The following is a 57671-nucleotide window of genomic DNA, read 5'->3' on the forward strand; positions in this document are numbered from 1 at the left end:
AAAATTACTGATAACCATATCCATAGAGTTCTCTGCTGTACCAAAATCACGTAGGGTTTTTAGAATTTTGAGATAGGCCCTTGTATCTACCCAATCATCACTGTCCACTACCTTTACGTACAACCCGTTCGCATTTCGGATACCGGCATTAACAGCTTCTCCATGTCCGCCATTCTCCTGATGAATTACTCTAATTATAGACGGATATTTGTGGGCATATTCATCCGCAATTTCTCCGGTCTGATCCATGGAGCCATCATTTACTATCAGCAACTCTACATCCTCGCCCCCCGGCAAAAGGGACTCAATGCAATATCTCATATAGTCTTGTGAGTTATAACAAGGAATTACCACTGATAATAGTTTCATACGAACACTACCTTTACTTCCCTATTTTTCTGGATTTTGCTTAAAAATCACTTTAAATATCGGATAGAATACCCAGAAGGAAATTGCAGCATTAATCATCATTGTAATAAGATCTGCTGCTGTTTCACCAAATGAGCCCATCCCCCAAGTATTCATCAACAAGTTATAAACAGGGGCTTTGTAAAACCCTTGAGCTGCAGCAGCGCCTATTGTTATTACAAAATAAGCCAATACATACCAGAAGGCAGCCGTCCAAATATTGCTGTTAGACTTAAATGTAATATTCCGCTGTAAGAAAAAGTTAATGATCTGGGCAATTCCAATCGTAATTTGAACTGCGAGGAAATAGGCAAGCCCGCCTCCACCGCCGGAAGCAAGTGAACCTGATCCATAATCAAAAAGATAATAATCACTTCCATCAAAATTATGGCCAAACTGCAAAATTCGAAAGCTTGTATCGACTAATGATGTTTGTGCGAATATACCTTTGAACACAGGCATCATAATCAGTTGTAATACGGTCATTCCGGTACTAAGCAAAAAGAAGACTAGAAACTGGGCAATACTAGGATGCTTTTCCTTGTAATTATTCCAAGCCCCCACTAAACCCGTACCTGATTTTTTATTATTAATATTTACATCGTTCATTTTATTCTACGTCTCCTTTATCGCGTTTGGTATGGTCTTTTTTACCTTAGCGACCTTCACCATTTTACTTCTTTCCTTTAGTACATGATTGAATCCTTTGAAGAAACGACCATTTACGATCATCAGGATTCCATCCAGCATTGGCATATTCATAATACCGCCTGTCATTCTCGCAACACCTCTGAAGGGCATGTGATAGATAGACATCATGATGATATTAGCTGTACTTCTTTTTCCAATCTTAATTAAGAACCAATGTGCAAAAACCATCAAATGGTATGCAAATCTTGCAGCGCCCCCCTTTGCATACTGGCACTGGGCAATCGTATCATTATAACCCAGTGGTTGTGATCTATCCCATTTAGACACAGGCGCTTTATATCCAATTAGGTTCTCAAATTCATCTAAGCTGACATTGCTTGCTACACCTGCATAATAGGTAGGAAGCTTCTTCTTATCATATGGAAGTGGTGCACCTGTTCCTTCCACCAATAAGGTGCCTTTTAATCTGATCTCAGCACTTGAAGCACCAATATTGATCGTGTACTCCGCTTCTTCAACTTCCCATTTATTTGTTTTTACATTGAAGTAGCGGAAGGTTTTATCATCAAATGACAGGGTTACTTCTTTAGTTTCACCCGCTTCTAGAAATACTTTAGTAAATCCCTTCAATTCCTTGTTAGCTCTGAAAATATCCTTTGACATACAACCTACGTACAGTTGAGCAATCTCCATACCGGATACATCTCCGGTATTAGTCAAGTTAAATGTTACCTGATCCTTGAATACCTGAATGTTCGAGTATTCAAAGTTTGTATAGCTAAGTCCGTAACCAAACGGGAAAAGCACCTTCTTATTTGCCGTATCATAATAACGGTAGCCAATATAAATGCTCTCTCTATACTCAACGCTAACCTCCTTGCCCGGAAATTGGTAATAGGAAGGGGTATCTTCATAACGAACGGGATAAGTTTCTGCCAGCTTTCCCGAAGGATTTACATCACCTGTTAAAATCCTGACTGTGGCTCTCGCACCAGCTTGCCCAGTTAAATAACCATGCACCAATCCTTTAACCTTATTAATCCAGGGCATTTCTACCACAGAACCACAAGAGAGAATCACCACAATGTTGGGGTTCACTTCATACAAAGCATTTAATAAATCAATCTGGTTCTCCGGTATCTTCATGCTTTTCCTGTCTAATCCTTCAGCTTCCGTAACTTCATCAAGTCCCATATAGAGAAGGACAACATCTGCCTTTTTAGCAATATCACAAGCCTTGCTTATTTTTTTTGAATTCTTCTTCCCGTAACGTTCAAATCCCGGCTCATATCCGATGCTGACAATATCCGAATTGTCAAAACATTCTAAAACATTATCGAGTATGGTTGGATTTACGATAGAGGATCCAGCTCCCTGGTATCTAGGGGCTTTTGCAAAATCTCCAATCACGGCAACCGTTTTCCCTTTTTTCAGGGGTAATATTTTCTCGTCATTTTTAAGAAGAACTATAGACTCTTCTGCGGCCCACTGTGCTACCTTATGATGCTTTTCCACACTATACTCTTTAGGCCTACTAGAAGCTATCTCTGTTGTGTAAATAAGCTCAAGCAGTCTATCTACACATTCATCTAATACTTCTTCTGCGATTTCTCCGCTTCGAATGGCTCGAATGATTTCCTCATTGGTCTCGCCTGCTGTTGTTGGCATCTCCAATTCGTTACCTGCTAACAAGCCTGCTACACGATCATTACTGCCGCCCCAATCAGTTACCACTACCCCATTGAAATCCCATTCATCCCGCAGGATTTCTTTCATCAAATGCGTGCTTTCATTTGTGTAACTTCCGTTCAATAAATTATAGGAGGACATAACCGTTTTCGTTTCGCCTTCCTTAACTGCAATTTCAAATGCAGTCAGATAGATTTCCCTAAGCGTTCTTTCATCGACAATAGTATCAATCGACATCCGTCGCTCTTCTTGGTTGTTCACTGCAAAATGCTTCACACATGCTGAAATCCCATGCGATTGAATACCTCGAATGTAACCGGCAGCCATCTTACCGGCAAGGTATGGATCTTCACTGAAATATTCAAAGTTTCTTCCGCAAAGAGGATTCCTTTTCATATTAATACCAGGTCCTAGAAGAACATTGACTTGCTGTGCAACGGCTTCCTCCCCAAGATACTCTCCAAGCTTTTCGCCAAGTTCCAAGTTCCAGCTATTGGCTACTGTCGCAGCAGTTGGATAACAGGTTGCCGGAATACTGGCATTAAGGCCTAGATGATCTGCTGCTGCTGCCTGTTTTCTAATGCCATGCGGTCCATCCGCCAAAAATATGCTAGGGATTCCAAGACGATCTATGTTTTGAGTGGTCCAAAAATCTTTTCCTGACATTAAAGATGCTTTCTCTTCCAAAGTCATTTTTCCAATCAAACTTTTATGTTTCATTTAGATTCCTCTTTTTGTAATTTAGTATGTCTCCACCTACAGGAACTCTCTCCAATTATAAGAAAGGGGATTGTCTACGCTTTCATTTACTTACTCCCCCTCCCTTACATTTTATATATATACGTAAATTTTAAGTTTCATCCTGCACTTTTTATATTACCCCCTATCTATTGAATTCTCCATCAACCAAAAAGTTAGAGGGATAAACTTTTAGTTTAAAGCATAAAAAACAGGTCATATGATGTATTACTCCACATCAATATGACCTGTTTTCTCATTAATATAATTTTTAATATAACTAAGAAATAACGAAACTGCTCTAGTCTGAATATCTCTTTTTCTACTGACCAAATAAATATTCTGGGGAATCTTCTCGATTAATCTTATAATTTTTAAATTTTCATTGCTATAGAACTCTTCCATAAGATCTACTGAAATGGCTAGATATCCACTCTCTTCGCAGAGTATGTGAGCAGTAGCAATATTACTAAATTCATGAACAACATGAGGTGTAAACCCATGTTCTAAACATTTATCTATTAAACTGTGCTCTTTCCCTTTTTCCACAGATTTCAAGACAAGTTGTTCATGTTCTAATTCCATTATCGAAATCTCATCTCTTCCTGCCAACCGATGATTTTTGGATACAACCGCTACTACTTCAGATAATTGAATTAATTCAATTTCACAATTATCAATTTCCTGCTGTCCCAATACGATCCCGACATCAAACTCCTCTTGAAATATCCGGCCAATTGGATACTCATCCGGGAATTCTCTTAGTCTCATTTGGAATTGTGGATACATATTGGTAAATCCAAACAATATATCTGGTGGAACAGAAGGTGTTGTGGAGAAATTAACCAAGACATTTAAAGTGCTCTTTCCTCCACTCATGATACCAATTTCTTTCTTGATATCATCCATAAGATAACAGAGATGTTTAGCCCGTGCATACAATAACTCTCCGCAATCAGTAGCCTCCATTCCATGGGGACCTCGGAAGAATAACTCTGCTTCTACATCTAATTCTAACAGTTTTATAGTTTTACTTAATCCTTGCGGAGATATAAACAAGTCCTTGGCCGCCGACGTCACGCTTTTCTTCTCATACACTTTAATAAAACATTCTAATGCGTCTTTATTCATATCTCTGCCTACTGCCTATTTCCAGTGTATTGATGCTTTTACGGTATTTTCGCATCTTTCTTCTTTCTTTTATTACATGATTCAATCCTTTAAAGAAATGCCCGTTTGCAATCATTAAAATCCCGTCCAGCATTGGCATATTCACTACACCGCCCGTCATTCTTGCTATTCCTCTGAACGGCATATGATAAATGGACATCATTATTAGATTCGCTGTGTCCCGCTTGCCTATTTTCCTCAAAAACCAATGTGCAAAAACGATTGTATGATAGGCTAATCTTGCAAATCTGCCCTTTGCATACTGACATTGCGCAATCGTATCATTGTAACTAAGCGGTTGTGTCCGGTCCCATGTGGATATAGGCACCTTATCTCCAAGCAAGTACTCAAATTCCTCTAGACCGACATTATTTACTTTTCCAGAATAATACGATGGAAGCTTAACCTTGTTATATGGGATAGGAGCTCCCGTCCCCTCTACCGCAAGGATACCGGTTAGTCTGATATCAGCGCTTGAAGCACCAATGATAATCTCATACTCCGCTTCTTCAATTTCCCATTGATTTGTTGTTACATTAAAATAGCGGAATGTCTTGTCGTCAAATGGAATAGTTATCGTCTTCGTTTGACCCGCATTTATAAAAATCTTAACAAATCCCTTCAACTCCATATTAGGTCTGAATATTGCATCAGATTTACATCGGATATAAAGCTGCGGAATTTCCATTCCGGCAACTCGCCCCGAGTTGGTTAGCTTAAATGTTACTCCCTCCTTAGCAATCTGAATATCCGAGTATTCAAAGGTTGTATAGCTGAGCCCGAATCCAAACGGAAAGAGCACATCAATATTGGCAGTATCATAATAACGATAACCAATAAAAATACTTTCCCTATACTCAACAGTAACCTCTTTACCTGAGAAATGAAGAAGAGAAGGTGTGTCCTCATATTGGAGGGGGAATGTTTCAGCTAATTTGCCTGAAGGATTCACATCACCCGACAAAACTCTAAGAATGGATCGTGCTCCTGCTTGTCCGCCTAAATAACCGTGTACTAATCCTCGTACTTTACCAATCCATGGCATTTCAACTGCAGAACCGCAAGAAAGAATCGCCACAATATTGGGATTAACATTAAATACGGCATCTAACAAATCTATCTGATTCTCAGGAATTTTCATATTCTGCCTGTCAAGTCCCTCTGCTTCAGTAACTTCATCCAGGCCAATATATAGAAGAACAACATCTGCTTTTTCCGCAAGCAGGCATGCGCTTTTTACTTTTTCAATATTTTTCTGTCCGTAGCGTTCAAAGCCAGCTTCAAAACCAATACTGATAATTCCCGATTCTTCAAAACAATTTAATGTATGATCCAGAATGGTAGGATTTACAATAGAGGATCCTGCCCCCTGGTATCGTGCATCTTTGGCAAAATCTCCAATTACCGCAACTTTTTTACCGAATTTCAGCGGTAGTATATTCCCCTCATTTTTTAATAGGACAATAGACTCTTCCGCAGCCTTCTGTGCTACTCTATGATGCCTTTCCACGTCAAAATCAACATGAATCTTCTTATAGGCTTCTTCTGTTGTAAAAATAAGCTCCAGTAATCTGTCTACACATTCATCCAGTACTTCTTCTTTAATTTTTCCGGTATGAATCGCCTGAATAATTTCCCGATCTGTTTCCCCTGCGGTTGTTGGCATTTCCAGCTCATTACCGGCTAGCAGTCCGGCTATGCGATCATTACTGCCGCCCCAATCAGTGACCACCACTCCGTTAAAATCCCATTCCTTCCGCAAAATCTCTTGCATTAAGTGCATGTTTTCATTGGTGTAAGTCCCGTTTAACTTATTATAGGAAGTCATGACGGTTTTAGTTTTGCCTTCTTGCACTGCAATTTCAAATGCAGTCAGATAGATTTCTCTGAGTGTTCTTTCATCAACAATTGTATCAATAGCCATGCGTCTTTCTTCCTGATTGTTAACAGCAAAATGCTTCACACAAGCTGAAATTCCATGTGATTGAACACCTCTAATATAACCAGCAGCCATTTTACCGGCAAGATAAGGATCTTCACTGAAATACTCGAAATTTCTACCACATAGGGGATTTCTCTTCATGTTAACACCAGGTCCCAGAAGCACGTTAACTTTCTGTGCAACAGCCTCTTGCCCAAGATATTCTCCGATTGTCTCCCCCAATTCCACATTCCAGCTATTCGCTACTGTCGCAGCTGTTGGGAAGCAAGTTGCGGGAATCCCTGCATTAAGTCCAAGCTTATCTGATGCTATTGCCTGCTTTCTAATCCCATGCGGACCATCGGCAAGAAACATACTACTGATTCCAAGACGATCAATATTTTGAGTGGTCCAGAAATCTTTCCCTGACATTAGGGAAGCCTTCTCTTCTAAAGTCATTTCCTTAATTAAATCTCTATATTTCATCTTTAATTCCTCTTTTTAGAAGCTTTTAATTCAAATGACATAAAATCAATACTCCCTCTCCCCATAAACTGGAAGTACAATGGATGAGTTCCATCCCATGCTTGCCTGGAATAAGAATGACGATTAGTGTGTCTATGGTAGAGTATATACCACTGATTTTTTATTTCAACTAATCCGCCATGCGTATTTCCAAGATAATTCACACTCCTACGCTTATAGGATTATTACTGGTGGCTTAGCACAATTCATGCATGAAAATTGTAATTTCCTGCAGATATATTACATACTCCTCCTTTCCGGAATTTAATATCCAATCTTAAGCAAAACCTCTCATTAAATATACACAGGCTGCAAATCACCAATGTGAATTACAGCCTGCGCTTTTTATTTATTCTTTTACGTACTTACAGCTACATTAAAAATGCTTTTTGAAGGAGCGGCAGGACAACTATAAAGAATACAATGGCGATAGTAACAATGGCAATACCTAATACTATCCAAAGGATACGTTTTGCCTTTTTGCTCATTCTCTTACGGTTTGCATATTGCTCATCAGTCATTCTTACTTTTTTCACTACTGAAATTATTCCGAATAGAATACCTACAGCCACTAACAAGTCAAATGCATAAAGAATAATTTTGTAAACAGGAGTACCTGCTTTATAGTCAGAACCGTGTTCAAAGCCGTTCATTGCCAGACTATTTACGGTATTATACAACACATTGTGTGCTGCCTCCCTAAGCTCGTATCTGCTCCAATCCTGTTTTGCATCCGAAAGTGTGTTTGCAGCAGTAGCAAGCACTAAATCCATACCTGCAGAGAGCATCATGTCAACAGATCCACCAGTTTGACCGCTTAAGTAGTCCGTTATAGCAACACCCTTGAAGCCCCATTCCCCTCTTAAAACATCTGTAAGAAGGTTATAATGTCCGCTTGTCATTTTCGTCCCAATACGGTTGAGTGCTGTCATAACACCGTGGGCATCCGCTCTCTCTACCGCATACTGGAATGGCTTGAGATAGATTTCCCGGATTGCTTGTTCGTTTGACCAGGTCGCTACATGACCATTAGCAGCACGATTTGTTTCTTGATCATTGAGTGCAAAATGCTTCAGGTATACATAAACTCCCTTAGACTGAACGCCACCAACTTCAGCTACCGCTATTTTCCCTGAAAGAATACCATCTTCTGAGAAGTATTCAAAGTTTCTTCCAGAGAAAGGTGTTCTATGGGTATTAATAGCTGGCGCATACCAACCGCTTGTCTTTGTACTAATACCATCTTCACCGATGAGTTTCCCCATCTGCTCAGCAAGTTCCACATTCCAGGTAGCCGCCAAAACAATTTCAGCCGGGAATGAGAAACTGCTCTCTCCAGAGATAAAGTTAGCAATCCCGGATGGTCCATCGTATTCAAATGTCTTAGGTTTGTTGATACTGAGTATTTCAGATGTACCATAACCACCCTTGCCAAACAAAGAGTGCATTTCAGAAAGTTTCATTTGATTAAGCAGATCATCCCACATCGGATCGTTATAATCCTTACCTCGTAAATCAACTAATTCCAAACCGTTGTCTGTTCCATAGGTATAAGTTGAAGATTCCGGATAACTGTTGCCCTCAGGGACTCCCGAAGCAGCTCGACCCGTCTCCTTCAGAGCAGCTAGTGTATTCTCGTCTGCAGTTATAGTCCCAACAGTACCTGCTGCGTCTGTAACATTAGATACCCCTTGCATGGTTCCGGTAGCATAGGTCAGAGCACCGTTATCCATCATTTTCCAATTACTTCTGGTGAGATAGGTATAATCGCTGATAACACTTTCATCAAATTTATTAGTAATGGTACCGCCAGAGGCGGATTTGTCCAGCTTAGTGAATTCATTCACTGTGTATGTGCCAACCATAGCAGCATCACCAGCTTGTGTCATTCCGTTATCCGTTGTGTATTGTTTGGCAGCAAGAATATTATTCACCCCAGCATGTGCATCAGGAGCTGCTGTAATATGATATTCACCGTCTTCTAGAATATATGTTTTTGCTCCCTTCGCATCATAGGATTCCATTTCTTCTTTGCCAAAGGATATTTCTATGGTTTCGGATTGCCCCGCTTCAATCAGTCCTGTTTTCGCGAATTCAACAAGATTTACAGAGGCCTTTTCGATTCCGTTTTCTTTATCATAATCAGTGTAGGGTGATTGATAATAAATTCCTACAACATCCTTACCTGCAACTTTCCCTGTATTGGTTACTGTTACTTTTACAGTGACATCTTCCCCATTCGGGGTAACACTGTAATCACTCCATTTGAAATCTGTATAGCTCAATCCGTAACCAAACGGATACTTCACAGTAGAATCATAATTATAATCTCCTACATTTTCCGTTCCCATGACAACATCTTCATATCTGGTTTCATAGTATTTATAGCCGACATAAATACCTTCTCCATAGTTCACATAGGAATAATCTGTAAGCTTGCCACTTGCATCAGCGTAACGATAATCACCGAAGTTCTGCATAGCAGGAGAAGAGAAATTATCGTATACATAGGTATCAACCAATCTGCCGGATGGATTGATTTCACCTGATAGAACTTTACCCATTGCATTAATACCGGTAGCACCTGTTCCTGCCACCCAAAGGCAAGCATCAACTCCGAATTCTTCCTGATCCGCAAAACCAAGTTCCATAGCACCGGAACTGTTAATAATAACTACTGTTTTTTCGAAGCCTGCATCTTTAATCGCTTTCAACAGGTCACGTTCGTTCGAATCAAGTTCAAGATAACTCTCGTCGGAAGAGCCTTCATGTCTGGACATCTCTGTAGGTAAGTCACCGCCTTCACCGCCTCCGCGTGAGAAGATAACCACCGCCGCATCTTTATAAGCAGAATAACTGTTTTTTACTTCTTGTGTGAATTCTGCTTGAGGAACTTCATCTACTTTCCACTCACCTTTAGCGGTACCATCACTTGCCGCAGTACCAATGCCGCGCTTATGTCCGGAGTTTGCATAGAAATTTAATAGCGTTTCATTAATTTCAAAACCTGCATCACCGATGGACTTACTCCATGAATTATCCAAAGCTTCACTAACTTCACCGGAACCCGAACCGGACGCTGCCCCGATAGAAGAAGACAGCCCGAACAAACTGATTTTAGAACCGGATTGTAAAGGCAAAACATCATCATTCTTTAATAATACGGTACCTTCCCCAACAATCTGTTCAGCAAGTGTCTGCTGTGCTTTGTGTAATTCATCAGTGGAGCTATATTCACTTTTATAGTACTCTGTGTCCACTTCGGAAGTACCCGAGGAAGTAACACCTTCCCCAACCGTCCCCATAAATTCGCCTAAAGCCTTATCCCAATAAATAGCCACACTATTAAGCGCAACGACTACGCATAAAATAACAATATACACACTAGACCATAGGATCAGATAGGGCTTTTTTTTCATCCTTTTTTTACTTGACACAGAATAATCCTCCTTTTTCTAATTCGCGTGCGTTATTCATCATCAGAGCTAGTTGCTTCAGCAAAAGTAAATGAATCGTTATCGGTATCAACTGTAATTGCTACATCTTTGGCTTCGCTCTCAGCATAGTACGGTGATGAGAAGAATTTCGAAGGTTCAATACTTACACCTTCCGCTTTTTGCACAGTCGCGCCTTCAGAAGCTTTGCCTTCAGAGTTCGTTTTGCCAGCTTCTTTTAGCTGTCCCCAGTCCTCATTGAATTCCACATCAGTCGGTACTTTCAAAGTCACCGCAGTACCGTCGTTCGTGTAGCTACCAGTAAACTTATAAGTCAAAGCAACTTTTGCCGTTTCTCCGCTAACAACTTTGGTGTATTCATAGTTTCCATCCTTGTTCAGAACCAAAGTGTTCTTCTGCGTAGCATTGATAGCAATCAAATATCCGTTACTAGATAAATTCCCTGAAAGTTGCTCAGTCGTATAGTCAATGGAATAAGTACCGGAAATATCTTTACTTCCGCCACCACAGGCTGCAAGTCCTAGAGCCATAGTTGCAACCATCACAATTGCCATAAACCGCGTTTTTAAACCCTTTATATTTTTCATAAAAATCCTCCGTGTTTTTAAATTTTAAGGAACATTTAAACAGATTGTTAACCGCTTACATCATTACCTATCTTTGATTACTGTCTGACAAACATAATTTCTAATGGAAAAAATTGCATCTTATAAATTTTCCCCTTTTTTCATACGAATCAAATTACTCCGTCCGTTATATGCTTCCCTTTATAACATGCTTTCCTCCCTTTCACCATCTCCTGTAATTAATTTCATGTAATGAATCACCTTTAATACATAATCGAATTTAACACACTAGTGCATATATACATATCAACTAAAAGTTTAAGGGTATAGACTTTTAGTTGATATAAGATAAAAACTGTTCAAATGTGGATTTCACAGATGAAAAAGAGCTTATCTATGCTCTATTTCGACATTAGTAGAACCCACCCAATCAAGTTCAGTTTACTTATTGGATTTTTTCAATTGTCTCTGATAAGATAAGCGAAAATAAAGATGCTGCAGAAGTGGCTTATAAAGAAGGGTGCTTAATGAAGAAGAATCCATCGACTCACTTATATTTCCTAGCATGTATCACAGCCATTTTATTATGGAGTGCTTCTTTTATTGCTACAAAGATTGCATATCAAACTTTTGCTCCAATTCAGCTTGGGATAGTTCGTACTGCATACACCTTTATGATATAGTTATTGGATATTCACTAGGTATTCACAATGCTTATATACCCAGTGTTTTAATTTCACTCATTCATTTCTCATTTTTTTACTATCTTTATTACAAATCCAAAAAGCTTTCAAAAAACCTATATGTAAAGAATTTTAAAACTTATTAATTTATAATGTCTATCCTAAAAAATCAATAAAGTTAGTAGTAGAATAGCGCCTCTCCGTTAATGGAGAAGCGCTATTTTTGGGTTTTGTTCCATCGGGGCTTGCTGGCAGTAAGAACCAACAGTTAAGTTTCTAGCCACCCTTTAGCTATTAGTTTTTCGTACCAGTAGAAACTGTCTTTCTTCGTCCTTTCAAGCGTGTTATAATCCACGTGGATCAGCCCAAAACGTTTGCTGTAGCCGGAAGCCCATTCAAAATTATCCATTAGAGACCAAGTAATATATCCCTTTACTTGCACACCGGATTCTATTGCCCGACTGAGTTGAATCAGATGTTTACGCAAGTATTCAATCCGCTTCCCGTCATGAACTCTGCCCAAGGTAGGCTCATCATTGTAGCATGCCCCATTCTCGGTAATATAGATAGGGATGGGTCCGTAACGCTTTGTAATATGTACTAGGACTTTATAGAAGCCGCGTGAATAGATCGGCCAGTTGAAATCGGTACGTTCATAGCCTTCATCAATGTCTTCCATATCAAATAAGCCTTCACCTTTTTTATAGCGTCCGGCCGATCCCATATAATAGTTGATACCGAGAAAATCAATCCGTTGGTTAATTGATTCCATATCACCAGGTTGAATATGCACATGTGCTCCTTTAGCTGCAAAGGCTTGTATCATAAACTCCGGATACTCACCCTTAAGTAGAGGGTCTATGAACCATTCTACCATCCAGCCCACTCTGCGGTAGCAGGCTTCTATATCCTCCTGTCTAGAGCTGAATGGTTCACGCCAGCTGACATTGGGAGCGTACCCGATTTGTCCGGACAAGCCAAGTTGGCGAAACCGCTGAACGCTCTTTCCATGAGCGATCATAATATGGTGGGCAACGTCAATGGCACTCTGCAGATTCTGTTCACCCGGTGCCTGATCTCCTTCGTAGTGAGCTTTAAAGGATACACACCAAGGTTCATTGAAGGTTACCCAGTACTTGATTTTGCCGCTGAATTCCTTGAACATGATTTCGGAGTACCGGACAAAAGCGTCGATAGTATCACGGTTCTTCCAGCCACCCAGATCCTGCAAAGCCTGCGGAAGATCCCAGTGATATAAGGTGCAAAAAGGTTCAATTCCATTCTCAAGCAGATTATCGACCAAGCGGTGATAGTAGTTAAGACCTTTAGCATTTACTTCACCCGTTCCATTCGGCAGAATTCTCGGCCAGGAAATCGAAAATCGGTAGGTCTGGATGCCAAGCTCCTTCATAAGTGCGATATCCTCTTCATATCGATGATAGCTGTCGCAAGCTATATCTCCGTTGTCCCCATCATGCGTATTTCCCGGAATATGTGCGAAAGTATCCCATATAGACAATCCCCGGCCGTCTTCATTAAAGGCTCCTTCAACCTGATAGGCTGCCGTAGCCGCTCCCCAGAGGAAAGAATCGGGGAATTTAATGATTGCCAAATTAATTACCTCCTTCACGTGTGTGTTCGGTATAGCGGAAATAATCGAAATCCGCATGCTTGCCTGTACCACTTAAATCCTGAACGCAGAGACCTATAAAATTGCCTGTAAACCTTATAAATTCTCCACCCTCATCTGAAAGATGCAGAATATTCAACTTCGGACCAATCGGCGTCCATTCTCCATCATTTATAGCGTAATAAAAGCAGGCTTCCCTGCCAAAGATGACGACTTTTAACTTGCAGTATTCGGCTTCCTCGATAGAAATTTCTGCATCCGAAATTTCTTCCCACTTACCTTTTACACAGCGGACAAGCCCAAGGCATTTGCCGAGCACCTCATCACGGCTGATCCGCAAATATACATAGTCTTGAGTGTCGTAGTATAATACCATCCCAGCCATCTGCTGAAAATGATCAGGCTGAAACTCCAGCATAGTCTCCGCTTCACAGTTTATCCCTTGCTGGCGACGGGCAACAAGACTCTGGCGATGCTTCGAATTAAACGATTCTCTTCCACTCAAGCGCAAATATCCAGGACGTTCTGTTAGTGTAAGCCATGTATCATCTGCCGGCAGCCTCAGCGTATTCCAATGGATTCCTAATTTGCTGCTGTTGAAATGATCGGTATCCGGTTCATCAGGAAAAGTATGCTCCGGCAAAGAGAACTCATGAATCATAGAAATCGGAGCGTTACCCCCGCCTTTAATCCGCAGCCAGCCCTCATCATTCCACTCCATTTTTTGAATTGCTGTTTCACGACCAAGGATGCAAAAATCATCAGCTACAGGCCTTCCCACTAAATGTACCATAGCCCATTCTCCTGCTTGAGTTTCCACTATACAGCCATGGCCTGATTTTTGAAGATATAACTCTTTCCGGTTTGAAGAAGTCAAAATGGGGTTTTGCGGGTCTACCTCATAAGGTCCTTCTATACTTTTAGAACGCGCCATCGTTGCGGCATGATCATATTTGGTACCGCCTTCAGCGGTTAACAAATAATAATAACCGTTCTGCTTGTACAAATGGGGTGCTTCAGTGGATCTAATCGGAGTTCCTAAAAAAATATTTTTCCGTTCGCCGATTAGTTTTCGCTGCTGTATGCTATATTCTTGAAGGACGATACCCCCAAATGAATTGTGCTTAGCGCGGTGATCCCATAGCATGTTGACAAGCCATTTCCGTCCATCTTCATCATGGAATAACGACGGGTCGAAACCGCTGCTGTTCAGATAGACAGGTGAGGACCAGGGACCCTCAATAGACTTTGCTGTGACGAGATAGTTATGAGTATCCTTAAACACACCTAATCGGCTCTTTACATCTGTATAAATCAAATAAAAAAGCCCATTATCATATGTCAAACAAGGGGCCCAGATTCCACAGGAGTCGGGATCTCCAACCATATTAAGCTGTGATTCCTCTGTAAGAACATGGGTAAGTAGCCGCCAGTGCTTTAAATCTCTTGAATGGTGAATCTGTACTCCTGGAAACCATTCAAATGTTGAGGTTGCGATATAATAATCTTCACCAACTCTAACAATAGATGGATCCGGATTAAAACCTGATAGTATTGGATTTTCAATCATGAGGACAACTCCTTATACATATGGTATCAGCGTTTAAAAACTTCTAACTATGAATTTTCCTGTATTCAGTTGGCTTGCACCCGGCTGCTCGTTCAAACACTTTGGAAAAATGGGTCGGATCGCTGTAGCCCACCATCTGAGCAATTTCATAAATTTTCAGATCGGTTTCGGTCAGCAACTCCTTCGTCCGCTCCATCCGGACTTGCGTCAAATATTCGAGATAATTCTGTCCCGTTTTTTCTTTGAAGAGTTGGCTTAAATAATTCAGGTTCAGATAGAACCGGTTAGATAAATCTGCAAGGCTTATATTATTGTTAAAGTTATCGGCAACGTACTGTTTAATCTCAGTAATAATATCCTTTTTTGAAAAAGAATCCTTAGCCGGTGGCTGATACTTAGCGAGCAATTCACCGTGAACGCGTTCTTCTTCAATTTCCTTGATAATTTGATTCGTACAGTCTTGAAGTTCCTCTTCCTCAATAGGCTTATTCAAATAATATCGTACGCCCAGATACATCCCTTTACGCGCATACTCAAATTCAGCATACCCGCTAAGGATAATGAACTTGCAGGCTACACTTTCCTTCTTAAGCTTCTCTATCATCTCTAGTCCGTCTACATGCAACATTCGGATATCTGTAATTACAATTTGGGGCTGTAAGCGACGCACAAGCTCATACCCTTCGTCTCCATCGTAAGCACAGCCGATAACTTCACATTGTGGTAGATAACGTCGTATTATGACCTTTAACCCATCAATAATCCCTTTTTCATCATCCACCAAAACCATAGTATAGTTCAACTCAGTTCCCCCTTGATGAATCTTGAAGTGGGATTCGCATTTCAACAACTGTTCCTGCCTCTTCATCGGAACGTACTCTTAGAACATAAGTATCTCCATACTGTAGTCTGATACGTTCTGCAATATTGTAAAGACCAATTCCACCTTCACCATTTCCATCATCGGTATTTTGATACATTCCGCCCAAATCAGATAAACACAGAAGTTCATTAATCTCAAACGCCTTTTCGGCGGTCATGGAATACCCGTCATCCGTGATTCGAATCAAGACATCTCCAGTCTCTGTGATCTCCTCTTCGATTGTAATATGCAGTTGACTATCATAATTATGAAAGCCGTGTTTAATACTATTCTCAATGATTGGCTGAAAAACAAGTGGAATGATGGGAGTCCCTAGCACTCTATCGCTTAAGCGAACATCAAGCACAAACCGGTTATCGTAACGGATATTCTGCAGAAATAAAAAATTCGCAGCGTATTCTACCTCATGTTTTACCAGATTGTATTCACGCTGTTTGCCTAGAGAATGTCTGAACATACGGGCTAAAATTTTTATCATTTCGGCGATGTCGTCTTGTTCTTTGACCACGGCTTTCATCCGGATTGATTCAAGAGTGTTGTAAAGCATATGCGGATTAATCTGTGCCTGAAGGGCGAGAAACTGTGCCTGCTTGCGCTTTAACCCTGCGAGGTAGACATCCTCGATAAGCTCCTTGATTTTTATAATCATTTTGTTATAGCTTTTGACCAGATTACTGATCTCATCATTAGCCACTGGAGCCTGAATAAGCGACGTATAATTTCCAATCTCCACCTGCTTCATACTGCGCCTCAGGTTTAATACAGGTTTGGTGATCTTATAGCTGAACAGTATTGAAAGCAGTGCAATGAAAAACAGGAACACTATGATCGACCATATTGTCACATGTTTAATATTATTAATTGTGGCCAGAAGATTTTTTAGTGGAATCTCTGTATTAATCCGCAGTCGTCCGTCATACGCATCTTTTGACAACACAATATTGTCCTGCCCGCTCCTAGAAAGATCAGCAAAGTACTTGTCGTCAATAATGTCCTTCCATGCTTTCTTCCCAGTGGCACCGTCAGAATGATATATTAACTCGCCTTCATCATTAGTGATAATCATCTTGATGTTATAACGGTTGCCAAGCATTAGGAAATCCTCATTCAGATTAATCAGATGGACAGGGTCCATATCAAGTAAAATCATCCCGGCATAGGACCCGTTATAATTACGGAGTATCCTTCCGACCGTAAATGTGGCATCTCCTTTTGAATTTCCGTAATAACTTTTATCATGTATAGGGGTAATAAACAATGCTGTTTCGGATCCCCGAATGTGTTTATACCAGACTTGCTCCACCAACCGATCTGTATTCACCTTATCGGGAGCTTTGGTATAATCATAAATTTTCCCATCTGCACTAATCAGCATCACTGTTTCAATCTCTGGATATTCCATAGACATCTGTCCAAAATATCCTGAAATCACCTTTTGGGTCTCAATCGAATCTTCCATTGTTAACTGACTGCGGTTATTCATAATACCCATAATATCCGTTTCCTGAAGTACCGAACGAGTTATCCTATTGGACTTGTCTACGAAATCATTCAGGTTCGTGGTCGCCTGTGAAATGTACATTGAAGCAAATTCCTTGGATGCTTGCTCCACACTTTTTGCGGATAAATGGTAGATAGTAAAACTGATTACGATAATCGGAATGATGGAAGCCACGAAATAGCTGAACATCAGCTTGTTCCGTAGCTTCATTTCACCAATCCGTCGGCGTATCGCGCTAATTATCATGCTGTCTCCCGCTTTCATATTAGAATGAACAGTAGGGCGACAGCGCACGAGTTACAACTTATCCTTTTACGGAACCCAGCATTGCACCCTTAGTGAAGTACTTCTGTAAATAAGGGTAAATCATTAAGATCGGGACAATTGCAAACACAATGGTAACTGCACGAAGCGTTCTGGCACTGTAGTTCAGTTGTGACATATTACCCACTATTTGCAGTTCGTTGTCACTTGTAATAAACTGTCTTATTTTTATCTGCAGTGGATACCAGTCCGGATTCTGGATGAACATTAGCGGATGCTGGAATTGATTCCAAAGCGTCACCGCATAGAATAATCCAAGTGTGGCAAGTACGGCTTTGGACAACGGAAGCACAATGTTGAATAATAACCGGAAGTATCCCGCCCCTTCAACAACAGCAGCCTCCTCAAGCTCATGAGGGAATTCCTGAAAAAAAGTCCGCATTATAATCAGGTTATACGCAGTAAGTATATGCGGAATAACAAGAACTAACGGATTATCATACAGACCAATATTTTTCATCGTCAAAAAGTATGGAATTAGCGGAGCCTTAAATACCATGGTTATAACTGCGGCGACCATGACAACCTTTCCTATCGTAAACTCTTTTTTAGTGAGTGGATAGGCCATTAGCGCGGTGATCAATAAGCTTAGAACGGTCCCAACAATTGTCGCAACTGCCGTAACCCCGAATGATCTCCACAGATCTGGCCGGTCAAGTACGTATTTCCATGAGTCCAGTGTAAACCCTTTCGGCCAAATCGTCACATGGTTCAGTTCTACCGGAACCCTTGAACTGAATGAAACGGACAAAACTGAAATTAGGGGAATCAGAGCAATTACCGATAATATAATTAGAAAAGCAACGATGCATTTTTGAATGACTTTTTCACTAAAGGACATTGACATATTACCACAACCCCCCGCCCGTAACTTTTTTTGAAATTCGGTTGAAAACATAAACAAGTACAAATCCAATAATGGCCTGGAACAGACCGACTGCTGTAGCAAAGCTGTAACGGGCTTCCTGAATACCCGACCGATATACGTAAGTATCAATAATATCTCCAACGGAATACGTCATTGGTGTAAGCAAAGTGAACACTTGATCGAAACCTAAATCAAGGAAACTTCCAAGATTAATCAAGAAAAGTACTAATGCGGTTGGTAGTAGAAGAGGTAATGTAATATGCCGGACCTGTTTCATTTTAGAAGCCCCGTCAATAGTGGCTGACTCGTAGATCTGGGGATCCATAGAACTGATAGCCGCCAAATAGATTATTGTTCCCCAGCCAGCCTCCCGCCATATAGAAGTGAATACATAGATCCAACGGAAATAACGTTCATCCTGCATAATCAGGTTCGGTCCATAACCAAACCAATCGCGTACCGTATTAAATATCCCATTTAATGAAAACATGTCGAAGGCAATACCGGCGATAATTACCCATGATAAAAAATGCGGGATATAAAGTGCAGTTTGAATCCCTTTTTTCAGCAGTACTGCCCGGACTTCATTAATCATAAGAGCCAGTATAAGCGGTACCGGGAATATGACAACGACTTTTAAAAAGCCGAGAATCAGCGTATTCGCAAAAATACGATAAAAATCAGGAGAATCAAACAAAATCTTAAAATGCTTGAAACCAACCCAAGGACTGTTAGCTATCCCTTTAAATAAGGAATAATCTTGAAAAGCGATAATAGATCCTCCAAGAGGAATATAGCGTAGTACAATGAAAAAAAACAACCCAGGCAAAGCCATGAGATACAACGGCCAGCATTTTCGCGCATGCTGATAAAATCGACCAGTAGCTTGCATATGGATTCTCCACTCCATCCTGTTTATTTATTTGTTTTAAGAAAGAAAAGGGCAATCCGATAGCAATCAAACTGCCCATTCTCCTTAAGTTTCTATTTTTTACTTCCGTTACTTTTCGAGCTTGGCATACCATTCTCTTGCTCTTTTTGTTACCTCTTCACCACCAGAACTATTCCACTTATCCACAAACTCATCAAATTTATCGATGGAATAGGTTCCGATAATAATTTTTGTCGCATATTCATACCAGAGTGTATTATTCTTGATATCCGGATAATCGGTATATACGGTAGAAGGCAAACCATCACCAGCAATAATTTTTACGTACTGCTGAAGATCCTTCATGTTCCGAATGCTTTGTTCAAATTGCCATTTATCGCTTTCTGATGCTGATTCAGTCAACAATTGCTCTTTAAATTCAATGTTTCCAAATTGATCGTATGAGTTTAGACGATTTTGCTGAGTACTCTTATCATCTGGTAATTTGGTTTTTTTACCATCTACTACACTGTAATGCATGCCTTCCGCTCCCCAGTAAATGTCCATCCATTTGGATTGGTCAGCAATACCATCAAGAAACTTTAAACTCGCCTTCAGGTGTTCATCATCTTGTTGAGCACTTACCACCCATTCAGGATTCCCCACTTGCTTAGTAGTAATAAAACCTTGACCCTCATATCCAGGAGCTTCAAGAACCGGAAGTACCGAGAAGTCTGCCTTCACACCAGTAGATTGTTCAATGAGACCAAGATGGAGATAGGATGTCTCAGCCCATTGAAAATAACTTCCTACTAGATTCCCATCCACTTTTCCATCCCAAGCAGCTTTGTCATTAAGAAATGTCTCTTGATCCATTAACTGTTCCTTATAGAGTTTGGAAATAAAAGCAAGAGCATCCTTCATATTGGGTGAAACAGCCGAGTATGTTAATTCCCCATTATAGATATCCCAATCTGGATATCCCTCGACCATAGCCACACCATACATATTGAATAGGTGATCCATCCACCGGGCATTTTGTCTGCCACCGGTAGGAACTTCATCCGCTGTACCATTACCGTTTGGATCTTTTTCTTTAAACGCTTTCAAAACATTCACATATTCATCTTGAGTCTTTGGAATTTGCAACCCTAAAGTGTCCAGCCAGTCCTTACGGATCATACCCGTTGTTCTCTCATATCCTTTAATACCTGGAATCCAGTAAATTTTCCCTTGTCCTGTCGGGTCATTTGCTTTAACTACATTCCACACATCTTCAGGAATTAGCTTCCATAGGTTCGGTGCATATTCAGGCAACAAGTCTGTCAAATCTGCAATAGCACCATTTTTGGCAAGATCGGTTTCATTTCCATTCCATGGAAGAAATACGTTTGGCATTTCACCAGCAGCAATCTTCATATTGAGAGTGTTCAAGTAGTCAGTGCCGCCATTCCATTCTACATAGGGGCTAATGACACCAACACCAAGTAAATCGGCATATTGATTGTATAACGGACTATCTTTCTCAATTCCCTTATAGCCAGTATTTGGCCACCAAACTTCAAGATCAACGACTTTACTATCTGTTGGCCCCTGTGTACTTCCTGCATTGGTCGTTTGAGCACTGTTTGTTGACTTAGCATTCCCGTTATTGTTGTTCGAAGAGCAGCCAGCAATAATACCGGGTAATAACACTGTAATCATCATAGTGCTAAGAATTTTTCTTCTAAGCATCCATATGTTCCCCCTTTGATAATTTTATTTAGCACAATTTTTAGTTTAATAGCGTTAATGATTGCGCTTGCATTTAGATTATACTATTAGCCTTAATGCTTAAACCGGGAGATTTAGGATTTTACTCAGGTGTTTTTAGGATTTAAGAAATCGCTTACTTTATTCACCAAAACCGAAACAAGCCGGTGTATTTGCGCTCCGGCTTGTTGGAATTATATAACATCATGTTGTACCGTTGACTATATTTAGGTGAGGTCCGAATGTTCAAGAACCTCTACGCCATAAGGCTTCAGCACCATTTCGCCTTCAACTACATTATCTGAAAATAAGCTATGGGCTTTCGCGGGCAAGATTACAGTCTGCTCCAAAGCAGTCGTATTTACATAAATTGCCGAACTACCCATTTGGCGGGCAACGACACCGTCCGGAGTAGTAATTCCCTTCCGGATATCCAACCTTTCATAGCAACCCTCAAGCAGCGCTTGCAGAACATCTGCTTGTGCAGGAACAGCTGTATATATGGCTGTCCCCTGTCCATAATTATTTGCGGTAACAGCCGGTAATTCCCGGTCAATATCGGTAAATACAGCCCAGGTCTCTGCCGTGTTAGGTTCCAGAATCTCATAATAATCGATTGGTGTATCCATAATTTTGTCGCCCATGCGGATCCGTGGCGATTCACGGCGGAGATTCATCCGCTCCTTCTGAAGTCCGCCTTCGTTCGCATCGGAAGTATGATAAATCGGGCGTTCAAATGCACCCGCACGGATGCCGAATACATCGCTGAGTCTGCCCGGCAAAGTTGAGCTGAACACCTGGTTATTTTCATCTACTTTAGCAGAATACGCTGTCATAATAACCGTTCCGCCTTTTTCCACAAATTGACGAACCGCTTGGGCAGAAGCTTCGTCCATAATGCAATGTCCGGGAATCAATAGAAGCTTGTAATCCTTTTCAATTTTCCGCAAATTCACAACATTGCACTCTGTGTTGTCTGCCATCAAAACCTGATACGTTGTTATAACTTGTTTCAGATAAGCAGTTTTGTAGTATGCCTTCTGATTTTCGGAGACTTTGAAAGCTTCATAAGAATAGGCAAGTGCGATCTCGGGATTTGGCATATAGGGTAATCCCAAATCAGTTAATTTATCGAGTTCAGAAGTGAACTGCCGGAATTCATCCAGCTTTCTTCCTGGGAGACCATCATGGTCCAACAATCCGTAAAAATATTGTTCTTCACCACCCAACATTGATCGCCATGTCCAGGCACATATAGTCTCTGCACGAAATAATAAAGCCAGATAGGCATACATTCTTAGCACACCTTTTGGTGGAGCATATGCCCCAAACGACCCTGTTTGAAATTCCAGACACCAAATTGGCTTGTCCATCTCGCCTATCCTATGGTTCATTGTAAAGCAGGTTCCGTGAAGAGCGTTTCTATCTTCCGGATTGACACCAGGATAAAATCCAACTCCTGGAATATCAAATGTGCTTCTATAAGCCTTTAAATAATCAAATCCATAGCCTGGATGTTCTCCCCAGTGATTGGTCGACTCTCTGGCATTCGGGGCAATCCTGCGGACTATATCCCTTAATCCCTTTAGATAAACTAGCTGTTCGTCCGAGAAAAACCGCCACATGTCCAGCATTCTCTCTGGAGCTCCATTCATCGCACCTGCCACAGGGAACTCTGCATCCTCGAAGCTGTTCAATTTGCGTGACCATCGATGCGCAGCCCAGCAAAGATTTAAGTGCTCAATCGTAACATACTTTTCTCTCAGCCATCCCACATAACGCCGACGTGCCTCTTCTGAGAAGCTCGGCGTTCCGCTACCCACCTCATTACATAGTCCCAATGCATAAAGGGCTGGAGCATCTGCGTAGCGTTTGCTTATTACTTCGGCAAAACGGTAGGCATATTTCTGGAAATCCGGATTTCCCACATCATCCATATACCGATGAACTGCAGCAAGCCGGTTACCGTTTCGATCCGAAAGGTCAATTCCTGGATATTTCTTGTGCAACCAAGTCGGTGCAGGACGAGTTGCAATATCAAGCACAACCTTGATTCCAGCTTCCACAAATAGTTCCATCACTTCATCAAACCATTCGAACGTGAAATTCCCTTCCGAAGGTTCAAAGCTGTCCCAACATAGATGCCCCAAGCGAACGAGATTGAATCCGGATTCCTTCATCAATTGAATATCAACTGGCCAGCGTTCCCGAGGCCAATCATGCGGATGGTAGTTCGTTCCTACATTAATCAATTGTTTCACCTCATTAACTTAATAGTCTAGTTTCAATATATAATCGTCCTTTCACATAATAACAGAGCGCTTACATACTTATAACTGACAGAGTTAGGGACTTTCTAGGGTATTTTTTTGATTTTAATTTTCACCTGAGTTTTAATAGATTCTGTTCAAAACACCTCACACTAATCCTCCATCAAATGTATTTAGAAGAGAATTATTGGCGTAATCTCAATGAACTTTATTATGTTCTTTCCTTAACTTGGTATATAATCCCTCTTTTTTTAAGCCATCCAATAACTATGGCATCCATGAAAACCGTATAGCTCCCCTTCAAAATCCCATATTTAGATACACCGTGTTTTCTTTTTTGATGGGTTACCGTTACTTCAATAACAGAGAACCCGTTCATCTTGGCTAGTGTCGGCAGAAAACGGTGCATCCCATTGTATAAATGAAAGCTATCTGCCACTTCTCGCGTGAACAGTTTCAGGGGACATGCAGGATCATAAATCGCTTCTCCAGTGATCCAATTACGGATTCGATTTCCGATACGAGAGGATATTTTTTTAAGTCTGGCATCTTTTAGATCTATGCGTCTTCCGTTTACAAAATCAATTTTATCGATAAATGGCATCAGCCGGAAGATATCCCGGGGATCTGTCTGTAAATCGGCATCCATAAGGGTAATTAACTCCCCTCTGGAACTTTTTATTCCGGCATAAATGGCTGCCGTTTGCCCGTGGTTTTTTTTGGAAATGAATAACTCTTATATTTGAATCCATCCGGGCGATTTCATTCAACAGTATAGAACTTCGGTCCTTGCTTCCATCATTCACCAACACGATTTCATAATTTTCAATCTTTCCTTTCAATGCGTCAGTGATACTCAAATAAAGATCGTATATATTTTCCTCTTCGTTATAGACAGGCACGACGACTGAAAGATAGATCATTGGGAACACCTCAATTTCTGAATTGGATGATGAAAAACAGCTCCGCATTATTTTTCTTCTCCATCATTCGGCAGTTGAAGCAGATAGCTGTTGGACAGCTCGAGCAAATGCAGACCCGTGGCAAACTGCGCTTCGTTCGAACCGTTCGTAGTAATCGTGTTGTCACTTAAGCTGTAGTTGTTCCCATCGGTATAATCATTGCCCGTGACATAAATACTCTGTTCATTCACGAAAGACCCTGTCGGTAAAAAGTGTCTGAGGGGGATCAAATTACTCTCTTGATTGAACAGGTCCTGACCGAAATGCAGCTGATTCTGCATAGATACGCCGAGCAGATTGGCTAACGTCGGCATAATGTCGATCTGACTACCCGTACCCTCCATAACGGATGGAAGCTTCGCGCCGGGAGAATGAACAATGAACGGAATGTTGAACATGTCTGAATAGCCGTATTCATGCCCGATTAGCGATTTTATCAGATCATTTTCCTCCCCGGTAAGGCTATACATTGGAACACCCTGATGGTCACCGTAGAATACAACCAGGCTATCATCCCAAAGTCCTCTGGTCTTCAGCTCTTCCAGAAACTCACCCATTGCATAGTCCGCATAATTCTGGGCCCTAATATATTCTCCAAGCAGTGTCCCCTCGTAATCTTTAGGCAATTCCATTTTGTATTTCTCTTCTGGGATATGGAAGGGATGATGCGCGCTCATAGAGATGATCATGGCATAGAAAGGCTGATCCCGGCTATCCATCTTTACTAGCTCCGGTATGGTCTTGGCAAACAGCATCTCGTCCGAAGAACCGAAAGCGATATGATCCTCGTCTCCGTAGAAGGACTGGTCATAATATTGATCAAAGTCGATGGCTTTGTATAAATCCTTACGATTCCAAAAGTCGACATTGTTGGTATGGAACGTAGCTGTGAAATAATCATTACCGCCAAGCAGTCGTGGCAGACTCGGCAATGCTTTGTTCATATATTCGGATGAGGTAGCTGGTTCATTCTCAGGTACATAAAATGAGGTGTTAACGACAAACTCGGCATCTGAGGTTGTCCCTTGGCCCGCATTCGTATAAAAGCTGCTGAAGTACGTGTTTTCCTTAGCCAGCTTGTTCAGATTAGGGGTAACCTCCTGTCCACCGACCCTTAGCCCTATTAGGAAATTTTGAAAGGATTCCATTTGAACGATAATCAGGTTTTTGCCTTTATCTGTACCCCAGTACTCAGGTGCGCTCAGGTTATCAATACCTTTCAACTGATCAACGGCCTGTTGTGTGATTTCTTTGGAATCAATGAGTTCTTCCTTCCCGGTAGTGTCTACAATAATCTTATATACTTCATAGTTCAGTATCCCCATACTTTTTGCCTTTTTTATCTCATTCATACTGGCATGGATAGGCCAGATATTGAAGGTACAGAGTCCGAGAGACACAACCATCATGCCAATCAGAGCCTTACGGCTCATACGGGTTAAGCCTTTTTCCTTCCATCTGGTAATATACTTAGGACAAAACATAACAAATACAAAGTATAAGATGTCCACAAAGATGAAGAGATAGTAAGGGGAGATCAATGAATATGTGCTTTCTCCTACGTTGGTAACTTTTTTTGCCTGCTGCAGGGCATGATAGGTGGCAATTACACCGTAGTATTTGTAATACATCAGAACGGCGAAGTAGATTATCGTAATCAAAAAATTAGCAATCATATAATACAGGAGCTTTCGTTTAGCCGCAAACCACTCAATTAGACAGAATACTATGATGAAGAATGGAAATTCTGTCAGCACCATATTCCAATTCGGACTATCATTAAACACTACAAACCAGGCCACCGCACTCTTCATTAACAAGATCAAACTAAATTGGAACAGTAGTTTGTGTCTTAGTCTTAATAAGTTTTCCATAATACCATTCCCTTAAAATCATTGTAATTTCACCTTTTAAGCGACACGCTTTTTAGAAGACTATACACATTATTTTATAGTCCAAAATAAATTCTGACATCGTCCAAAGGTGCAGAAAGGATCTGCACCTTTGGGCAAATGCAAAATAGGGCCCCTTTTGAAGCAATACCTAACGCTTCAAAGAGGCCCTCTTATATTTTTCACACACGCAAAAAAAAAGCAAAAGATACTTTTATCAATCGCATTTGATAGATGTTTCCTGGCAACAAAAGTTATAATCACAGTCGCTTCACAGATATACGGATCGTTGCGACCCAGAAGTTGTTCTAATAAGCTGTCCAGCCTGCATCGGCCGTAACCGTTGTCCCGTTGACAAAGCTCGAATCATCCGATGCCAGGAATAAAGCAACCTTCGCGATATCTTCTGGTTGTCCTAATCCTGGATTGATAGCCATTCCAATCGAGGCACGTTCTGCTCCGAATGGATTCGGCGCTTGTAGCGAGGCACCGATATTTGTGTTCACGGCACCTGGAGCTATTGCATTACAGCGAATACCGAGTTTTGCATATTGAAAGCCGACGTTCTTCGTAAAGCCTACGACTGCATGCTTGGAAGCGGTATAAGCTGCACCTGCACGCGAACCGAAGAGCCCTCCTGCGGAAGCAATATTTACGATGACTCCCTTCTTCTTTTCCGTGAAGATAGGAAGAACCTTGCGTGTGGTCCTCATAGGTCCGGTCGTATTCACTGCAAATACCCTATCCCATAAGTCATCCGTGATATCCCCTGCCGGAACGAAATTATCCATTATTCCAGCATTATTAACCAAAATATCCACCGTCCCGAACTTTTTGAATGCAGTATCGATCAATCGCTGGACGTCCTCTTCTACGGCGACATTTGTCACGACTGCAATTGCATTCCCGCCTCTAGCTATAATTCCTTCCACCACCTTGGCCGCAGAATCGAGGTTAAGATCTGAAACGATCACCTGGGCTCCTTCTTCGGCGAAGAGCTCAGCAATGGCCTTCCCCATGCCTGACGCTGCCCCTGTCACAACTGCTACTTGTCCTGAGAGCTTCATATTTAACCAACCTCATGATAAGCTAATCGTAGAAATTTCTACTTATTCCTGCTGATACCCATCACCGCAAACATATCAAGTGGCTTATCCTCCAGCGGAACATAATCAAAATAGTCGAAGTAAGCAGGTGACTGCGCGTCTTTTCCATTCCCGGTTGCATACATGGCTACGTAGACGCCAGTAAATCCGCCTGTAATTTCCTTTGTAAGAAAAGCAACTTCGCCTTGACCGAACGGCTTGGGCTCGCTGCCTGGATTGGAATAGGTAAAGGTATACCATAATTCATCTGCCGAAACTCCGAAGACAACTGTCTCCTCGTCATATTCAATCTCGGCAACAGTGCTTATCATTCCTCCGATCCTCTTCCTAAGTATAAGCTTCGTTAGTCCTTTATCCATTATTTTAGCGATTTCGTAATGGAACTTCTCGTTCATAAAGATCGTAAGTCCAGCTTCTTCGCCTTCTGATAAAGGCCGAAATGACAGTAGGACCGATATCTCGCAATTTTTGTGTTGCTGCCTGCGTCCGATGAATGCAGGTGATTCCTTGTCATTCAAAGTCGTAGCCTGTCCATTCAGTGTTAGCCATCCAGGACGATCTGTCAGTGACCAGGAACCAGGTACTGGATTCCGATAGAAATTCCATTCAGGTGACAACATATAGGCATTAAAATCTTCCCGGCTCTCCGGTTCTTCAGGTTCTCCAAGCGGCAGACCGCCTGCGTCGTGTTCGATCTCTGCAATCCCGTTATTTCCGATGATTGGCCATCCGGCGTCGGTCCAACATACTGGTGCCAGATTGGTCTCACGGCCCAAGTGATGCCGCTTTGCATTCCCGACAGGCCGAATACCCAGAAATACAGACCACCAACTCCCATCAGCGGCTTGCACGAGATCTGCATGGCCTGTTGCTTGAATCGGCTTTGACGTACTTCGATTCGACAATATCGGATTGTTAGGGTTACACTCGTAGGGACCATACGGATGAAGGGAACGTGCAATGGTCTCCATATGTCCGTATTCCGTACCGCCCTCTGCAACCATAAGGTAGTACCATTCATTAATTTGATATAAATGGGGTCCTTCTGGATGACTGCCCCCGGTACCTTCCCAAATCAGTTTTCTCTTTGTCAGCAGTTTACCTGTCTCCATGTCAAGCTCAGCCTGGTAAATGCCGGCATGCTCTCCGTTGAAGTTCGCCGTGCCAGTCACATACACAGTACCGTCCTCATCGAATAACAGGGACGGATCGACTCCCCCCCATCCCTCAAGATAGACGGGATCCGAGACCATGGCCCCGCCGGTTGTTCCGTCCATACGAAAAAGGTTTCCTGTAGTGAAATGTTCGTCGTAATCATGTAGTATCTGCCTCTATGATAGCGGAGCGTAGGTGCGTAGATCCCCTGTGACCATCCTGGAGGCAGTTGGCGGGCAAGAGGAAGCTGGCTTTCCCGTGTCAGGACATGTCCCAGTTGACGCCAATTCACCAAGTCCTTGCTATGGAAAATCGGTACACCAGGAAAGTATTCGAACGAGCTCGTGACCAGGTAATAATCCTCTCCGACACGGCATACGCTTGGGTCTGGATGAAAGCCTGGAATGACAGGATTATTGAATTTCATTGATTTCTCTCCTTCGCAATGCTTGTATTTCCCCCTATGAGCAGGCTAGTTTTATGAATACATTATATGTTAGAGACGCTGGAATTTATTGACCAACGTCTCTTACTCTCGCGTTTATTTTAGTCGTTTGCTTTATACCCAAAATTAGGAATTGCTTGCCATCTTCTGCGCAGTTCATGGGCGGCTGCCTTTGGCTTTCGATCCCGTGTAAAGACACCCTTTTTATTTCCCTGTACCCTTACTACACCTTGGCTGGTCTGGAAGTCGGCAAAGTTCCACACATGTTCTCCGACAAAAGCTTCATATTCATCGAAGACCTCATGGTTCGCCCGTAAATATTCGACTTGGTATTCTTCCGTAAACATGACGGGATCTACATCATGCAGGCCAGCAATCGTATCCGCCCCGTATTCCGTCATCATAATCGGTTTGCCGGGACAGCGTTCAATCCAACTATTCAGTTCTTGCCGCAACACGGCTTTGGCTGTCTCAAAATCACCACCAAACACATACCAGCCATAATAACGATTAAGGCACAGTACATCGACGAATTCAGCCACTTTATCAATATCCGGGGTAGCCATCATAATATTAACGATCGTAACGGGCCGGGTTTGTGGATCCAATTCCTTAGCCAATTCCACGAGCGGTCTAAAGTACTCCTCAGCTCCATCCTCCTCGGAAGCTGGTTCATTCGCTATGCACCACATAACCACACTAGGATGATTCTTATCACGCGCAATCATTTCTTGCACCACTTGCCGATGAATCTCTTGTGTATTAATCGTGTCCCAAGTATTCCGCTTGGCTCCTTGCTTGGGGGTTATGGCAAAGCTGAGGTGTAACCCGACAGCAGGAGTCTCATCAATAACAACGATTCCCTCTTTGTCCGCAAGTCGCATAATTTCTTCTGAATAAGGATAGTGTGCAGTGCGGAATGAGTTGGCTCCGATCCATTTCATTAATCGAAAATCCATGACGTTCGCTGCTTCGTTTAGGCCTCTGCCATTGATTGGTGTATCCTCATGTTTGCCGAAGCCCTTGAAGTAGAAGGGTTTATTATTGATAAGGAATTTACCATCTTTTACTTCAATCGTACGTACCCCGAAAGGCTGCTCATAAGTGTCGACAACTTGTCCCTCCTGCAGGATTTCTAGCTTGAGTTGATAAAGGTATGATTTTAGCGGTTCCCAAAGCTTAACGTGTTCAAGTTGAATAGTACCGCATATTCCATTGCATTCTCCAACCGTCGCTCCAGACTGATCAATGCATATGGCCTTAACCTCAGCCTCTCCTTTAATTAACGCTTTATATTTAACGATTCCTGTAGCCTCGTTCAATTCTGTCACTATACTAACATCTTGAATGTAAGCATTCTTGGGGGTTGTATAAATCTTAACCGGTCTATGAATCCCAGCATAATTGAAAAAGTCAAAATAAGGGCTATTCTTGATGACCTTTCCTCCGCCCGGAACTTCCATCTCGTTGTAATCCCCCATCGGAAGCGTTGTTTCGTCAACAATGTTGTTAACCGCAACTGTAAGTCGGTTTTTACCGGCTTGCAGATACGGATTGATTTCAACTTCAAAAGGCGTAAATCCACCAATATGCTCGATGACAAGCTTCCCGTTAAGGTATACTTTGGCCTTATGTGTAGCAGATCCAAATCGTAGCATAATTCGTTCCGAGAACAGTAGACTCGGCACCGTAACATTCCTCTCGTACCATACCCAGCCCACATGGTTGCGAATGTCACCGGTAACCCCCGTATCATTGAAAGAGGACGGAACGGACATAGAGATTGTATCCGTTAGCTGCTCGTTATACCATTCTTCTTGAAAACCTTTACTTGAATCCAGTTTAAAATTCCAAATCCCGCATAAATCAATAATGCAACGTGTGTCGGTTACGATAGGATATAGCATAGTTGTTCTTCGGCTCCTTTTATTTGAAGTTTCCAGCTTAATTATAATGATATGTGATCCTGCCCCCACTCACTAACGGTTTGGCGACATTTGCAGTATCACTTTCACGACTTGTTAGCTTCAGCAAAGGAAAAACCAGGTCACTTTTCAGACCTGGTCCCCCAAAATTTCATTGATTTGCAGCTGCCCACTCATCAAGCTGTTTTTGCTTCTCTGCGATAACTTTCTCAATTCCAGCAGCCTTCAACTTTGTATTGAATTCATCAAGTTTGTCAGTTGGATCGATAGTTCCGGTTTCGAGAACTTTCTCATATTGAGTAAGAACATTTTTGAGAGCCGTCATCTCGTTTTTAACAGGTTCAGTATTAAACAGGAAGCCTAGGGCCTTAGATTTAGTCGCATTAGCATTTGCCTGTTTCACTTGCTCCCATTTATCCACTGGTTCAGTTTTAAACGTGTAAGTAAGAAGCGGGTTTCCGACAATCCAATTCTGATTGGAATATCCAACCGTTTTAGCGTCAATACCTGCTGGGAAATCAATGGTTGTATCCGTCACCTTCACATAATGTTTTCCTTCTATGCCCCATGTGAGTAAATTGGCAATATCCGGATCAGAATACATCAGGTTCAATAGCATCATCGTTCTTTCGGGATTTTTAGAGTTAACGGAAATGCCCCACAATGCCAATAATGTATCACTTGTTGTGGAATATGCTCTATCTTTTAATGGAGCAACTACCATCTCATGATTGGTAAGTCGACTATCGCCCTCAACTGTCCCCGGCTTGTTTGTCACGAAGTATGAAAATGCCTTGTTTGCTTTCACCATATCTGAGGAATTAGCCTGGCTGGTTGCTGCATCTTTATTGATATAGCCAGCCTTAAACCAACGATGCATCGTTTTCAATGCATCCTCATACTCTTTCGACTCGAATATGTTCTCTACTTTTAAACCATTGTCAAACTCCGGCAAAACACCATAACGATCACTAAGTTTGTCATACCACAAGTACTGGCTCAGAGGTGCTGATACGCCAACTCCAAGCGGAGTCATGGCGGGCTCGTTATCTTTGATGGTCTGGAATACCTGGTCTAAATCATCTATTGACTTAATAGACGAGATGTCAATCTTATATTTTTCAACCAAATCTTTTCTCATCAAAATTCCAGGAACTCCAGTTGTAAAATCTTTGAGGACAGGGATCCCATAAAGCTTTCCGTCAATCTTAGCACTGTTCAAATATACGGAATCAAATTGAGCTTTAAGATCTTGACCATAAATGTCCACCAGATTATCCAATTCAATATATTTACCTGTTGATACTTCCGAGTTATACATGGATGATAGAGAGATGTACATATCCAGCTTCTCGCCACTGGAACTCATCAAGTTCATTTGTTGATTGTACGAACCGATGCTGATTGGAAGTATTTTTACAGTTGCATTAATTTTTTCTTTGGTTATATTGCTTATTTCATTCTGAACCAATTCAATATCTACCGGTATTGGACCAAAAACCGGAAGAGCCATCGTAATTTCAAACGGATCTTTTGTCGCACTATCCTTTCCTGAGTCAGAAGAATTAGCATTTATTCCGGTTGTTTCTTGAGGAGTTAATTCATTACCATCATTATTAGAAGATGAACATCCGGTAAAAATCCCCATTAACATTATTGTAACTAAGGCCATACTGATAAGCTTTGCTTTTGTTTTCATTACGATCCCCCTGATCGAATAAGTTAACTACAGACCCATCATAACTTTCTATATAATTATAGACTAACGCTTTGACGACTTTATGGATAACGCTTTCACGACTTCGTTGATAGGTTTCTCACCTCATACATCTTTCAGATAAATAACATATTACTCGCTGCAATATTACCATAATGAGAAGCACTGGGTTTAGGTAGACGCTCTTGCGTTGTACGATCAACTGCGATGAGTCCAAACTGTTTGGAAAAACCAAGTTGCCATTCGAAATTATCAATCAGCGACCAGTGCATATATCCTTTTAAGGGTATCCCGTCGAGGATACAAGCATGTACACCTTTTAATGCAGTATCAATAAAGGCGATGCGTCTCTCGTCATCGTCTGTTGCCACACCATTCTCCGTAACAAAGATCGGCTTATCCAAGTATTTGGAAACACAGCGAATAACGGATTCTAACCCTTGTGGGTAATACTCGTTACCCATCTGAGTCTTTTCGGCATTTTCGGGAATCGGTAAGAACCCTTCAGGTCCGTAAACCGATCGAGTATAGTTCTGTAAGCCAAAGAAATCATCATCTTTCAAATAAGATATGAATTGAAGGAATTCTTCTTTGAGCGCGTTGGATGCGTGTTCTTCCCCTCCGGGTAAGCTTTGAATATCATATAGCGACATAGTAATTCCAACTTGAGTGTTCGGAGAAACGTTCCGAATGGCTGTTCTGGCCTCTGTATGTGCCCGGAATATGATCCCCAATCCTCTCTCTGAACGAGGACCCAGGAAAGAATACACCTCCTCTTGCGGAATGCCAAAAGCAGTTCTCAACCCTCTAGCGTATGTCTCCAAACGCGCTCCAGTCCCCGGGTTAATCCCGACTTGAGCGGCACCTTGTGATTGATGCTTTTTAATGATCTTGGTAATTCCAATGGAGATATTCGCCTCATTAATGGTGCATGCATAGGGAATGAGTTTACCTAATTCTTGCATAACTTTGCCACAATAACGGGCAAAACGTGAGGGGGTGTCTTCCGACTCCCATCCTCCTGATTGAATGAGCCAGACTGGTGAAGTGAAATGATGCAGCGTCACAATCGGTGTGATTTTATATTCATTGCAGGTCTTTAGAACATCTCGATAATGCTCGATAGCCACATTATCATACACGCCTTCTTCCGGTTCAATCCTTGCCCATTCGATCGAGAAGCGATAAGCATTAAATCCTAAATTAGCCATTAAAGCGATATCCTCACGATAACGCCGGAAATGGTCCACCGCATCTCCGGAGCGTTCTACAAATACTGATTCATCCAAATTCTCCATCAGCCAGAAATCAGAATTCACATTATTACCTTCCACCTGGTGAGCTGCAGTTGAGGCTCCCCACAAAAAGCCTTTAGGAAATTGAAGTGACATTATGTTTCCTCCTGTACGATGATAATGAGTTACTATTTTAATTTTATAGTTTGCTAATCGTACTAACTAACGTTTTGACGACTATTTCAATGTTACTTTCCAGACTTGTTCCTATACTAAAAAAGTCAATTAGTTAACCGTTTGCTACTTTAAATACATATATAAATAAAGATAGCGGCAGTTTGGGACCGGGTAAATAAGTCCTGAACTGCCGCCGTCTTGTTCGAATGAAATTATTGCTTGACCAGAACGGATAGATCGCCTTCAAAAATTTTCTCATCTTTATCGTTGTAGGTTGACAACAACACTGTAACGATACCCGTTTCATTCTTTTTCTCTCTAACTGCAATCACTTCCACAATGGTATAAAGTTCATCATCTGGATACACAGGTTTTATAAATTTAATATTATTCATAGCTGTTCCGGCAATTACATCATCACCATAACTTCCCGTTTCAACCCAAAGTTTAAACGAAACAGCAAGAGTTTGTATTCCAGAAGCAATAATTCCGTTAAACCTTCCTTGCTCTGCTCTATCTTCGTCCAAATGCATATATTGTGGATCATACTCCGATGCAAAACTCGTAATACTATCTTTCGTGATTCTTAAAGAGTTGGTTTTAAATATTTGTCCGACAAAAAACTCATTAAACCTCATGGATACACCTCAAAATGGATTGATTATTTATTTATACTATAACGGCATATACATTTTATCAAGCTGAACTACATGTTTGCTTATAGCTCTTCCCTCGTCTGTTGTTTTTAAAGCCAGAAACCTCTTATTGGCCTATTCTCCATTTCTGTGCTGAGTTCTATATTCGGTTGGACCAATCCCTGCGATTTTTTTAAATATTTTGGCAAAATGAGAAAAGTTCGTATAACCAACAGATGTAGCAATTGAACTAATTGATATGTTCGTCTGTGACAGTAATGTCTTCGCATAATTGATTCGTTCCATAAGAATATAATCTGAAATCGAATAACCAATTTCCTTCTTAAACATTCTTGATAAATAATCGGGGTTTAAGAACACCTGCTCAGCCACCTGTTCACGAGGCAAATCTTGTTCCAAATTAAGTACAATATAACGTTTAACGGTTTCAAGAACTGTCTCTGTCTCTCTGACCACATCTGCTTGTTTCATAGCTTTGCCGACAACATGACGCACCCACTCCAGCATATCAGTGACCGAACGTCCTACCCTTTGGGATAATTCCTTGGATTGATCGTCTCCAAACAATTTGTAGGCCTGAACACCTCTGACATTAAGGTATGAGTACAGCAGCTGCATGAAGTTTTGATGAAATTGATGGAGTACTTCCGCATTCATCTCTTGCTTCAAAATGAGAGTACTAAGAATTTTTTCCACCTCGCTAAAAACGGCTTCTTTCGTTCCCGTCTTCATTAGCAAAGCAATGTGTCTTAGCTCCGGAAGTGTGACTATATGACCGATCTGAATGGCCTCAGTTTCTGTGAAAAGTTTATTGACCGTTGCAACATTATTACGATCCCGATTTCTCAATTCCATTACCATATCCGCTATTTCATGAGCTTCTACAGGATTACCTAAATAACAAGATAGGTCGCAGTAAAAATACTGATTACAGGAATAAATATACCGGCTGCATGCTTCTTTAAATTGAACATCACACACATCTGCGTTTCTGTTGTGTTCAAGGATAATGAGCAGCATCCCCCGATCCAGTTGAAAACAAATACCGTTAGAGTGACTCCCGATAATCATCTCTTCAGCGGTATTCCTTAAAGCATATTCCAGTATTTTTTCGTCTCTTCGTTTTAATGTCTTATTCCATCGTTGGATGGAACATAACACCGGTATGAAAACAGATTCTATCGTAATCGGAATATTATGAAGCTCTACCTGCTCACGTACCGCTTGAGGGGTACGTGGTGTCGAATGATTGATAAGATCCTGCCAAAACCGCTCGATGATATAGGCATGATGCTTCGTCCACAATTGATGAGAGACGACATGGCGATTTTTTTCGTTATACTGGTCGAGTACATTTTGCGCACTTACGATTGCCTTCTCCAAATCGGTTGTAAGTACGGGTTTAAGCAAATAATCAAGACTTCCCAGCTTCAGCGCTTCTTTTGCATATTTAAAATCAGCATGACTAGTCAGAAAGATTATCACTGTCTCCGGATGATGTTCCCTTACCCAGGCCGCTAGTTCGAGGCCGCTGCCTTGCGGCATTTCAATATCGCACAGCATGATATCGATGATCTCCTGCCCGAATACAGCCTGAGCTTGCCGCATGCTATAAGCTGTGAACAACTTAATAATCCCAAGCTTTGTAAGATCCAAATCAGCTTTAACGCCTTCAATAGCATGAATTTCGTCATCAACAATAAGCATTTGATTGTTCATCTGGCTTCCCCCTTTCCGGGCGGGTCGGTATAATCATTTCCACTACTGCACCGCCCGATCCATTATCGTTAAAGAAGTGAATGGAAAGGGGCTCACTATACAACAGTTTTAATCTCCTTTGGACATTCCAGATTCCCGTACGTTCGCCCAGTTGATTCTCGACGCTTCGGCCCGCTTGCAGTTCCTTAAGCACCTCATTATCAAACCCCTGACCTGAATCCTCGATTCGGATCTTCAGGTGAGAACCGCTTTCATCATCGGCAAATCTGATGCTTACGGCAACATGAATAGTTTTTTCCATTGTCATCGCATGCTTGATTGAATTTTCGACAAAAGACTGAATAACAAGCGGGGGAATTGGGACATCTGATAAATAGTCCGGTGTATCAAGGCGCCAAGATAATCGTCCTGGGAAGCGCAACATCTGAATGTCCATGTAATTCCGCGTATGTTCAAGCTCATCTTTGAGCTTCACGAAAGAGGTATTACTCCGGAACAAAAACCGAAAGTATTGAATCAGTGCTAATGTCATTTGCATGATTAGCTTGTAGTTTTTGACTTTGGCAAGATTGTACACAATATTTAATGAGTTTAAGAAGAAGTGAGGATTCACCTGCATTTGTAGGCGCTGCAGCTCTTCCCTTTGCTTATTTAGCTGCTCTTCGAATACATTTACACGAAGAGTATCGATTTCCGTCATCATAGCGTTAAACGATTCGCCGAGCACTTGGAACTCCTCTGACGTTTCCCGCAGTTCCACACGTTGGCTCCAGTCTCCGGTGCGGACTTTCTTCATTACTCGCATTAACCGGGTTAATGGAACCAAAATTGACTGTCTTATCGCGTATAGCCCCAATGGAACAAAAAGCAATCCAGCAGCGGTAATCATCCAAATAACCCACTGCAGATATGGAAGATTAGCTAAGATATCCTGATCTGGAATAAAAGCTATTAAACTAAACGCCCCTCTCTTCGATGGCGTACCTACCACAAGGAATTTCTCTTTTGTACCGGAAAGATAATAGTTATTCATACTTTGTTTTAATTCTATCCCTCGATCACTAACAATACCCGTTGTCGCAATTGGCTCCCCCTCCGCATTCGCAAGCAACACTTCGCCACCCGCACCAATCTGAAGAGATTTCAGCGGCCTGAGCAACTGTTCGGTCTTTACCCAAGCTCCTAGATAAACATTTCCATATTGAACAAATTCAATCAGATAATGTTCATGCCCAATTTTATGATGTTGCCATCCAGTAGTAGCCGTACCCGTTGAGTAAGTGCCCTCTTGAATCCAATTCACAATATAATCCGTGCTATTCTCAATCTCTTCATACGATTTGTTGCTTTTGGGGACTATCATAAAATCCAATCGTTTGGGTTCATAAACGAAGAAACTGTCTATCGAATCATATAGTAAAATATCGCTTGAAAGCTTGTTGAACATATACACCTTGGCGCTATAATACTCCGTGTCCGTTGAGGCCCGTCCCAGGGAAGTCAAGTCATAACCTGAGCCTCCTACCGTATTCATGTAAGCATCAGCGTCATTCAAACTGCTATCAATCTGATTCATGTACAGCCCCAGCAAATTACTGTATGAATCAGCGACTTGCCCTCGAACTACATGGATAGCATAGAAGTTATTGTATAATAGCATTCCAATCAGAGGAACGGTCATCAGCAACACGCTTTGTATTAACTTGCGACGCAAAGCGCTTCGTCCGAACAGCCATTTGCGATTAGTCATGACAGGGCTCCTTCGACAGGGTTTCAACAATACATACAAGTAAAGAAAGTCCAAATGCCACAACCCATATTATAGAGTTGCAGCCTGTTGGACACCTAATCATTTAACTCTTTCCTAGTTTATCCTTTAACAGCACCGATGACGATACCCTTTATGAAGTATTTCTGGAAGAATGGATATGCTACTAGAATCGGTAGTGCACCTATAACTGCCATCGCCATCTTTACAGAATCGGTTGGCATCTGCGACATCGCTTCGCTTGAATTGGAAGACATGTTCGTTGTAATGAACTGAATATCCTGCATAATCCGGTTTAATAAGTTTTGGATACTAAAGAGTGCCGGATTTGTAATGTAAATCATACCATTTTGCCAATCGTTCCAGTAGAAGATTGCAATGAACATTCCAATTGCAGCCAGGATGGGAGTTGAAATCGGAAGCACGATAGACCATAAGGTCCGGTACTCACTTGCCCCGTCCAATTGTGCTGATTCGATTAAGGCTGGTGGAACAGTCGACTGGAAGAATGTTCGCATCATCATCATATAATAGCCGTTCGTAAGTATTCCCGGTAAAATCAGTGCCCAAATGGTATTCTTCATTTCGAATAACTGCGTATAAATGAGGTAGCTGGGTACAAGGCCACCGTTAAACAACATCGTGAAGAAAATAAGAAATGTAATTAATCCTCGGTGTGGTGTTTCTCTTCGGGATAGCGGGTAAGCAATAAGTGTCGTAATAGTCACACCGACGACAGTTCCGACTACTGTTACGAACACCGTTACACCATATGCCCGCAATATATCGGACCCTCTATCATATAAATAAACGTAAGCGTCTGTACTAAACGTATATGGAATAAAAGAATAACCATGTGCTACGATCGCATTCTGATCCGTTAACGAGCCCGAAATTAGCAGAACAAACGGAATGATACATGCAGCAGCGAACAATACCATAATTATAATACTTAACAAGCCAAGAAATCTGCCATCCGACTTCATGATGCTTCCTCCTTAGAACAATGCATTATCTTTGCTATATCGACGTACTGTATAGTTGGCGAAAATGACAAGAACAAATCCGACAATAGACTGATAGACCCCTGCTGCCGTGGACATGCCCAGATCACCCGAACCCATGAGTCCTTTAAAGACGTACGTATCAATCGTCTCCGTTGTTTCGAACAATGCTCCGGAAGCCATTGGGACCTGGTAGAACAAACCGAAGTCGGAGTAGAATATTCGTCCGATGCTGAGTAGTGTCATCAAGATGATGACCGGCATCATGATCGGCAGGGTGATATTAGTAATCTGCTTCCAACGACTCGCGCCATCCAGTCTTGCTGCTTCATAATACTCCTCATCTATGCCGATAAGCGAAGCGAAGAAGACGATACTGGAATAACCGATGCTCTTCCAGAAATGAACCAAGGTCAAGATAACAGGCCAGTACTTCGCCTCGCTATACCACATAATTCCATCCTCCATACCAAACCATGGCAGCACTGTATGGTTCATAAATCCTGTTTCTGCGCTAAACAATGCGTATACGAGATAACTTACAATGACCATAGAGATCAAATGCGGCATGGTGATGATCGCTTGGATCGACTTGAGCATTACTTTATTCTTAAGCTCGTTTAACAAGATTGCACAGGCAATGGCCAGTGTCGTACCAAGGAAGATAAACACAAGGTTATACAGGATCGTGTTCCTTGTAATGATAAAAGCGTCCGACGTTTTGAACAAATATACGAAATTGTTTAATCCAACCCAATCACTGTTAAGGATACCCTTGGCGAAATTGATATCCTTGAAAGCGATGACAATCCCGAACATTGGGAGATAGTTGTTAACGAGCAAGTACAGTAGGCCCGGAATCATCATAATAAGTAACGGAGCATGTTTCCTGTAATTAATCTTTGTTTTCTTCACTTTTGGCCCGGCTTGTACTGCCGCGGCTGTTGCGGCTGGTTTCATATCCGATCCCCTTCCTATTTGTTTTCATGTATGCTACATCCTTATCCTATAGGATGTACTTCCGCCCAACTAACAGTTTGACGACTAATTCAATGACAGTTTTACGACTTTAACTGGACAACCGGAATATTGGAAGTGGCGGTTCCCAGTCCAGGAATACACACTGTAAGAAGGGCATTTCCTGATTCATAACCTGCGCGTACAATTGCAAGCAGCCTGCCTTTATATGATGTGAATTCACCCTTTGTATAGTTCTCGGCCGTCTGCGGCCTACCGGTACCGAATGCTACTAATGAAGCTGCACCTTCCACTTTGGCCAACACCTTGACTTCAGCATTTGGTACCGTTTGGCCTTTGGCATCGATAATTTCTACAACTGCATGAACCAGCGCTTGCCCATCTGCTGCCAGCTCCTTCTTATCCAGCGTAATCCGAATATCTGAAGGCTCCCCGCCAGTTATGAGCGAGTCAGAAGATATTTTCTTACCGGCTTTATAACTTACTGCTTTCAATAATCCCGGCTCATAAACAAGCTCAAACTGAGCAGAATAACGATTCTCCCTACCGGCTGGCTTTCTACCTTGACTCTTGCCGTTCAAGATCAACTCCACTTCGTCTGCTGCCGAATAGACCTCGACCCGTACTGGCTTCTTTTCATAACCAGACCAGCACCACGTATTTTCACACTCCGGCCATCCCCAACGCGCCAGAATCTCCGTTTTGCCATAGTTCTCCGGATTATGGGAGGCAATAAACGTCTCTTCAGATCCCCATACAATTCTGCGGTAAGCGAGTTGTGGGCGCTCAAAGCCACATAGATCGAAGTCTGCGTCAAAGGCAAGACGCCAAGGATACGGGGAGATATGGATCAGCATACTTGCTTGTCCCACCTCATCAGACTTAAGATAGAGCTGCTTGCCTAGACCCGCTTCACCGATGTAGTCATAACTCGTCCAATTAAAATCGCCAATAACATGGGAGAAGCGTTCAACGTCATGCCAATATTCGGCCATATCCAGCGGTTTGCTTTCAGAACTGTAGATGATCCGGTTAGGATATCTCATAATGGAATCTTCGTATTGGTAATTCAAGTAGTTATAACCAACGACATCGAGGGGGGCACAGAAAGCCTCAGTATAGTCGCCCCAGACACTTCGGCCGAATTCCGAATCCAGATTTTGAAGTCCACCATTACTTTCAGATGTACTCTTTAAACTTTGATAAAATTTCTCCGTGTCTTCGTCATCAAGTCCGCTGAAAAAGGAGCACAACGAATTGGTAACCGGACGTGTCGAATCTAACTCTCGCACCCATGCCGCAAGCTTGGCAGCCCATGCATAGCCGTCAGACATGCCTCCTCGCTCAGGGACCTCATTGCCGGTAGCCCACATAATGATACAGGGATGATTCCGATCACGGTAAATAAAGGCTCTCATATCCTCCTTCCAATCCAATTCGAAATATTGGCTGTAATCATGGATGTTCTTCTCCATGGTCCAGACATCGAATGCTTCATTAATAACGAGCAATCCTAACCTGTCACAAGCTTCCAGCATATCTCTCGATGGAGGATTATGTGCACAGCGAATCGCATTATAGCCATTGTCTTTGTGCAGCTTCATCTTGCGGAACTCACTGTCATAATAAGATGCGGCACCAAGAATCCCGTTGTCATGGTGAACACAGCCGCCCTTAAGTTTGACAGTTCGACCGTTCAGCATAAATCCATTTTTGACGTCTACGGAAATGGTACGAATACCGAATAGAGTACTATCCTCATCTAGTACAATGTCTTTACCAGACAAATTAGCGGTAATCCGGTATAAATTTGGTGAAATGATATCCCATAGCTCAGCATTCTCAATTGAAATATGCACCCGTCCGGTGACTGTTTCGCCTGCTGGGAGATATATCTTGATCCTGCCGTGACCCGCGTCGGTTCTTCCTGACTCTTTTTCTATTTGGACATCCACCCATACATGCTCACTTTTGCCCGTATGATTCTCTACCGACACTTCTACAACAATGAAGGCTGTGCCGTTTACAATATGTGACGTATAGGCATAAATCCCCCATGGTGCAATATGAACCTGTGGAGCACAAAGCAGGTCTACATGGCGGTAAAGACCGGAGCCGGTGTACCATCTTGCATTCGGCTGCGCCCCATTGTTAACGGTTACGGATAGGCGGTTCGGCTTTCCCGGCTTTATATAGGGAGTGAGGTCGGCATGGAAGGGTGTGTATCCGTAATGATGCCTGGTGACGAGATGCCCGTTCAATGATACAGCCGTGTTCATGTACGATCCATCGAACTCCACTAAAACCCGCTTCCCGGCATACTCTTCCGGAATATCCAACATCTTCGTGTAGGTACCAACTCCTCCGTCATAATAACCGCTTAACGATCCAGCAGGGGCATCCTTAAAGGTATCTGTCCCGATCATAAAATCATGGGGTAAATTTACGATACTGGCCTGAGAAATACTATATCCAGGTATTTGAGACGGTTTACCGTTTACAAATTCCCATGCCCGATCAATGTTCAGTCTCTTCATTTCCCTTCTCCCTTCACTTAATTCTGTTACTTATGATAAAGAGAATTTCAAATCCTCACTAACACTCTCACGACTTTCTCATTGACGTTTTAGCGACTAATTTGCTCCATAGGATATTAAAAAAGCCACGCCTGGATCGGCAATGGCTTAAGAGAATCTATATTTTCAACTCAATACTAAAAAACAATCTATAACTCATAGTCTACCAGTGAATATCTACGCCGCCTTCAACACGTATATCTTGCCCAGTGATCCATCTGCTATCTTCTGAAGCCAGAAATAAAATAACCGGGACAACATCATCTTCTGGTATTCCAACTCTTTTAAACGGACTGGATTTCGCAACTTGAGTCATAATTACATCATAAAGTTCTTTCGGAGAGTCATTTATTACCGTATCAGTTATCGCTATAGGACTTACATTGTTCACGCGAATATTATATCTCCCCCACTCGATAGCGACAGTTCGAGTTAGTGCCCCGACAGCTCCTTTAGCTGCAGTATACGATGCATATCCATCTAAACCTTGCACTGCATTGCTTATGAAATTAATGATTGAGCCGCCCTTTTCCTGCATTAAAGGAAAACACAGTTGCATCATCGACCAGGTTGCATAGAGTTGGGTTCTTAAAGAATGGTCTAAATCTTCAATTGTTTGTTCTAGAAAAGGCACCATATAATTGGAAGAAGTTGCCCCATTAATTAGTACATCCACATGGCCGAATTTCTGTTTAATTTCCTGAACAAATTCCTTCATTTGTTCTTGTTCCTTTAAGTTGGTAATTGTTGCTATTACATCTGTATCTTTTGCTTCGCACAGCTTTACTGTTTCCTTTAATTTTTCTTCTTGAATATCACAAATTGCTATCTTTGCTCCTGCTTTAGCAAAACGGATTGCATTTTGTCTCCCTAAACCTGCAGCGGCTCCAGTAATAATAACGACTTTATCTTTGAATCTCATTTGTGACACCTCTTAATATTTTATAACGGCTTTTAATCCGTTCTTACTGTTACCTGCAGCAGCAATCGCCAATTCGAATTCGTCTAATGAGTGCTCTGAAGTTACAAGATTCTCCAGATTATAAGTAGTTTTTTTCATGAAATTCAGTACGTAATCTACGTCTTCATAACCCGCACTTCCGATGATCGATTGGCAATGCATCGTAATTTTTTGAAGATCGATTACTCGCGGTGTATGGTGGATCCCGATCACAACCATCTTCGCGCCCATCTTACCGTATTGCTGGAACTGCTGCGGAATTTGTTCTACACCGACTGCATCAATAAAAATATCTACGTTTATCTTGTCGCCGAATAGTTCGGATTCCACACCGAAAACATTAGCCAATTTGGCTCCAAGGTCTTCCTTCATGGAGTTGCAAACCTCAAAATCGAATTGTTTCAATAAATCAAGTCTAAAATCGCTGATATCTACGATTAAGATCTTCTCCACTCCCCTCGACCTTAACCCAAAGGCAGCAGCAACCCCAATGATACCTGAACCGAACACAACAGCCGTCTGGCCAGGCTCAGGATTAGCTCGCTTTGCACCATAAAAACCGACTGTAAATGGTTCGATCATAGCTGCGGTTGTATTGGATATCTTGTCAGGTACTTTATATAAGCTATGATTCAGCAGAACATTTGGAATAAGAACTTTCTCGGAGAATCCTCCAATGGTAGCCGCACGCATCATGTCTCCTTTAGCGAAGGTCGGATAAGGATACACTCGATCGCCGACTTTGAAATCCTTTACATCTTGTCCCGCTGCAATCACTTCACTGATCATTTCATGTCCGAATTCGCTATTGGGATAAATAAGCACTTTATCCCCGCCATGAGTGTAGGCAGCGATATCCGAACCACAAATGCCGGAGACTAAATTCTGAATAATGACATCCTTCTCGCCTAAAATCGGGTCCGGAATCTCTTGAATAACCACATCACGAACACCTCGATAAATTGCTGCTTTCATAAATACAGCACCTCCATATTCTTTAGCGATCAGTTATAAACATAACAGCACAGAATATGGGAGGATACAAACATCATGCAAATTATATCAAATTTGTGCTTTTTTTATTCTAGCTTTCTACTTCAGCTTGATTACGAAATTGGCCAGGTGTCATCCCTGTTACCTTGCGGAAGGTATCGGCAAAATGGCTTTGCGAACTATAGCCCAGCTTCTGAGCAATGTTGGAAAGCGGGAATGAAGAGTGCTCTAGAAGCAGCTTGGCCTCGAATATCTTCTCAAGACGGATACGGGCGGTCAGCGTCTCCCCTGTCTCACTCTTATATACATGGGCTAAATGGCTTCGACTGCAATGAAGCTCTCGGGCAATTTCACCTATAGAGAGACGCCCATACAGATTCCCCCTTACGAACGAACGGCATTTGCGAACAAGTGGTGAGTAATACGAATCAACGGCCGACTGTGCAACCTTATACGAATACTCGAGAAAGATTTGCTTATGCATTTCTAACAGTACCCGAACTGATTTACTCCGCCTAGCTTTATCAATATAGCTCCTGTACAACCCCGATGCGGCCATTTCCGGCATTCCGCCTTCTACAGCAGCGCGGACGATTTGGGGCCACAGGAACTGGATGATCATATAGGCAAAAGAGTACTCATGTCTAAAGATCATTTCAGTAAATTGGAGATACTCCGGATCGTTAAGCTCAGTCTCAATCTGGCTGCTATTTCCCTTGCGAATGCAGCTGAGCAAATACGATAGAGAATCGTTTCCTTTTCTTAGGGCATAAGCGTCAGTGATTTCGTTTAACTTCTCCATGTACAGCACCTCAAATTCTTTTAGAGATAATCCGCGATCATCTCCGGTTGATCAAACTGGCTATTATACAGGTTCGCATAGAACCCGCCCTTCCTCAGCAATTCATCATGCGTGCCTTGTTCAACGATGTCACCTTGATCCATGCAAAGGATCATATCAGCATTCCGAATTGTGGACAACCGGTGTGCAATAATAAAGCTGGTCCGGCCTTCCATAAGTTTATCCATCGCCTTTTGAATCAAAACTTCCGTTCTTGTGTCCACAGAACTGGTCGCCTCATCCATAATGAGCACTCTCGGATCAGCCAGAATGACCCTTGCTATCGTAAGTAATTGCTTCTGGCCTTGTGATACGTTGCTCGTCTCCTCGTTTAATTCCATCAGATAACCTTCAGGCAGAGTCCTTACAAAATGATCGACCTGAGCTTCCTTGGCGGCCTCAATAACTGCTTCATTCGATGCGTTTAAGTTTCCATAACGGATATTATCCATAATTATACCATTGAACAGCCATGTATCCTGCAAGACCATGCCAAACTTGCCGCGGATATCCTTCCGTCTGAATTCAGCCAGATCATTCCCGTCAATAAGAATCCTCCCGTCGTCCAGCTCGTAGAATCGCATCAGTAACTTGACGATTGTTGTTTTCCCTGCTCCCGTCGGGCCAACAATCGCAATGCGCTGTCCCGGCTTAACATCCAGTGAAAAGTTTTTAATAATCGGCTTCCCCTTCTCATAGCCAAACTTTACGTGCTCGAATTGGATATTACCCTGAATCATTACTTCATCCACGGGTATAAAGGCTTCTTCCTCTTCTTCTTCTTCCTGATTCAAAAAATCAAACACGCGCTCTGAAGCGGCAACCAGCCGTTGGAGTTGGCTTGATAAATTCGCCAACTGCATGATTGGCTGGGAAAAATTCCTCACGTATTGAATAAAGGCCTGAATATCGCCAATGCTCACTTTTCCGTTAACAGCCATCGACCCACCAGCGATGCAAATCAAGACATATCCGAGATTACTTATGATCATCGTAATTGGCATCATTAAACTGGAGTAGAACTCAGCTTTTTTCGCATATCCAGCAAGCTTTATATTCTCCGCATCGAATTGCTTCAGTGCTTTCTTCTCGCCGTTAAAAGCTTTCATAATCATGTGGCCGCTGTACGTCTCCTCTACATGTCCGTTGACACGCCCGAGAAACTCTTGTTGATGCCGAAAATGCTTTTGTGACACCCGAACAAGAAGCATAACGAAAAACAGCGAGACGGGCACTGTCACAACAGTGATTAGCGTCAGTTGCCAGTTAATTGTCAGCATCATCACCACAACTCCGATGACCGTAGCCATGGAAGTGAGCAATTGGGTGATACTTTGACTGAGAGTTTGTTCCATAGTATCCACATCATTCGTCATTCTGGACAAGATATCTCCTTGACTATTACGCTGAAAATATCCAAGAGGCATACGATTGATCTTGGTCATGACTGCGTTACGGAGATTATACGAAATCTTAGTTGCAAGATCAGCCATCAAGTTTCCCCGAAAATAGCTAAATAAGGCCCCAAGTACATACAAACACGCTAACGAAAGCACGATTCTACCGATAAAGTGAAAATCGATTGTACTGGAAACCTCTTGCATATTCGATGAAATGCCCGTCACAAGTTCATCCGTCGCCTTAGCAAGTATTTTTGGTCCGACAATGTTAAATAGTGTAGCGCCTACGACAAGGAAAGCCACGGTAGTAATCCTCCAGCGAAATGGTGCCAGGTAAGTTAACAGTGTCTTCATCCCAGCCTTGAAGTTTTGGGCGGAGGGTGGGTTTAATCCGGCTTTGCTCATGCCAATGCCTCCTTCTCCAGCTGGGATTCTGCAATTTCCCGATAAGAAGCACAGGATTTAAGCAATTCTGGATGTGTTCCTTTACCAACGATCCTCCCCTTATCCAGCATGATAATTTGCTCTGCATGCTTAATCGTGCTTACACGTTGTGCAACTACCAAGACAGTCGCAGTATAAGTGAAAGGTCTAAGCGCTCTTCGGAGAGCCGCATCTGTCTTCAGATCTAGTGCTGAGAAGCTATCGTCGAAAATATAAATAGGCGCTTTCTTAATCAGTGCACGGGCTATGGCAAGCCGCTGCCTTTGACCTCCACTTACGTTAACTCCTCCCTGAGAAATTGTTGTCTTTATTCCATCCGGCATATTCTGTACAAATCCTTTCGCTTGAGCTACTTCCAATGCTTCCTCAATTTCCGACTCATCTGCAGACTCCATTCCATACCGGACATTTGAAACAATATCTCCAGAGAATAAAAATCCCTTCTGTGGAACGTAGCCTATATTAATGTGTAGCTCCTCTTGTGAATGTTCACGAATATCGATCCCATTTATTGTAATTACGCCATCAGTCACATCATAAAAACGAGGAATAAGGTTCACTAGTGTCGATTTACCTGAACCAGTTGTACCGATGAAGGCCGTCATCTGACCTGGCCATGCCGTAAAACTGATGTCTTCCAAAACCGGTTCTTCCGCATTCTTATACTGGAAGGAAACGTTCTTGAATTCTACCCTCCCTCCTTCTTCGACGTTAATTGACTTCGCATGTTTGGGATCGGAAATGCTCACTTCGGTGTCAAGTACTTCTTGAATCCGTTCCGCCGAAGCCAGTGCACGCGGGATCATCATGAACATCAATGACATGAGTAAGAAAGACATAATGATTTGTGTGGCGTACTGCATGAAGGCCATCATGTTACCAATTTGAAGTTCGGAAGTCGCTACCGCTCCTGCTCCTACCCAAATAATTAGTAGGATAATAAGGTTCATGACCAACGTCATTGCCGGAAACATGAATGCCATCGTCCGCTGAACAAACCGGTTTGTCACCTTAAGATTGCTATTGGCTTGTTCGAACCGTGTCTCTTCGTACTTTTCATTTCCAAACGCACGGATGACTAACATACCGGATAAATTTTCTCGGGTGATCAAATTCAGCTTATCGATTAATTTCTGCAGCGTCTTAAACTTCGGCATTGATAAGGAAAATAAGACAAAGACAATACCAAAGATTGAAATGACCGATACTGCGATAATCCAGCTCATTGACAAGCTACTGCGAATAGCTAGAATGATACCTCCGATGCCCATAATAGGCGCAAAGAGCAATAAACGTAGTCCCGTCAAGATCAACTGCTGAATCTGCTGCACATCGTTAGTGGTTCGAGTAATGAGCGATGCGGGTGAAAACTGTTCATACTCTACTTTTGGGAACCGGGTGACTTTCTCGAAGATGTCTCTGCGCAGCTGCATCGCGACCGACGTACCGATCCTGGATCCAAACCAGCCCACCATAATTGCTGCGAGCCCCCCGAGTAATGATACCCCTAACATTTTCATTCCAATTTCAATCATGTAAGCCCGCTGGAACTGCTTCAGATCAACACCAAGTTCGTTATAGAAAAGGCGGGTGAACGTTACTCCAATTCGAGAACTGACCAAGGAATTATCTGTTGCTGCCGAGCTGATGAAGGAGGTCAACTCACCAGAAGCTTTACGTTCTGCTAAGAACGGCAGCATGGAGTACAATTGCTCCAGTTTCAGATTTCCGTCATTAGACTCAGACTTCTCTAATGAAAGCACAAGTGCATGAACTGCGCGGGTGTAGGCCCGGTCTACGTCCTCTGAGTGCGGGTCATCCCGAATCAAGATATCCTGCTTATCTTCAGTAGGGTAACGTGCTGAGATTTCCTTGTTCGTTCCAGCCAAAACTAAAGAATATCCATCCGCAAGGATTGCTCCGTCCTGCTCGTCTAGAAAGATATTCAACAGTTCAATTCCCTCGGCACTGATCGCCTCAGGTGCTCCAGACTCAATCCCTCCCGATTGAATGCCGATATCGACCATTTCACTCATTAATCTCGGCTGACCTAAATCACAGAATACCTGAATCAGCAGAAAGGCCAGACTAACTGCCAATATAAAGGCAAAAGGTCTTAGATAACGTAAGATAAGCTTCATACCACTCCACCTTCCTTCTCGGACAGATACAAGTTGTTCTTGCCCTTACTGTCAGGCTCCTAACAATATAGGCATGGCAATCACTAGTTCAGATTCCTCTTTAACTTTTCAGCAAGTTCAATAAATACAACTATCTCTTCTTCACTCAATCCACTGCGCAAATGGTTCTCGAATTCCTCAAATCTCTTAACGACCCGTTCGTGCATTCTATCGGCTTTCAAAGTCAGGGTCAGCTTCTTAAGCCTGGCATCATGTATCACCGGTTCACGAATAATAAGTCCGTTTCGTTCCATTAACTGCAGCATTCCAGTCACCGTTGCACGCCGGACATTAAAATCCTTCTCAATATCCCGCTGAAACACAGCACGATTCCGATTGGCTTTTAAGTAACCAATGATCCAACCTTGCATGCCGGTCAAGCTCTCCTCCCCATCATCTAATGAGCCATCGTCTAATTTCCGTTTGATTAAGTTGGCCAACACCTTGATTTCAAATCCTATAGACTTAGGCGGCTTCATGCAGTCCAACTCATTCGTATATCGTGCAGTCGCATAGTCATCTTAAGCACCCACCTCCATTACGACCTATATATTTACTTTCCTTAGGGTTAAGCATAGGGGAAGTTTTCATCATTCTCTAACGATATAACGACTTTTCGAATGACGGTTTGACGACTTATTAGTTTATAAAAAGCAAAAGCACCCACCTCTTTCGAGTCGAGTGCTTTTGCTTTATTTTCGTCATGGTCAATGGGAGACTAATCCCACAAAGAGTTGGTTATTTTGTCAGATCCCTTTTTCTCAGACAACTCCTTCATGATCGCCTCACCCTCTATGTCTACATTCGGAAGGATACGGTCAAGCCATTTAGGAAGATACCAAGCTGATTTTCCTAGAATAGTCATAATAGCCGGAACAAGCATTAAGCGTACAACAAATGCATCAAACAGGATTCCGAAAGCAAGAGCAAATCCCATGGACTTGACCATTGATTCTTCAGCCAGAATGAATCCGGCAAATACAGAGATCATAATTAATCCTGCTGCCGTTACTACAGCTCCGCTGCCTTTAATTCCGGCAAGAACAGCACGGCGGGCATCACCAGTATGTTTGTATTCTTCACGCATTCTACTGACCAAGAATACCTCGTAATCCATGGCAAGACCGAATAGAACACCAACTACCATAATAGGCAGGAAGTTTAGTATGGGTCCAGTTGCATGAAAGCCGAAGATGCTCCCCATGTGACCATCTTGTATTACGAATACAAGGAAACCAAATGTTGCCACTAATGATAGAACAAAACCCAGGACTGCTTTAATAGGGATTAACAATGACCGGAATAAGAGCATTAGTAATAGGAACGCAAGCCCAACAACTACTATTGCAAATTTGACGATTGCCGCATTCAAGTGTTCTGAAATATCAATGTTAACAATGGTACTTCCTGTCTCGAATAATTGCACCTGTCCATCATTTTCTAATGTAGATGCTTTATCACGGATAAGATGAACCAGCTCTTTAGTTTCAATATCATTTGGACCTGTATTAGGGGTAACACGAATCATCTTTACTTCCCCTGAACTTCCCGGAATAGCAGGAGTGATACTTTTTACTTCCGGAACACTTTTTAATTCCTCAGTTAACTGCTCAATGGAAGCATTCAATATGTTTTCGTCATTACTTTTAGCCAAAATAACTATTGTGCTATTATAACCCGCACCAAAACCTTCCGCGATAAGATCGTAAGCACGGCGTTCTGTTTTTGATGTAGACTTTTGTGCATCATCCGGGATACCCAGGTTCATATGGAAAAAAGGTATTGCCAGCACACACAAGAAGGAAACCCCAAAAATAACAATTAACCAAGGGCGTTTAGTAACAAATCTCCCCCATCGGCTTTCCGAACCTTTTTTCTTGGAAGACCTACTAAATAATTTTAAAAACCTATTCTGCTTGTTATAACTAAACCGTTCACCTAAGACCCCGAATATTGCCGGCATTATTATAATTGCAACTAAAACGGCTGCTATAACACTAAATGCACTTGCAATACCCATTGTTGTTATAAAGGGGATTCTAGCTACAGCAAGACCTCCCAGACCAATAACGACAGTAATTCCCGCGAATACAACAGAGGTTCCAGCCGTAGCATTTGAGATTGCAGCTGACGTTTCCACATCATACCCTTCTCCGAGTTGTTGGCGGAATCGAGAAATCATAAGCATAGCATAATCAATTCCTACAGCTAACCCTAACATTACTGCTACCGATATAGAGTTTAATGACATGTCCATCACATTTGAACTAATTAATATACACATTATCCCTATCAATAGGCTTACCAGTGCGGTTATGATAGGGAAAATGCCGGTTAGAAAAGAAGCGAATGTAATTGACAAAATAATAAAGGCAACAAGAACACCTATGGTTTCGGTAGGACTAACTCCGGCGCTAGTTGTTATCAAACTTGCATATCCCGATCCTGTTAGCTCAGCTTGCCATCCTTCATTACGCATAGATTCTGTAATGTGGATTAGAGCGTTTTTGGATTCGTCAGAAACATCCGGTTGCATGTACGTAATTATCGCATATCCTATGTTATTCCCAGGACTTAACGTCATACTTTCATAAGGATCAGAAATCCCTTTTACTTCAGAATCGCTAGCAATCTCCTTCAAATACTTTTGAATAAATTGTTTTTCCGGTTCAGTTGTAAGATTCGCCTTGTCCGGAGCTTTAAACACGAGTTGAATCTGACCACCTTCCTCAGCAGGCGCCGGAAATTCAGTACTCAATAATTTCATGGCATCTTCTGACTTTAAACCAGGTATTGACATCTCTGAACTAAATGAGGGTCCTAAAGATATTGCTATACCAACAAGTAATAATAAAACAACTAAACCACCTACAAGGACTTTTATACTATTCTTCGCGGACCATGATCCCAGTCGAAATAAATACTTCGCCACTCAACAACCACCCCTTTATTTAAACATAAATATATTTTAGATAATTCAGCATGTGATTACATCGTACCAATAGGCAGAAGTACATGTACCTTTGGGCAATTCCACACAGAAACAAAAAAAACCAGAAAGATATTACTCCTTCTGGATTTTAACTAATTTAAATGTATCATCTTTTTTTCTAGTGCAACTGCAACAGCTTTAGATCTGGAATCAACTTCAAGCTTACTATAAATGCTTGTTAAATGTGCTTTTACGGTTCGTTCTGAGATCCCAAAATCAAACGCAATTTCTTTACTTTTATATCCTCTCGCAACTAAACGCAGAATTTCCAATTCTTTAATTGTTAATACATTCTCTTCCTCTGCAACGGGAGATAACTTTTCTTTGGTTATGGATATTAATTTTGTCATCATATCTGATAGTAGAATAGTATCACCAACAATGGCTGATTCAATTACGCGAAATAAATCCACACTTGTTGTATCCTTTAGCAGATAACCCTTTGCACCTAGATTCAATGCCTCTAGCATCAAATCACCTTCGTCATATGTGGTTAAAATAATAATTGGTATAGAAGAACCTTTGTCTTTTAGAACCTTCATAACTTCTATTCCATCCATAACCGGCATCCTTAAGTCCATTAGCACTGCATCAGGTAAAAGCTCTGTTACGAGTCTTAGAGCCTCGACACCGTTGACTGCCTCACCAATAACCTCAAACTTATTTGTCGTTTCCAAGATCAATTTTATGCCTTCCCGCACGACACTGTGGTCATCAACAATTAATATCTTGTAGGGTTTCATTCATTTTCTCCTTCAAATATTGGAACCTTCACTCTTACAAGGGTTCCGCTATTATTACTTGTTATTTCTACTGATCCTCGTAACAACTTTGCCCGTTCTTGTATTCCTAATAACCCGTAATGTCCCTTTTGTTCTACAATTTTTTCCATAATGAAACCTTCACCATCATCTTTAACTTCGATCACAAGAAAATCATTTGAGACCTCAGCACTAACCCAGACATTTGTAGCATTAGCATGTTTAAGAATGTTTATCATACATTCGCTTATTATCAACAAGATATTCTCGGTTAAATTCTTCGATAATTTATGATCCACCTTGAGATTTACAGAAACCTTGATCCCTGTTGAACTGATAAAGCGATCGATCTCATCTCTAACTTCTTCAGAAAAACTCTTCTCGTTAAATTCTGGTTTGAGACGTAAGTTATCTATCGCTTTACGTGCATCCTTCAAAATACTGCGAGCCTGATCTGTGGAACGCAGAGAAATTTCTTGTGCCCTATGAATATTTCCGTTTGTAATAAAAGAGCCTATAGCTTCTAACTGCATGATTAATCCGGCAACGCCTTGTGCCATTGTATCATGTAAGTCACGAGCCATCCGTTGTCTTTCATTCGCTAGTGTTAATTCCTCAACCTTCATGTATGCAGCCTCCAGTTCATGCAAATATTTTTGCGTCCGCAATCGTGAATGTACTTGCTGAAAAAACAGACCTGTATATGCTGACACGACAATAATTAACAATAAAAAAGGAGCAAGCACTAAAGTTAGGTTGTGAAATTCCCCTACGCAGACTAATACATTAATAAATATAGTTATACTTAAGGCAATGACCAGTATGGTTTTTCTTTTATTATAGTAGAATCCAATACTCTGCCCCACCAGGACAGGTAGTAAACCCACTAATATAGTTACAGCAGCTGAAGGCATAAGAATTGAGCTAATTGAAATTAATGAACCTTGCAGGATAAAAAAAGACCATGTATATCGCTTAGCAAAAAGAGCTGATTCCCAGTTTACATAAAGAAAAATAATGAATAATGCACTGAAAATTAAATACTCTGCTAAATGAAATTCCCTTATGCTCTGAATAGTTGTCGAACCATAAACCAGCGAGGACCAAATGAGTACCGGTATTCTAAAATCATTCATGGTTTGGATAAATGAGGTTGTTTCACGATTACCATAGAATTTTAGCAAATTAAACATTAGGCAATCCCCCCATAATTAAGTCAGCTACCTTCTCTGCTGCTTCCCCCAGTAGTAATCCCGTTTGGTCTGTTGCCCATAGATAACCTGCCTCATAGCTTAGAGCGGCGTAAATCCGTGCATAGAATGTGCGATCTTCTTGCTCATATATATTTGCTAAACACTTTTCCAAGTGACTGCGTAAAGTATCAATCATTCGGGAACGCAGCTGTGGAATTTTGCTTTCATAATTGCCTTTGCAGGTGTTGTTTATCTGTTCATAATACTCAAACACTGCATAAACAAGTTGATTAATTTTTTCTTTATTGAATAGATAGACATCCTTTGTATGTAATTGTACCATCTGTGCAGCGGACTCCCCGATTACTTCATCCAATACTTCATATTTGTCCAGAAAATGAGCGTAAAATGTAGCCCGATTTACATTAGCACGTTCACTTATTTCAAGAATCGTTATTTTTTCAATACTTTTTTTACTGGCAATTGCTAAAAACGCTTCAATTATTGCCTGCCTTGTTCCAGTCTTCCTGATATTCTTGACTTTTATGGTCATAAATAACTCTACAACTCCCTATCTCCACATATATGGATTATTGTTGGTTGCTTAGTAAGACAGCAACTTATAGACTTGACTTAAAACGACATGAGTTGTTTTAAATATATCAAAGGAAGGTGAGGTTATCCATGAAAACCATTGCCATTGTCGGAGCCGGTCCCGGCCTAGGATTATCTATTGCCAAAAGATTTGGTAAACAACAGTTCAAAGTAGCTTTAATTGCCCGCAACGCCGATAAATTGGCAGCAATCATTCAAGAACTTAATAATATGGACAATCAAGCCAAGTTTTACTTAGCTGATATCAGCCAGTTGACCCAATTAAAGCGAGCACTTGGTGAGGTGAAAAGCGATTTTGGCGGAATTGACGTACTGGAATTCAGCCCGTCCGCAGGCCTTGAAACTTACAAACATATACTGGAGACTACACCGCAAAGCGTCTTGGAGTACGTAAACGGCTATTTGCTTCCAGCCATTCAATGTGTAAATGAAGTACTACCTGAAATGCAACAAAAAGGCGAAGGATCCATTCTTTTCTCTAGCGGGGTGTCTGCGCAATATCCACTCCCCTTTCTCGGTAATGGGAGTGCCGTTATGGCCGCATTACGAAATTATGCATCCAATCTGCATGAGACATTGAAGGTTAACGGGGTCTATGTAGGCTTCTTGGCCATAGGAACCCTAATTAAACCTGGAACAGAAGGAGATCCGGATTTGATTGCAGAGGCTTGGTATGAGCTGTATCGCAACAAAGATAAGTTCGAAGAAACTTTCCCTAAAGATTTCAAGCCTGTTCAAGAATTATGACGGAACATCAAATTGCAATAGAGAGTAAGCAGAAAGAGCGGCTTCTGCTGGTCTTGATGGCCACTTTGATTTTATCTGTGATGAATGCTGCCATGTTTAATGTCGCACTACCGCAAATGCGCGAAGAGTTCGAACTGACAGCTTCTCAAGTCAGTTGGGTAATGACTGGTTTCACATCTTTATATGCTATTGGAACAGTGGTATTTGGAAAGCTTTCTGACCGATTCAGGTTAAGAAATTTATTAACCATCGGATTGCTTTTTTTTGCCGGCGGTTCACTGATTGGACTTTTCTCCACCAATTTTTCAACCGTCATTGCCGGAAGGATCTTGCAGGCAGCAGGTGCGTCTGTCATTCCGGCAGCAGCTTTAATCATTCCTGTTCGCTATTATGAGCCAAAGAATCGGGGACATGCACTCGGCATGGTTTCGATGGGATTAGCGATCGGAACTGCTGTCTCGCCAATTGTAGGAGGCTTTATTGTTCAGACCTTCCACTGGCGGGTACTCTTTGGCCTTACTCTTATAGTTCTTGTTGCATTACCATTTTTCCGAAAATACTTGCCTGATCATCCCCCATCTAGCGGTACAATTGATGCGCTTGGGGCCGGTTTGCTCGCTGCCCTGGTTGCTTTCTTACTATTAGCGATAACTTGGAGTAACGGCTGGTTAACGCTAGCCGGAATTCTTATGCTTTTGTTGCTTATCTGGAGATTGACTAAGGCGAAAACTCCATTTATTCAACCGGCACTTTTTGGCAATAGGCGTTATGTTACAGCGCTGGTCATCGGTTTTTTGAATGCGGCGGTGGTAATGGGAGTCTCATTTGTAATACCGCAATTATTGACCGAGTTGAACGGACTATCTCCAGGTATGGTTGGTTTTGTGGTGTTTCCAGGAGCATTCATCTCCGCGGTGTTTGGAAAAAGTGCAGGTAAGCTAGCCGACCGCCATGGAAATCCGCTACTTGTGAGTCTGGCTATGACTCTGATGTTTCTCTGCTTCTTCCTGCTGTCGCTTATGGCAGGTGCAGATCCTTGGGTAGTAGCCTTAATTCTGATTGCCGGAAGTGTTGGTCAGGTTTCTATGCAGTTTGGTCTATCTAATACCGTCTCACGAACATTAACACAGGAACAGGTCGGCATCGGCATGGGGCTTTTTTCTATGATAATGTTTCTCTCAGGAGCAATGTCGACGGTTATTATTGGTAAGATTATTGATTACGGGGATTCCTCACTGACCTTGAATCCGCTGCATCTGTATGCCTCTGGAACGGTGTACAGCAATATCTGTGCAGGTATGGCCGTAGTTGTATTAATCGTGTCTTTATTATACTTTTGGCATTTTGGACGTACAGGTAATAAGAATTGGCAGAGGGGGGAGCAATTATGAAAGTGGAAATATGGTCGGATTTCGCATGTCCGTTTTGTTATATAGGAAAGCGCCGATTTGAAGAGGGACTGAGCAAGTTTCTGCATAATGAACGAGTAGACATCACGATAAGAAGCTTTCAACTGGATCCCCATGCATCACTTGACGGCAACCCTAGCACATACGAATTGATGGTACAAAAAATGGGAATGTCTAACGAACAGGCCTCGGCAAGTGTAAATCATATGATACACCTGGCAGAATCGGCTGGACTTGAATATCATCTTGACAAGACGATACGAACTAATACATTTGATGCACATCGACTGATGCATTTTGCTTCCGTTCAAGGGAAGCAACTGCAAATGACCGAACGGCTAATGA

At 41.9% G+C, this 57671-nt stretch carries 43 protein-coding genes (2 of these 43 cut by a window edge); 3 read left to right on the plus strand and 40 right to left on the minus strand.

Features of this window, described 5'->3' with window-relative positions:
- From NSQ91_RS23620 to NSQ91_RS23815, 40 genes are all read right to left on the minus strand, one after another.
- On the minus strand, positions 1 to 369 hold the start of the coding sequence (locus NSQ91_RS23620) for a glycosyltransferase family 2 protein (RefSeq protein ID WP_076191908.1). The gene continues 648 nt to the left of window position 1, outside the view; the window shows 369 of its 1017 coding nt (coding positions 1–369); the start codon lies at positions 367 to 369; its stop codon lies beyond the left edge, outside the window.
- A gap of 21 nt (positions 370 to 390) precedes the next feature.
- A complete protein-coding gene (locus tag NSQ91_RS23625; protein WP_076191910.1) occupies positions 391 to 1017 on the minus strand; it encodes a hypothetical protein in 627 nt (208 codons plus the stop codon).
- 6 nt (positions 1018 to 1023) lie between these two features.
- Positions 1024 to 3468 (minus strand): beta-glucosidase family protein, encoded by a 2445-nt coding sequence (locus NSQ91_RS23630; RefSeq protein WP_076191912.1) that lies wholly within the window; start codon positions 3466 to 3468, stop codon positions 1024 to 1026.
- A gap of 246 nt (positions 3469 to 3714) precedes the next feature.
- Positions 3715 to 4617: a LysR family transcriptional regulator gene (locus NSQ91_RS23635; RefSeq protein WP_076304614.1), complete on the minus strand. Its 903-nt coding sequence runs from the start codon at positions 4615 to 4617 to the stop codon at positions 3715 to 3717.
- Positions 4610 to 7063 (minus strand): beta-glucosidase family protein, encoded by a 2454-nt coding sequence (locus NSQ91_RS23640; RefSeq protein ID WP_076304615.1) that lies wholly within the window; start codon positions 7061 to 7063, stop codon positions 4610 to 4612. The genes NSQ91_RS23635 and NSQ91_RS23640 overlap by 8 nt, the downstream gene beginning before the upstream one ends.
- Before the next feature lie 410 nt (positions 7064 to 7473).
- Positions 7474 to 10539, minus strand: coding sequence for a glycoside hydrolase family 3 N-terminal domain-containing protein (locus NSQ91_RS23645; protein WP_076304616.1), 3066 nt, complete (start codon positions 10537 to 10539; stop codon positions 7474 to 7476).
- A 32-nt stretch (positions 10540 to 10571) separates the two neighbouring features.
- Positions 10572 to 11144 carry a hypothetical protein gene (locus NSQ91_RS23650; protein ID WP_076191925.1) on the minus strand — a complete coding sequence of 191 codons (573 nt, stop codon included), beginning with the start codon at positions 11142 to 11144 and terminating at the stop codon, positions 10572 to 10574.
- A 930-nt stretch (positions 11145 to 12074) separates the two neighbouring features.
- A complete protein-coding gene (locus NSQ91_RS23655) occupies positions 12075 to 13418 on the minus strand; it encodes a GH1 family beta-glucosidase (protein ID WP_076191928.1) in 1344 nt (447 codons plus the stop codon).
- Between the two features lies 1 nt (position 13419).
- Positions 13420 to 15006, minus strand: coding sequence for a glycoside hydrolase family 43 protein (locus tag NSQ91_RS23660; RefSeq protein WP_076191930.1), 1587 nt, complete (start codon positions 15004 to 15006; stop codon positions 13420 to 13422).
- 43 nt (positions 15007 to 15049) lie between these two features.
- Positions 15050 to 15808, minus strand: coding sequence for a response regulator transcription factor (locus tag NSQ91_RS23665; protein WP_256716535.1), 759 nt, complete (start codon positions 15806 to 15808; stop codon positions 15050 to 15052).
- Between the two features lies 1 nt (position 15809).
- Complete coding sequence (locus NSQ91_RS23670; protein WP_179086287.1) at positions 15810 to 17636, minus strand: cache domain-containing sensor histidine kinase; 1827 nt, start codon at positions 17634 to 17636, stop codon at positions 15810 to 15812.
- 58 nt (positions 17637 to 17694) lie between these two features.
- Entirely contained in the window at positions 17695 to 18561 is an 867-nt protein-coding gene (locus NSQ91_RS23675) for a carbohydrate ABC transporter permease (protein ID WP_076304617.1), read from the minus strand.
- 1 nt (position 18562) lies between these two features.
- On the minus strand, positions 18563 to 19474 hold the full coding sequence (locus tag NSQ91_RS23680) for an ABC transporter permease (RefSeq protein ID WP_076304618.1): 912 nt from the start codon (positions 19472 to 19474) through the stop codon (positions 18563 to 18565).
- A gap of 108 nt (positions 19475 to 19582) precedes the next feature.
- Complete coding sequence (locus tag NSQ91_RS23685; RefSeq protein WP_076191938.1) at positions 19583 to 21187, minus strand: extracellular solute-binding protein; 1605 nt, start codon at positions 21185 to 21187, stop codon at positions 19583 to 19585.
- Between the two features lie 245 nt (positions 21188 to 21432).
- Positions 21433 to 23457: a beta-galactosidase gene (locus NSQ91_RS23690; RefSeq protein WP_179088190.1), complete on the minus strand. Its 2025-nt coding sequence runs from the start codon at positions 23455 to 23457 to the stop codon at positions 21433 to 21435.
- A gap of 229 nt (positions 23458 to 23686) precedes the next feature.
- Positions 23687 to 24169, minus strand: coding sequence for a glycosyltransferase (locus tag NSQ91_RS23695; RefSeq protein WP_305953700.1), 483 nt, complete (start codon positions 24167 to 24169; stop codon positions 23687 to 23689).
- Positions 24063 to 24446 (minus strand): glycosyltransferase, encoded by a 384-nt coding sequence (locus tag NSQ91_RS23700; protein WP_305953697.1) that lies wholly within the window; start codon positions 24444 to 24446, stop codon positions 24063 to 24065. The genes NSQ91_RS23695 and NSQ91_RS23700 overlap by 107 nt, the downstream gene beginning before the upstream one ends.
- Positions 24446 to 26311 (minus strand): LTA synthase family protein, encoded by a 1866-nt coding sequence (locus NSQ91_RS23705; RefSeq protein WP_076304619.1) that lies wholly within the window; start codon positions 26309 to 26311, stop codon positions 24446 to 24448. Before NSQ91_RS23705 ends, NSQ91_RS23700 begins: the two co-directional genes overlap by 1 nt.
- Positions 26312 to 26637: 326 nt before the next feature.
- A complete protein-coding gene (locus NSQ91_RS23710) occupies positions 26638 to 27396 on the minus strand; it encodes an SDR family oxidoreductase (protein WP_076191942.1) in 759 nt (252 codons plus the stop codon).
- A gap of 38 nt (positions 27397 to 27434) precedes the next feature.
- Positions 27435 to 28712, minus strand: a complete 1278-nt coding sequence (locus NSQ91_RS23715; RefSeq protein WP_340920151.1) for a beta-xylosidase family glycoside hydrolase — start codon at positions 28710 to 28712, stop codon at positions 27435 to 27437.
- On the minus strand, positions 28604 to 29017 hold the full coding sequence (locus tag NSQ91_RS23720; protein WP_340920153.1) for a family 43 glycosylhydrolase: 414 nt from the start codon (positions 29015 to 29017) through the stop codon (positions 28604 to 28606). The genes NSQ91_RS23715 and NSQ91_RS23720 overlap by 109 nt, the downstream gene beginning before the upstream one ends.
- A 119-nt stretch (positions 29018 to 29136) precedes the next feature.
- Positions 29137 to 30942, minus strand: a complete 1806-nt coding sequence (gene uidA, locus NSQ91_RS23725) for a beta-glucuronidase (protein ID WP_076191947.1) — start codon at positions 30940 to 30942, stop codon at positions 29137 to 29139.
- A gap of 169 nt (positions 30943 to 31111) precedes the next feature.
- Positions 31112 to 32659, minus strand: a complete 1548-nt coding sequence (locus NSQ91_RS23730; protein WP_076191950.1) for an ABC transporter substrate-binding protein — start codon at positions 32657 to 32659, stop codon at positions 31112 to 31114.
- Positions 32660 to 32793: 134 nt separating this feature from the next.
- Positions 32794 to 34068: a glycoside hydrolase family 1 protein gene (locus NSQ91_RS23735; protein WP_076191953.1), complete on the minus strand. Its 1275-nt coding sequence runs from the start codon at positions 34066 to 34068 to the stop codon at positions 32794 to 32796.
- 233 nt (positions 34069 to 34301) lie between these two features.
- Positions 34302 to 34727, minus strand: coding sequence for a MaoC family dehydratase (locus tag NSQ91_RS23740; RefSeq protein ID WP_076191956.1), 426 nt, complete (start codon positions 34725 to 34727; stop codon positions 34302 to 34304).
- A 132-nt stretch (positions 34728 to 34859) separates the two neighbouring features.
- The gene (locus tag NSQ91_RS23745; RefSeq protein WP_076304621.1) at positions 34860 to 36464 is read right to left on the minus strand and encodes a response regulator transcription factor; all 1605 of its coding nucleotides are present in this window, start codon (positions 36462 to 36464) and stop codon (positions 34860 to 34862) included.
- Positions 36439 to 38214, minus strand: a complete 1776-nt coding sequence (locus NSQ91_RS23750) for a sensor histidine kinase (protein ID WP_076304622.1) — start codon at positions 38212 to 38214, stop codon at positions 36439 to 36441. Before NSQ91_RS23750 ends, NSQ91_RS23745 begins: the two co-directional genes overlap by 26 nt.
- A gap of 119 nt (positions 38215 to 38333) precedes the next feature.
- The gene (locus tag NSQ91_RS23755) at positions 38334 to 39218 is read right to left on the minus strand and encodes a carbohydrate ABC transporter permease (RefSeq protein ID WP_076191963.1); all 885 of its coding nucleotides are present in this window, start codon (positions 39216 to 39218) and stop codon (positions 38334 to 38336) included.
- A 12-nt stretch (positions 39219 to 39230) separates the two neighbouring features.
- A complete protein-coding gene (locus NSQ91_RS23760) occupies positions 39231 to 40196 on the minus strand; it encodes an ABC transporter permease (protein WP_076191966.1) in 966 nt (321 codons plus the stop codon).
- A gap of 101 nt (positions 40197 to 40297) precedes the next feature.
- Positions 40298 to 42751 carry a glycoside hydrolase family 2 TIM barrel-domain containing protein gene (locus NSQ91_RS23765; RefSeq protein ID WP_076191969.1) on the minus strand — a complete coding sequence of 818 codons (2454 nt, stop codon included), beginning with the start codon at positions 42749 to 42751 and terminating at the stop codon, positions 40298 to 40300.
- Positions 42752 to 42953: 202 nt separating this feature from the next.
- On the minus strand, positions 42954 to 43712 hold the full coding sequence (locus tag NSQ91_RS23770) for an SDR family NAD(P)-dependent oxidoreductase (RefSeq protein WP_076191971.1): 759 nt from the start codon (positions 43710 to 43712) through the stop codon (positions 42954 to 42956).
- 12 nt (positions 43713 to 43724) lie between these two features.
- Entirely contained in the window at positions 43725 to 44726 is a 1002-nt protein-coding gene (locus tag NSQ91_RS23775) for a zinc-dependent alcohol dehydrogenase (RefSeq protein WP_076191974.1), read from the minus strand.
- Positions 44727 to 44835: 109 nt separating this feature from the next.
- A complete protein-coding gene (locus tag NSQ91_RS23780; RefSeq protein WP_076191976.1) occupies positions 44836 to 45546 on the minus strand; it encodes a helix-turn-helix transcriptional regulator in 711 nt (236 codons plus the stop codon).
- 20 nt (positions 45547 to 45566) lie between these two features.
- On the minus strand, positions 45567 to 47390 hold the full coding sequence (locus NSQ91_RS23785) for an ABC transporter ATP-binding protein (RefSeq protein ID WP_340920163.1): 1824 nt from the start codon (positions 47388 to 47390) through the stop codon (positions 45567 to 45569).
- Positions 47387 to 49570, minus strand: coding sequence for an ABC transporter ATP-binding protein (locus tag NSQ91_RS23790; protein WP_076304625.1), 2184 nt, complete (start codon positions 49568 to 49570; stop codon positions 47387 to 47389). Before NSQ91_RS23790 ends, NSQ91_RS23785 begins: the two co-directional genes overlap by 4 nt.
- Before the next feature lie 83 nt (positions 49571 to 49653).
- Entirely contained in the window at positions 49654 to 50088 is a 435-nt protein-coding gene (locus NSQ91_RS23795) for a MarR family winged helix-turn-helix transcriptional regulator (RefSeq protein ID WP_076191982.1), read from the minus strand.
- A gap of 239 nt (positions 50089 to 50327) precedes the next feature.
- A complete protein-coding gene (locus tag NSQ91_RS23800) occupies positions 50328 to 52541 on the minus strand; it encodes an MMPL family transporter (protein WP_076191985.1) in 2214 nt (737 codons plus the stop codon).
- Positions 52542 to 52693: 152 nt separating this feature from the next.
- Entirely contained in the window at positions 52694 to 53344 is a 651-nt protein-coding gene (locus tag NSQ91_RS23805; protein ID WP_076191987.1) for a response regulator, read from the minus strand.
- Positions 53341 to 54555: a sensor histidine kinase gene (locus NSQ91_RS23810; protein WP_076191989.1), complete on the minus strand. Its 1215-nt coding sequence runs from the start codon at positions 54553 to 54555 to the stop codon at positions 53341 to 53343. Before NSQ91_RS23810 ends, NSQ91_RS23805 begins: the two co-directional genes overlap by 4 nt.
- Positions 54548 to 55108, minus strand: coding sequence for a TetR/AcrR family transcriptional regulator (locus NSQ91_RS23815; RefSeq protein ID WP_076191991.1), 561 nt, complete (start codon positions 55106 to 55108; stop codon positions 54548 to 54550). Before NSQ91_RS23815 ends, NSQ91_RS23810 begins: the two co-directional genes overlap by 8 nt.
- Positions 55109 to 55239: 131 nt before the next feature.
- On the opposite strand from NSQ91_RS23815, the gene NSQ91_RS23820 reads away from it, so the two are divergent.
- The 3 genes in view from NSQ91_RS23820 to NSQ91_RS23830 are tightly spaced (each overlapping or abutting the next) and all read left to right on the plus strand, a layout consistent with a single transcriptional unit that may run on beyond the window.
- On the plus strand, positions 55240 to 55917 hold the full coding sequence (locus NSQ91_RS23820) for an SDR family NAD(P)-dependent oxidoreductase (RefSeq protein WP_076191993.1): 678 nt from the start codon (positions 55240 to 55242) through the stop codon (positions 55915 to 55917).
- Positions 55914 to 57308, plus strand: coding sequence for an MFS transporter (locus NSQ91_RS23825; RefSeq protein WP_076191996.1), 1395 nt, complete (start codon positions 55914 to 55916; stop codon positions 57306 to 57308). Before NSQ91_RS23820 ends, NSQ91_RS23825 begins: the two co-directional genes overlap by 4 nt.
- Positions 57305 to 57671: the 5' portion of a DsbA family oxidoreductase gene (locus NSQ91_RS23830; protein WP_076191998.1), read on the plus strand. The gene runs 347 nt beyond the window's last position; 367 of the gene's 714 nt are visible here — the first part of the coding sequence; the start codon lies at positions 57305 to 57307; the stop codon falls past the right edge of the window. Before NSQ91_RS23825 ends, NSQ91_RS23830 begins: the two co-directional genes overlap by 4 nt.

This window comes from Paenibacillus sp. FSL R7-0048, assembly GCF_038004505.1.
Lineage (GTDB): Bacteria > Bacillota > Bacilli > Paenibacillales > Paenibacillaceae > Paenibacillus_AQ > Paenibacillus_AQ odorifer.

Coding starts and splice junctions, on each gene's coding strand:
- NSQ91_RS23625 (WP_076191910.1), bottom strand. CDS start 1,017: ATGAACGATGTAAATATTAATAATAAAAAATCAGGTACGGGTTTAGTG.
- NSQ91_RS23630 (WP_076191912.1), bottom strand. CDS start 3,468: ATGAAACATAAAAGTTTGATTGGAAAAATGACTTTGGAAGAGAAAGCA.
- NSQ91_RS23635 (WP_076304614.1), bottom strand. CDS start 4,617: ATGAATAAAGACGCATTAGAATGTTTTATTAAAGTGTATGAGAAGAAA.
- NSQ91_RS23640 (WP_076304615.1), bottom strand. CDS start 7,063: ATGAAATATAGAGATTTAATTAAGGAAATGACTTTAGAAGAGAAGGCT.
- NSQ91_RS23650 (WP_076191925.1), bottom strand. CDS start 11,144: ATGAAAAATATAAAGGGTTTAAAAACGCGGTTTATGGCAATTGTGATG.
- NSQ91_RS23660 (WP_076191930.1), bottom strand. CDS start 15,006: ATGATTGAAAATCCAATACTATCAGGTTTTAATCCGGATCCATCTATT.
- NSQ91_RS23670 (WP_179086287.1), bottom strand. CDS start 17,636: ATGATAATTAGCGCGATACGCCGACGGATTGGTGAAATGAAGCTACGG.
- NSQ91_RS23675 (WP_076304617.1), bottom strand. CDS start 18,561: ATGTCAATGTCCTTTAGTGAAAAAGTCATTCAAAAATGCATCGTTGCT.
- NSQ91_RS23680 (WP_076304618.1), bottom strand. CDS start 19,474: ATGCAAGCTACTGGTCGATTTTATCAGCATGCGCGAAAATGCTGGCCG.
- NSQ91_RS23685 (WP_076191938.1), bottom strand. CDS start 21,187: ATGCTTAGAAGAAAAATTCTTAGCACTATGATGATTACAGTGTTATTA.
- NSQ91_RS23700 (WP_305953697.1), bottom strand. CDS start 24,446: ATGCGGAGCTGTTTTTCATCATCCAATTCAGAAATTGAGGTGTTCCCA.
- NSQ91_RS23705 (WP_076304619.1), bottom strand. CDS start 26,311: ATGGAAAACTTATTAAGACTAAGACACAAACTACTGTTCCAATTTAGT.
- NSQ91_RS23710 (WP_076191942.1), bottom strand. CDS start 27,396: ATGAAGCTCTCAGGACAAGTAGCAGTTGTGACAGGGGCAGCGTCAGGC.
- NSQ91_RS23715 (WP_340920151.1), bottom strand. CDS start 28,712: ATGGACGGAACAACCGGCGGGGCCATGGTCTCGGATCCCGTCTATCTT.
- NSQ91_RS23720 (WP_340920153.1), bottom strand. CDS start 29,017: ATGAAATTCAATAATCCTGTCATTCCAGGCTTTCATCCAGACCCAAGC.
- uidA (WP_076191947.1), bottom strand. CDS start 30,942: ATGCTATATCCTATCGTAACCGACACACGTTGCATTATTGATTTATGC.
- NSQ91_RS23730 (WP_076191950.1), bottom strand. CDS start 32,659: ATGAAAACAAAAGCAAAGCTTATCAGTATGGCCTTAGTTACAATAATG.
- NSQ91_RS23735 (WP_076191953.1), bottom strand. CDS start 34,068: ATGTCACTTCAATTTCCTAAAGGCTTTTTGTGGGGAGCCTCAACTGCA.
- NSQ91_RS23740 (WP_076191956.1), bottom strand. CDS start 34,727: ATGAGGTTTAATGAGTTTTTTGTCGGACAAATATTTAAAACCAACTCT.
- NSQ91_RS23745 (WP_076304621.1), bottom strand. CDS start 36,464: ATGAACAATCAAATGCTTATTGTTGATGACGAAATTCATGCTATTGAA.
- NSQ91_RS23750 (WP_076304622.1), bottom strand. CDS start 38,214: ATGACTAATCGCAAATGGCTGTTCGGACGAAGCGCTTTGCGTCGCAAG.
- NSQ91_RS23755 (WP_076191963.1), bottom strand. CDS start 39,218: ATGAAGTCGGATGGCAGATTTCTTGGCTTGTTAAGTATTATAATTATG.
- NSQ91_RS23760 (WP_076191966.1), bottom strand. CDS start 40,196: ATGAAACCAGCCGCAACAGCCGCGGCAGTACAAGCCGGGCCAAAAGTG.
- NSQ91_RS23765 (WP_076191969.1), bottom strand. CDS start 42,751: ATGAAGAGACTGAACATTGATCGGGCATGGGAATTTGTAAACGGTAAA.
- NSQ91_RS23770 (WP_076191971.1), bottom strand. CDS start 43,712: ATGAGATTCAAAGATAAAGTCGTTATTATTACTGGAGCCGCTGCAGGT.
- NSQ91_RS23775 (WP_076191974.1), bottom strand. CDS start 44,726: ATGAAAGCAGCAATTTATCGAGGTGTTCGTGATGTGGTTATTCAAGAG.
- NSQ91_RS23780 (WP_076191976.1), bottom strand. CDS start 45,546: ATGGAGAAGTTAAACGAAATCACTGACGCTTATGCCCTAAGAAAAGGA.
- NSQ91_RS23785 (WP_340920163.1), bottom strand. CDS start 47,390: ATGAGCAAAGCCGGATTAAACCCACCCTCCGCCCAAAACTTCAAGGCT.
- NSQ91_RS23790 (WP_076304625.1), bottom strand. CDS start 49,570: ATGAAGCTTATCTTACGTTATCTAAGACCTTTTGCCTTTATATTGGCA.
- NSQ91_RS23795 (WP_076191982.1), bottom strand. CDS start 50,088: ATGAAGCCGCCTAAGTCTATAGGATTTGAAATCAAGGTGTTGGCCAAC.
- NSQ91_RS23805 (WP_076191987.1), bottom strand. CDS start 53,344: ATGAAACCCTACAAGATATTAATTGTTGATGACCACAGTGTCGTGCGG.
- NSQ91_RS23810 (WP_076191989.1), bottom strand. CDS start 54,555: ATGTTTAATTTGCTAAAATTCTATGGTAATCGTGAAACAACCTCATTT.
- NSQ91_RS23815 (WP_076191991.1), bottom strand. CDS start 55,108: ATGACCATAAAAGTCAAGAATATCAGGAAGACTGGAACAAGGCAGGCA.
- NSQ91_RS23820 (WP_076191993.1), top strand. CDS start 55,240: ATGAAAACCATTGCCATTGTCGGAGCCGGTCCCGGCCTAGGATTATCT.
- NSQ91_RS23825 (WP_076191996.1), top strand. CDS start 55,914: ATGACGGAACATCAAATTGCAATAGAGAGTAAGCAGAAAGAGCGGCTT.